Origin of the sequence: Bacillus sp. KS1, from assembly GCF_020075515.1 — a bacterium.
GTDB classification, from domain to species: domain Bacteria; phylum Bacillota; class Bacilli; order Bacillales; family Bacillaceae; genus Bacillus; species Bacillus velezensis.
In genome coordinates this window covers 1-55,217 of the sequence record NZ_JACAWW010000012.1, presented here as the reverse complement: position 1 = coordinate 55,217, position 55,217 = coordinate 1, and the positions used below count along the sequence as shown (strand labels likewise).

Annotated in this window: 71 protein-coding genes, 1 rRNA gene, 1 pseudogene and 2 other annotated features (1 of these 75 running past the window's edge); of the genes and pseudogenes, 70 read left to right on the top strand and 3 right to left on the bottom strand. The window is 44.8% G+C overall.

What is annotated here, in order from left to right; genetic code table 11:
- The 65 genes and pseudogenes from disA to HWY38_RS05555 all read left to right on the top strand — a co-directional run.
- A protein-coding gene (disA, locus tag HWY38_RS05875) for a DNA integrity scanning diadenylate cyclase DisA (RefSeq protein WP_007410390.1) crosses the window boundary here: on the top strand, positions 1-1,071 show its 3' portion. It extends 12 nt beyond the left edge of the window; only the last 1,071 of its 1,083 coding nucleotides appear in the window; the start codon falls outside the window, past its left edge; the stop codon is at positions 1,069-1,071.
- 113 nt (positions 1,072-1,184) lie between these two features.
- Positions 1,185-2,285 carry a PIN/TRAM domain-containing protein gene (locus tag HWY38_RS05870; protein ID WP_003156403.1) on the top strand — a complete coding sequence of 367 codons (1,101 nt, stop codon included), beginning with the start codon at positions 1,185-1,187 and terminating at the stop codon, positions 2,283-2,285.
- Between the two features lie 12 nt (positions 2,286-2,297).
- Positions 2,298-2,996: a 2-C-methyl-D-erythritol 4-phosphate cytidylyltransferase gene (ispD, locus tag HWY38_RS05865; protein WP_044803062.1), complete on the top strand. Its 699-nt coding sequence runs from the start codon at positions 2,298-2,300 to the stop codon at positions 2,994-2,996.
- The gene (gene ispF, locus HWY38_RS05860) at positions 2,989-3,465 is read left to right on the top strand and encodes a 2-C-methyl-D-erythritol 2,4-cyclodiphosphate synthase (protein ID WP_003156407.1); all 477 of its coding nucleotides are present in this window, start codon (positions 2,989-2,991) and stop codon (positions 3,463-3,465) included. The genes ispD and ispF overlap by 8 nt, the downstream gene beginning before the upstream one ends.
- Before the next feature lie 91 nt (positions 3,466-3,556).
- The gene (gltX, locus tag HWY38_RS05855; RefSeq protein WP_044803063.1) at positions 3,557-5,008 is read left to right on the top strand and encodes a glutamate--tRNA ligase; all 1,452 of its coding nucleotides are present in this window, start codon (positions 3,557-3,559) and stop codon (positions 5,006-5,008) included.
- A 2-nt stretch (positions 5,009-5,010) separates the two neighbouring features.
- Positions 5,011-5,244: a binding site (T-box leader), on the top strand.
- Positions 5,245-5,318: 74 nt separating this feature from the next.
- Positions 5,319-5,972, top strand: coding sequence for a serine O-acetyltransferase (gene cysE, locus HWY38_RS05850; protein ID WP_003156410.1), 654 nt, complete (start codon positions 5,319-5,321; stop codon positions 5,970-5,972).
- The gene (gene cysS, locus HWY38_RS05845) at positions 5,969-7,369 is read left to right on the top strand and encodes a cysteine--tRNA ligase (RefSeq protein WP_007615229.1); all 1,401 of its coding nucleotides are present in this window, start codon (positions 5,969-5,971) and stop codon (positions 7,367-7,369) included. Before cysE ends, cysS begins: the two co-directional genes overlap by 4 nt.
- Positions 7,370-7,373: 4 nt before the next feature.
- Complete coding sequence (locus HWY38_RS05840) at positions 7,374-7,805, top strand: Mini-ribonuclease 3 (RefSeq protein ID WP_003156412.1); 432 nt, start codon at positions 7,374-7,376, stop codon at positions 7,803-7,805.
- Complete coding sequence (gene rlmB / locus HWY38_RS05835; protein ID WP_224181435.1) at positions 7,789-8,538, top strand: 23S rRNA (guanosine(2251)-2'-O)-methyltransferase RlmB; 750 nt, start codon at positions 7,789-7,791, stop codon at positions 8,536-8,538. The genes HWY38_RS05840 and rlmB overlap by 17 nt, the downstream gene beginning before the upstream one ends.
- A gap of 6 nt (positions 8,539-8,544) precedes the next feature.
- Positions 8,545-9,057 (top strand): ribosome-dependent mRNA decay endonuclease Rae1/YacP, encoded by a 513-nt coding sequence (rae1, locus tag HWY38_RS05830; protein WP_003156414.1) that lies wholly within the window; start codon positions 8,545-8,547, stop codon positions 9,055-9,057.
- Between the two features lie 62 nt (positions 9,058-9,119).
- Positions 9,120-9,776, top strand: coding sequence for an RNA polymerase sporulation sigma factor SigH (sigH, locus tag HWY38_RS05825; protein ID WP_003156415.1), 657 nt, complete (start codon positions 9,120-9,122; stop codon positions 9,774-9,776).
- A gap of 85 nt (positions 9,777-9,861) precedes the next feature.
- Positions 9,862-10,011: a 50S ribosomal protein L33 gene (gene rpmG, locus HWY38_RS05820; protein WP_003156421.1), complete on the top strand. Its 150-nt coding sequence runs from the start codon at positions 9,862-9,864 to the stop codon at positions 10,009-10,011.
- 32 nt (positions 10,012-10,043) lie between these two features.
- Complete coding sequence (gene secE, locus HWY38_RS05815; RefSeq protein WP_003156422.1) at positions 10,044-10,223, top strand: preprotein translocase subunit SecE; 180 nt, start codon at positions 10,044-10,046, stop codon at positions 10,221-10,223.
- 166 nt (positions 10,224-10,389) lie between these two features.
- On the top strand, positions 10,390-10,923 hold the full coding sequence (nusG, locus tag HWY38_RS05810; protein WP_003156423.1) for a transcription termination/antitermination protein NusG: 534 nt from the start codon (positions 10,390-10,392) through the stop codon (positions 10,921-10,923).
- Positions 10,924-11,090: 167 nt separating this feature from the next.
- Positions 11,091-11,516, top strand: coding sequence for a 50S ribosomal protein L11 (rplK, locus tag HWY38_RS05805; RefSeq protein WP_003156430.1), 426 nt, complete (start codon positions 11,091-11,093; stop codon positions 11,514-11,516).
- Positions 11,517-11,610: 94 nt separating this feature from the next.
- Entirely contained in the window at positions 11,611-12,309 is a 699-nt protein-coding gene (rplA, locus tag HWY38_RS05800) for a 50S ribosomal protein L1 (RefSeq protein WP_003156431.1), read from the top strand.
- A 48-nt stretch (positions 12,310-12,357) separates the two neighbouring features.
- Positions 12,358-12,500 (top strand) — a sequence feature (ribosomal protein L10 leader region).
- Positions 12,501-12,563: 63 nt separating this feature from the next.
- On the top strand, positions 12,564-13,064 hold the full coding sequence (gene rplJ, locus HWY38_RS05795) for a 50S ribosomal protein L10 (RefSeq protein WP_007410396.1): 501 nt from the start codon (positions 12,564-12,566) through the stop codon (positions 13,062-13,064).
- 41 nt (positions 13,065-13,105) lie between these two features.
- Positions 13,106-13,477, top strand: coding sequence for a 50S ribosomal protein L7/L12 (rplL, locus tag HWY38_RS05790; RefSeq protein ID WP_003156436.1), 372 nt, complete (start codon positions 13,106-13,108; stop codon positions 13,475-13,477).
- Between the two features lie 91 nt (positions 13,478-13,568).
- The gene (locus HWY38_RS05785) at positions 13,569-14,174 is read left to right on the top strand and encodes a class I SAM-dependent methyltransferase (RefSeq protein WP_072588725.1); all 606 of its coding nucleotides are present in this window, start codon (positions 13,569-13,571) and stop codon (positions 14,172-14,174) included.
- A gap of 244 nt (positions 14,175-14,418) precedes the next feature.
- A complete protein-coding gene (rpoB, locus tag HWY38_RS05780; protein ID WP_003156440.1) occupies positions 14,419-18,000 on the top strand; it encodes a DNA-directed RNA polymerase subunit beta in 3,582 nt (1,193 codons plus the stop codon).
- A gap of 62 nt (positions 18,001-18,062) precedes the next feature.
- A complete protein-coding gene (gene rpoC, locus HWY38_RS05775) occupies positions 18,063-21,662 on the top strand; it encodes a DNA-directed RNA polymerase subunit beta' (protein WP_007410398.1) in 3,600 nt (1,199 codons plus the stop codon).
- Between the two features lie 168 nt (positions 21,663-21,830).
- Positions 21,831-22,079, top strand: coding sequence for a 50S ribosomal protein L7ae-like protein (locus tag HWY38_RS05770; protein ID WP_003156443.1), 249 nt, complete (start codon positions 21,831-21,833; stop codon positions 22,077-22,079).
- Positions 22,080-22,194: 115 nt separating this feature from the next.
- Positions 22,195-22,611 (top strand): 30S ribosomal protein S12, encoded by a 417-nt coding sequence (gene rpsL / locus HWY38_RS05765; RefSeq protein WP_003156445.1) that lies wholly within the window; start codon positions 22,195-22,197, stop codon positions 22,609-22,611.
- Positions 22,612-22,650: 39 nt separating this feature from the next.
- Entirely contained in the window at positions 22,651-23,121 is a 471-nt protein-coding gene (rpsG, locus tag HWY38_RS05760) for a 30S ribosomal protein S7 (protein WP_003156447.1), read from the top strand.
- Positions 23,122-23,173: 52 nt separating this feature from the next.
- Positions 23,174-25,252, top strand: coding sequence for an elongation factor G (gene fusA, locus HWY38_RS05755; protein ID WP_007410399.1), 2,079 nt, complete (start codon positions 23,174-23,176; stop codon positions 25,250-25,252).
- Positions 25,253-25,371: 119 nt separating this feature from the next.
- Positions 25,372-26,562, top strand: a complete 1,191-nt coding sequence (gene tuf / locus HWY38_RS05750) for an elongation factor Tu (RefSeq protein WP_007410400.1) — start codon at positions 25,372-25,374, stop codon at positions 26,560-26,562.
- 103 nt (positions 26,563-26,665) lie between these two features.
- Positions 26,666-27,631 carry an alpha/beta fold hydrolase gene (locus tag HWY38_RS05745; protein WP_224181434.1) on the top strand — a complete coding sequence of 322 codons (966 nt, stop codon included), beginning with the start codon at positions 26,666-26,668 and terminating at the stop codon, positions 27,629-27,631.
- A 248-nt stretch (positions 27,632-27,879) separates the two neighbouring features.
- Positions 27,880-28,188, top strand: a complete 309-nt coding sequence (rpsJ, locus tag HWY38_RS05740) for a 30S ribosomal protein S10 (protein WP_003156464.1) — start codon at positions 27,880-27,882, stop codon at positions 28,186-28,188.
- A 39-nt stretch (positions 28,189-28,227) separates the two neighbouring features.
- Positions 28,228-28,857: a 50S ribosomal protein L3 gene (gene rplC, locus HWY38_RS05735; protein WP_007410402.1), complete on the top strand. Its 630-nt coding sequence runs from the start codon at positions 28,228-28,230 to the stop codon at positions 28,855-28,857.
- A 27-nt stretch (positions 28,858-28,884) separates the two neighbouring features.
- Positions 28,885-29,508 carry a 50S ribosomal protein L4 gene (gene rplD / locus HWY38_RS05730; protein WP_007615239.1) on the top strand — a complete coding sequence of 208 codons (624 nt, stop codon included), beginning with the start codon at positions 28,885-28,887 and terminating at the stop codon, positions 29,506-29,508.
- The gene (gene rplW, locus HWY38_RS05725; RefSeq protein ID WP_003156467.1) at positions 29,508-29,795 is read left to right on the top strand and encodes a 50S ribosomal protein L23; all 288 of its coding nucleotides are present in this window, start codon (positions 29,508-29,510) and stop codon (positions 29,793-29,795) included. Before rplD ends, rplW begins: the two co-directional genes overlap by 1 nt.
- A 31-nt stretch (positions 29,796-29,826) precedes the next feature.
- A complete protein-coding gene (gene rplB, locus HWY38_RS05720) occupies positions 29,827-30,660 on the top strand; it encodes a 50S ribosomal protein L2 (RefSeq protein ID WP_003156470.1) in 834 nt (277 codons plus the stop codon).
- Positions 30,661-30,717: 57 nt separating this feature from the next.
- Entirely contained in the window at positions 30,718-30,996 is a 279-nt protein-coding gene (gene rpsS, locus HWY38_RS05715; RefSeq protein WP_003156472.1) for a 30S ribosomal protein S19, read from the top strand.
- A gap of 16 nt (positions 30,997-31,012) precedes the next feature.
- Positions 31,013-31,354 carry a 50S ribosomal protein L22 gene (gene rplV / locus HWY38_RS05710; protein WP_003156475.1) on the top strand — a complete coding sequence of 114 codons (342 nt, stop codon included), beginning with the start codon at positions 31,013-31,015 and terminating at the stop codon, positions 31,352-31,354.
- 3 nt (positions 31,355-31,357) lie between these two features.
- Positions 31,358-32,014 carry a 30S ribosomal protein S3 gene (gene rpsC / locus HWY38_RS05705; RefSeq protein ID WP_003156476.1) on the top strand — a complete coding sequence of 219 codons (657 nt, stop codon included), beginning with the start codon at positions 31,358-31,360 and terminating at the stop codon, positions 32,012-32,014.
- A gap of 1 nt (position 32,015) precedes the next feature.
- Positions 32,016-32,450 (top strand): 50S ribosomal protein L16, encoded by a 435-nt coding sequence (gene rplP, locus HWY38_RS05700; RefSeq protein WP_003156478.1) that lies wholly within the window; start codon positions 32,016-32,018, stop codon positions 32,448-32,450.
- A complete protein-coding gene (gene rpmC, locus HWY38_RS05695) occupies positions 32,440-32,640 on the top strand; it encodes a 50S ribosomal protein L29 (protein ID WP_003156482.1) in 201 nt (66 codons plus the stop codon). The genes rplP and rpmC overlap by 11 nt, the downstream gene beginning before the upstream one ends.
- Positions 32,641-32,662: 22 nt before the next feature.
- Positions 32,663-32,926, top strand: a complete 264-nt coding sequence (gene rpsQ / locus HWY38_RS05690) for a 30S ribosomal protein S17 (protein ID WP_003156484.1) — start codon at positions 32,663-32,665, stop codon at positions 32,924-32,926.
- 40 nt (positions 32,927-32,966) lie between these two features.
- Positions 32,967-33,335 carry a 50S ribosomal protein L14 gene (gene rplN, locus HWY38_RS05685; protein WP_007410404.1) on the top strand — a complete coding sequence of 123 codons (369 nt, stop codon included), beginning with the start codon at positions 32,967-32,969 and terminating at the stop codon, positions 33,333-33,335.
- Positions 33,336-33,371: 36 nt separating this feature from the next.
- Complete coding sequence (gene rplX, locus HWY38_RS05680) at positions 33,372-33,683, top strand: 50S ribosomal protein L24 (protein WP_003156486.1); 312 nt, start codon at positions 33,372-33,374, stop codon at positions 33,681-33,683.
- A gap of 26 nt (positions 33,684-33,709) precedes the next feature.
- Positions 33,710-34,249 (top strand): 50S ribosomal protein L5, encoded by a 540-nt coding sequence (gene rplE / locus HWY38_RS05675; protein ID WP_003156487.1) that lies wholly within the window; start codon positions 33,710-33,712, stop codon positions 34,247-34,249.
- A 22-nt stretch (positions 34,250-34,271) separates the two neighbouring features.
- On the top strand, positions 34,272-34,457 hold the full coding sequence (gene rpsN / locus HWY38_RS05670) for a 30S ribosomal protein S14 (protein WP_003156488.1): 186 nt from the start codon (positions 34,272-34,274) through the stop codon (positions 34,455-34,457).
- Between the two features lie 31 nt (positions 34,458-34,488).
- Positions 34,489-34,887, top strand: coding sequence for a 30S ribosomal protein S8 (rpsH, locus tag HWY38_RS05665; RefSeq protein ID WP_003156489.1), 399 nt, complete (start codon positions 34,489-34,491; stop codon positions 34,885-34,887).
- Positions 34,888-34,917: 30 nt separating this feature from the next.
- On the top strand, positions 34,918-35,457 hold the full coding sequence (gene rplF / locus HWY38_RS05660; protein ID WP_003156490.1) for a 50S ribosomal protein L6: 540 nt from the start codon (positions 34,918-34,920) through the stop codon (positions 35,455-35,457).
- 34 nt (positions 35,458-35,491) lie between these two features.
- Positions 35,492-35,854, top strand: coding sequence for a 50S ribosomal protein L18 (rplR, locus tag HWY38_RS05655; protein ID WP_003156492.1), 363 nt, complete (start codon positions 35,492-35,494; stop codon positions 35,852-35,854).
- Between the two features lie 24 nt (positions 35,855-35,878).
- Positions 35,879-36,379, top strand: a complete 501-nt coding sequence (gene rpsE / locus HWY38_RS05650; RefSeq protein ID WP_003156493.1) for a 30S ribosomal protein S5 — start codon at positions 35,879-35,881, stop codon at positions 36,377-36,379.
- Between the two features lie 13 nt (positions 36,380-36,392).
- Entirely contained in the window at positions 36,393-36,572 is a 180-nt protein-coding gene (gene rpmD, locus HWY38_RS05645; RefSeq protein ID WP_003156497.1) for a 50S ribosomal protein L30, read from the top strand.
- Between the two features lie 30 nt (positions 36,573-36,602).
- Complete coding sequence (rplO, locus tag HWY38_RS05640) at positions 36,603-37,043, top strand: 50S ribosomal protein L15 (RefSeq protein WP_007410405.1); 441 nt, start codon at positions 36,603-36,605, stop codon at positions 37,041-37,043.
- A 1-nt stretch (position 37,044) separates the two neighbouring features.
- Positions 37,045-38,340, top strand: coding sequence for a preprotein translocase subunit SecY (gene secY / locus HWY38_RS05635; RefSeq protein WP_007615246.1), 1,296 nt, complete (start codon positions 37,045-37,047; stop codon positions 38,338-38,340).
- A 51-nt stretch (positions 38,341-38,391) separates the two neighbouring features.
- On the top strand, positions 38,392-39,045 hold the full coding sequence (locus tag HWY38_RS05630) for an adenylate kinase (protein ID WP_007410407.1): 654 nt from the start codon (positions 38,392-38,394) through the stop codon (positions 39,043-39,045).
- Positions 39,042-39,788 carry a type I methionyl aminopeptidase gene (map, locus tag HWY38_RS05625; protein ID WP_007410408.1) on the top strand — a complete coding sequence of 249 codons (747 nt, stop codon included), beginning with the start codon at positions 39,042-39,044 and terminating at the stop codon, positions 39,786-39,788. Before HWY38_RS05630 ends, map begins: the two co-directional genes overlap by 4 nt.
- A gap of 64 nt (positions 39,789-39,852) precedes the next feature.
- Positions 39,853-40,135, top strand: a pseudogene (locus tag HWY38_RS05620) (RNA-binding protein).
- Complete coding sequence (infA, locus tag HWY38_RS05615; protein ID WP_003156508.1) at positions 40,113-40,331, top strand: translation initiation factor IF-1; 219 nt, start codon at positions 40,113-40,115, stop codon at positions 40,329-40,331. Before HWY38_RS05620 ends, infA begins: the two are co-directional and overlap by 23 nt.
- Before the next feature lie 33 nt (positions 40,332-40,364).
- Entirely contained in the window at positions 40,365-40,478 is a 114-nt protein-coding gene (gene rpmJ, locus HWY38_RS05610; protein WP_003156543.1) for a 50S ribosomal protein L36, read from the top strand.
- A 22-nt stretch (positions 40,479-40,500) separates the two neighbouring features.
- Positions 40,501-40,866 carry a 30S ribosomal protein S13 gene (rpsM, locus tag HWY38_RS05605; RefSeq protein ID WP_003156545.1) on the top strand — a complete coding sequence of 122 codons (366 nt, stop codon included), beginning with the start codon at positions 40,501-40,503 and terminating at the stop codon, positions 40,864-40,866.
- Positions 40,867-40,886: 20 nt separating this feature from the next.
- The gene (gene rpsK / locus HWY38_RS05600) at positions 40,887-41,282 is read left to right on the top strand and encodes a 30S ribosomal protein S11 (RefSeq protein WP_003156547.1); all 396 of its coding nucleotides are present in this window, start codon (positions 40,887-40,889) and stop codon (positions 41,280-41,282) included.
- Positions 41,283-41,458: 176 nt separating this feature from the next.
- On the top strand, positions 41,459-42,403 hold the full coding sequence (locus HWY38_RS05595; protein ID WP_003156549.1) for a DNA-directed RNA polymerase subunit alpha: 945 nt from the start codon (positions 41,459-41,461) through the stop codon (positions 42,401-42,403).
- A gap of 77 nt (positions 42,404-42,480) precedes the next feature.
- Positions 42,481-42,843, top strand: coding sequence for a 50S ribosomal protein L17 (rplQ, locus tag HWY38_RS05590; RefSeq protein WP_003156550.1), 363 nt, complete (start codon positions 42,481-42,483; stop codon positions 42,841-42,843).
- A 131-nt stretch (positions 42,844-42,974) separates the two neighbouring features.
- Positions 42,975-43,820, top strand: coding sequence for an energy-coupling factor ABC transporter ATP-binding protein (locus HWY38_RS05585; protein WP_007615256.1), 846 nt, complete (start codon positions 42,975-42,977; stop codon positions 43,818-43,820).
- Positions 43,796-44,665: an energy-coupling factor ABC transporter ATP-binding protein gene (locus HWY38_RS05580; protein ID WP_224181433.1), complete on the top strand. Its 870-nt coding sequence runs from the start codon at positions 43,796-43,798 to the stop codon at positions 44,663-44,665. The genes HWY38_RS05585 and HWY38_RS05580 overlap by 25 nt, the downstream gene beginning before the upstream one ends.
- Positions 44,662-45,459, top strand: coding sequence for an energy-coupling factor transporter transmembrane component T family protein (locus tag HWY38_RS05575; RefSeq protein ID WP_007410412.1), 798 nt, complete (start codon positions 44,662-44,664; stop codon positions 45,457-45,459). Before HWY38_RS05580 ends, HWY38_RS05575 begins: the two co-directional genes overlap by 4 nt.
- 12 nt (positions 45,460-45,471) lie before the next feature.
- Positions 45,472-46,215, top strand: a complete 744-nt coding sequence (gene truA, locus HWY38_RS05570) for a tRNA pseudouridine(38-40) synthase TruA (protein WP_224181432.1) — start codon at positions 45,472-45,474, stop codon at positions 46,213-46,215.
- 159 nt (positions 46,216-46,374) lie between these two features.
- A complete protein-coding gene (gene rplM, locus HWY38_RS05565; RefSeq protein WP_003225844.1) occupies positions 46,375-46,812 on the top strand; it encodes a 50S ribosomal protein L13 in 438 nt (145 codons plus the stop codon).
- A gap of 20 nt (positions 46,813-46,832) precedes the next feature.
- Positions 46,833-47,225 (top strand): 30S ribosomal protein S9, encoded by a 393-nt coding sequence (gene rpsI / locus HWY38_RS05560; protein WP_003225846.1) that lies wholly within the window; start codon positions 46,833-46,835, stop codon positions 47,223-47,225.
- A gap of 137 nt (positions 47,226-47,362) precedes the next feature.
- A complete protein-coding gene (locus HWY38_RS05555) occupies positions 47,363-48,130 on the top strand; it encodes a class I SAM-dependent methyltransferase (protein WP_101670653.1) in 768 nt (255 codons plus the stop codon).
- 13 nt (positions 48,131-48,143) lie between these two features.
- Here the strand turns inward: HWY38_RS05555 and HWY38_RS05550 are convergent, their stop codons facing one another.
- A complete protein-coding gene (locus tag HWY38_RS05550) occupies positions 48,144-48,617 on the bottom strand; it encodes a DinB family protein (protein WP_224181431.1) in 474 nt (157 codons plus the stop codon).
- A gap of 131 nt (positions 48,618-48,748) precedes the next feature.
- Here HWY38_RS05550 and HWY38_RS05545 point away from each other — a divergent pair, with 131 nt between their 5' ends.
- The 3 genes from HWY38_RS05545 to HWY38_RS05535 all read left to right on the top strand — a co-directional run bounded on the left by HWY38_RS05545 (position 48,749) and on the right by HWY38_RS05535 (position 51,098).
- Positions 48,749-49,192 (top strand): DUF2521 family protein, encoded by a 444-nt coding sequence (locus HWY38_RS05545; RefSeq protein WP_224181430.1) that lies wholly within the window; start codon positions 48,749-48,751, stop codon positions 49,190-49,192.
- Positions 49,193-49,252: 60 nt separating this feature from the next.
- Entirely contained in the window at positions 49,253-49,966 is a 714-nt protein-coding gene (gene cwlD / locus HWY38_RS05540; protein WP_007615278.1) for an N-acetylmuramoyl-L-alanine amidase CwlD, read from the top strand.
- A 79-nt stretch (positions 49,967-50,045) separates the two neighbouring features.
- Positions 50,046-51,098, top strand: coding sequence for an Mrp/NBP35 family ATP-binding protein (locus tag HWY38_RS05535; protein ID WP_224181429.1), 1,053 nt, complete (start codon positions 50,046-50,048; stop codon positions 51,096-51,098).
- A 32-nt stretch (positions 51,099-51,130) separates the two neighbouring features.
- Here HWY38_RS05535 and gerD read toward each other — a convergent pair whose 3' ends face one another.
- A complete protein-coding gene (gene gerD, locus HWY38_RS05530; RefSeq protein WP_007615280.1) occupies positions 51,131-51,688 on the bottom strand; it encodes a spore germination lipoprotein GerD in 558 nt (185 codons plus the stop codon).
- A gap of 107 nt (positions 51,689-51,795) precedes the next feature.
- Here gerD and kbaA point away from each other — a divergent pair, with 107 nt between their 5' ends.
- Positions 51,796-52,392, top strand: a complete 597-nt coding sequence (gene kbaA / locus HWY38_RS05525) for a KinB-signaling pathway activation protein (RefSeq protein ID WP_082999147.1) — start codon at positions 51,796-51,798, stop codon at positions 52,390-52,392.
- On the opposite strand, the gene pdaB is transcribed toward kbaA, so the two are convergent.
- Positions 52,393-53,157: a polysaccharide deacetylase family sporulation protein PdaB gene (gene pdaB, locus HWY38_RS05520; RefSeq protein ID WP_224181428.1), complete on the bottom strand. Its 765-nt coding sequence runs from the start codon at positions 53,155-53,157 to the stop codon at positions 52,393-52,395.
- A gap of 339 nt (positions 53,158-53,496) precedes the next feature.
- Here pdaB and HWY38_RS05515 point away from each other — a divergent pair.
- Positions 53,497-55,046: ribosomal RNA gene (locus HWY38_RS05515) — 16S ribosomal RNA — on the top strand.
- The last annotated feature ends 171 nt before the right edge of the window (positions 55,047-55,217 follow it).

Sequence of the window (55,217 nt, the reverse complement as noted above, 5' to 3'; positions counted from 1 at the left end):
AAAAAAGGGGCGAAACAAGAGCTTGACCTGTCTGCAATTCTGCAGTTCGTTGCACCGGGCACCCCGCTCAGAGCCGGGATAGAGAATGTACTTCGGGCAAATACAGGCGGCCTGATTGTTGTCGGATACAATGATAAGGTAAAGCAAGTCGTGGATGGCGGTTTTCATATTAATACATCATTTGCGCCCGCTCACTTATACGAGCTGGCCAAAATGGACGGTGCCATTATTTTAAGTGATTCCGGACAGAAAATTCTTTATGCGAATACGCAGCTTATGCCGGAGGCGACCATTTCTTCTTCAGAAACGGGAATGAGGCACCGTACGGCGGAACGGGTGGCGAAGCAGACCGGCTGTCTCGTCATCGCCATTTCTGAGCGCAGAAATGTCATTACGTTATATCAGGACAGCATGAAGTACACACTAAAGGACATAGGATTTATTTTAACAAAGGCAAATCAGGCTATTCAAACGCTTGAGAAGTATAAAACCATTTTAGACAAAACGATTACGGCTTTAAACGCATTAGAGTTTGAGGAGCTTGTGACATTCAGTGACGTGCTGTCCGTCATGCATCGATATGAAATGGTGCTCCGAATAAAAAATGAAATCAATATGTATATTAAAGAACTCGGAACGGAAGGCCACTTAATCCGTCTGCAGGTGATTGAACTGATTACGGACATGGAAGAAGAGGCGGCACTTTTCATCAAAGACTATGTCAAAGAAAAAATCAAAGATCCGTTCGTGCTGTTAAAAGAGCTTCAGGATATGTCCAGCTATGATCTGCTTGATGATTCCATTCTGTTTAAGCTGCTTGGATATCCGGCTTCTACCAATCTTGATGATTATGTGCTCCCGAGAGGATACAGGCTGCTGAACAAAATTCCGCGTCTGCCGATGCCGATTGTTGAAAATGTGGTTGAGGCGTTCGGATTTTTGCCAAGCATAACGGAAGCCACTGTAGAAGAGCTTGATGATGTCGAGGGTATCGGCGAAGTGCGCGCCAAAAAAATCAAAAAAGGCTTAAAACGCCTTCAGGAAAAACACTATATAGATAGACAGCTTTAAGAATCGCTTAAACCTGTCGGAATCCGGGTATATTATTGTTAGTTTTTGTTTATTCTGAATTTGTAGGCTCTGACAGTCTGCTGAAAAAATGCTACTTAAAAGGAGGTGGAGGTATGTTAAAACGAATAGTTCAGGCGTTCTTCATTATTGTGGGCGGCGTTGTCGGTATCTTTTTAATACCTGAATTGTTTGTGCTGTCAAATATACAGGACATACCTTTAATAACAAACGCATATACGTCTGCTGCAATTGGTGCTATTATCTTTTTTCTCATCAGTATATGGACGACAGAATATGTGATTAATTGGGTAAAATGGATTGAAGATTCTTTGCTGAGAGCTCCGGTGCCGGATCTGTTATTCGGGAGTCTCGGATTGGTTTTTGGACTTATCATCGCATATCTCATTGTAAACGTGATTCCGCTGGACAATATTCCGTACCGTATATTCAGCACCATCATTCCGGTCTTTCTGGCTTTCTTTCTCGGTTATCTGGGCTTCCAAGTCGGATTTAAGAAAAAGGATGAACTGATCAGTCTTTTCTCCATTTCTGCAAGAATGCAGAAGAAAAAGGGAAGTGCTGATGAGGAGCAGGAGGAACAGGATAAAAGGCTGAAAATCTTAGATACAAGTGTTATTATTGATGGGAGAATTGCAGATATTTGTCAGACGGGCTTTTTAGAAGGCGTCATTGTCATTCCTCAATTTGTGCTGGAGGAATTACAGCATATCGCTGATTCTTCAGATGTTTTAAAACGTAACAGAGGACGCCGCGGTCTGGATATCTTGAATCGCATTCAAAAGGAACTGGATATTACGGTTGAAATTTATGAAGGCGACTTCGAGGATATTCAGGAGGTTGACAGCAAGCTTGTCAAACTTGCGAAGCTGACATCCGGCGTCGTTGTGACGAATGATTTTAATTTAAATAAAGTATGTGAGCTTCAGAAGGTTGCGGTACTGAATATTAATGACCTTGCAAACGCGGTGAAGCCGGTTGTGCTTCCGGGCGAAGAGATGAATGTGCAGGTGATTAAGGACGGGAAAGAGCACAATCAAGGTGTGGCTTACTTGGATGACGGTACGATGATTGTTGTGGAAGAAGGCCGCAATTATATAGGGAAACATATTGATGTGCTCGTAACCAGCGTACTGCAGACAGCGGCGGGACGAATGATTTTTGCCAAGCCCAAGCTGCTTGAGAAAGCTCTTTAAGAGGGAGTTCATATGGAGTATGTTGTCGTTATTCCGGCTGCCGGACAAGGAAAACGGATGAAGGCCGGGAAAAATAAGCTGTTCATCAGCTTAAAAGGTGCGCCTGTTATTATACACACACTGCGGGTTTTTGAAAGCCACGCACCCTGTCAGAAAATAATCCTGGTGATAAACGAGAGTGAACAGGAAGATTTTCGCCAGCTGCTGGCCCAATTTCCGATTCAGACGGAAATTGAGCTTGTTACCGGGGGTGCGGAGCGTCAGCACAGTGTATTCGAAGGACTGAAAGTGATTGATAAGGAATCGGTCGTCCTTGTTCATGACGGAGCGCGCCCGTTTGTCACACATCAGCATATCGATAAGCTCGTTGAAACAGCAGAGGAGGCGGGAGCGGCTGTCCTGGCTGTTCCTGTGAAAGACACGATAAAACGGGCGGAAGGCTCCCGGGTTGCGGAGACCTTTGATCGTTCAAGCTTGTGGGCCGTTCAAACGCCGCAAGCTTTTCGTCTTTCTTTATTGAAGACGGCGCATATGGAAGCGGAAAACAAAGGCTTCTTAGGTACGGATGACGCCAGCCTCGTCGAGCGTCTTGATGGATATCAGGTGAGTATCGTTGAAGGCAGCTATACCAATATTAAGCTGACAACGCCGGATGACCTGATATTTGCGGAAGCAATCATGAAAGCGGAAAGTGGGAATCATAATGTTTAGAATCGGACAAGGATTTGATGTGCATCAATTAACGGAAGGCCGTCCTCTCATCATCGGCGGAATTGAAATTCCTTATGAAAAGGGGCTGCTCGGACATTCAGATGCTGATGTATTGCTGCATACAGTCGCAGACGCGTGTCTCGGAGCGGCAGGTGAAGGAGATATCGGCAAGCATTTCCCGGATACTGATCCGGAATTCAAGGATGCGGATTCTTTTAAGCTGCTTCAGCATGTCTGGAACATTGTTAAAGAAAAAGGATACGTACTCGGAAATATAGACTGCACGATTATTGCGCAAAAGCCGAAAATGGCGCCGCATATTGATGCTATGAGAAAACGGATAGCGGAAGGCCTTGAGGCGGACGTCTCTCAAGTAAATGTAAAAGCGACGACGACAGAAAAGCTCGGGTTTACCGGAAGAGCCGAAGGAATTGCCGCTCAGGCAACCGTTCTGATCCAAAAAGCCTGATCATTGTTTTGATGCCCGGTCTATTTGGTGGTAGAATAGATACATATATTCGGCTAGAGGCTACAGACGAGATGAAAGGAAGTATTTGAACATGGGAAATGAAGTACGCGTTCGTTATGCACCGAGTCCGACCGGACATTTGCATATCGGTAACGCCAGAACAGCGCTTTTTAACTATTTATTTGCCCGCAGCCAAGGCGGAAAGTTTATTATCCGGATTGAGGATACGGACAAAAAGCGAAATATTGAAGGCGGAGAGCAAAGCCAGCTCAACTATTTGAAATGGCTCGGCATGGACTGGGATGAAAGTGTGGATGTCGGCGGAGAATACGGCCCGTACCGCCAGTCTGAGCGTAACGACATTTACAAAAAGTACTATGAAGAGCTTCTTGAAAAAGGGCTTGCTTATAAATGTTTCTGTACGGAAGAAGAACTTGAGAAAGAACGTGAAGAGCAAATCGCCCGAGGGGAAATGCCGCGCTATTCCGGCAAACACAGAAACCTGACTCAGGAAGAGCAGGAGCAGTTTTTAGCCGAAGGCAGACAGCCGAGCATCCGTTTCCGCGTGCCGGAAGGGAAAATCATCGCATTTAACGATATCGTAAAAGGTGAGATTTCTTTTGAATCAGACGGCATCGGCGACTTTGTCATCGTCAAAAAAGACGGAACACCGACGTATAACTTTGCTGTCGCGATTGACGATTACTTAATGAAAATGACGCACGTGCTCCGCGGTGAGGATCACATTTCAAATACACCGAAACAGATCATGATTTTCCAGGCATTCGGCTGGGATGTTCCTGTCTTCGGACATATGACGCTTATCGTAAACGAAAGCCGCAAAAAATTAAGTAAACGTGATGAATCAATTATCCAGTTTATTGAGCAGTATGATGAGCTGGGTTACCTGCCTGAAGCGCTGTTTAACTTTATCGGACTTCTCGGCTGGTCTCCCGTCGGTGAAGAAGAGCTTTTCACAAGAGAACAATTCATTGAAATTTTTGATGTAAATCGTTTGTCTAAGTCACCGGCTCTGTTTGATATGCATAAACTGAAATGGGTCAACAACCAATACGTCAAAGCGCTGGATCTTGATCAAGTGGTTGAGCTGACCTTGCCGCACCTGCAAAAAGCTGGAAAAGTCGGCACTGAGCTTTCTGCCGAGGAGCAGGAATGGGTTCGTAAATTAATCTCTCTTTACCATGAGCAATTGAGCTACGGCGCTGAAATTGTCGAGCTGACTGATTTGTTCTTTAAAGATGAGATCGAGTATAATCAAGAGGCAAAAGCCGTTCTGGAAGAAGAACAGGTGCCTGAAGTGCTCAGCGTATTTGCTGCGAAGCTTGAAGAGCTTGAAGAATTTACGCCTGAGCTGATCAAAGCCTCAATTAAAGCTGTTCAGAAAGAAACAGGCCATAAAGGTAAAAAGCTGTTCATGCCGATTCGTGTAGCGGTTACCGGTCAGACACACGGTCCTGAGCTTCCGCAGGCCATTGAGCTGATCGGCAGAGAAACAGCCGTCAGACGCCTGAAAAGCATTTAAATATACGATTGTTGACAGGGAAGAGTATAAAACAATGACCATTACAGAAAGAATCTTCATCGGCTGAGAGAGATTCATGCGTCATGTTTTAGAAGTGCGCCCTTAAGACCTTTGAAGAACATTTCTGCGGAAATCAGTATTTAAAGGCGGCCGCCGCCGTTACCGGCTTTTAAGTTGGGAAAACAGTGACTTGTTTTTCAAACAGAGTGGAACCGCGCGGTAAAAGCGTCTCTGTCATGTTTACATGCAGAGGCGCTTTTTTTATAGGCGGAAAAACAGACTGGAGCGGGGAGAGAATGGGGGGAAGCATGTGTTTTTTAAAATGCTAAAAGAAGACATAGATACAGTGTTCGATCAAGATCCGGCAGCAAGAAGCTATTTCGAAGTTGTTTTAACTTATTCTGGTTTACATGCTATATGGGCGCATCGGATTGCACATGCTTTATATAAACGGAGATTTTTCTTCCTGGCGCGCCTGATATCACAGATTGCCCGTTTCTTTACCGGAATTGAAATCCATCCCGGCGCGACCATCGGGAGAAGGTTTTTCATTGACCACGGTATGGGGGTGGTCATAGGGGAAACATGTGAAATCGGCAATAACGTGACGGTATTCCAAGGTGTCACTCTCGGGGGAACGGGAAAAGAAAAGGGGAAGCGGCATCCGACCATAAAAGATGATGCTTTAATTGCAACCGGAGCGAAGGTGCTCGGCTCTATTACGGTCGGGCAGGGTTCTAAAGTAGGGGCCGGCTCCGTTGTGCTTCGTGATGTTCCCGACTTTTCGACCGTTGTCGGCATACCGGGGAAAGTCGTCATTCAGAACGGAAGAAAAATCAAACGCGATCTCAATCACCAAGACTTGCCCGATCCGGTTGCTGACCGGTTTAGAGCATTGGAGCAGCAGATTTTTGAACTGCAGGCTGAACTGGAAGATAAAAAAGAAAGGATCAACCAAAAATGACCATTACACTTTATAATACATTGACACGGAAAAAGGAAACATTCGTTCCTCTTGAGGAAGGCAAAGTAAAAATGTACGTGTGCGGACCGACTGTATACAACTATATTCATATCGGAAACGCCCGTCCGGCGATTGTGTATGATACCGTACGCAACTATTTAGAGTATAAAGGATACGATGTTCAATACGTATCGAATTTCACCGATGTTGACGACAAACTGATTAAGGCGGCCAACGAGCTCGGCGAGGACGTCCCGGCCGTTTCTGAACGGTTCATTAAAGCGTATTTTGAAGACGTGGGCGCCCTCGGATGCCGGAAAGCGGATCTTCACCCTCGGGTCATGGAAAACATGGACGCCATTATTGAATTTGTCAGCGAGCTGATTAAAAAAGGCTACGCTTATGAATCAGAAGGCGACGTCTATTTCAAAACAAGGGCCTTCGAAGGCTACGGCAAGCTATCTCAGCAATCAATTGATGAACTCAGATCAGGCGCGCGTATCCGGGTCGGCGAGAAGAAAGAGGATGCGCTGGACTTTGCTCTTTGGAAAGCTGCTAAGGACGGAGAAATTTCATGGGATAGCCCTTGGGGAAAAGGCCGCCCGGGCTGGCATATTGAATGCTCCGCAATGGTGAAAAAGTATTTGGGTGACGAAATCGATATTCATGCCGGCGGTCAGGACCTGACATTCCCGCACCATGAAAACGAAATCGCCCAATCTGAAGCATTAACAGGCAAGACATTCGCAAAATACTGGCTTCACAACGGATATATCAATATCGATAATGAGAAGATGTCAAAATCTCTCGGCAACTTTGTTTTGGTGCACGATATCATTAAGCAATATGACCCGCAGCTGTTGAGATTTTTCATGCTGTCCGTTCATTACCGCCACCCGATCAACTATTCGGAAGAGCTGCTTGAGAAAACAAAAAACGCGTTTAACCGCCTGAAGACGGCCTATAGTAATTTAAACCATCGTTTGATTAGCAGCACGAATCTGACTGACAATGATGAGGAATGGCTCGCTAAAATCGAAGAGCACCGCACTGCGTTTGAAGAAGCAATGGATGATGATTTTAATACGGCGAATGCGATTTCCGTTTGGTTTGATCTGGCGAAGCTCGCCAATTACTACATGCAGGAAGACAATACGGCGGATCACGTCATTAAAGCCTTTATCAGCATGTTTGACAGAATCGGATCTGTTCTCGGACTTACGCTCGGCGAAGAAGAGCTTGTCGACGAAGAGATTGAAGAGTTGATTGAGAAGAGAAATGAAGCCCGCCGCAATCGCGATTTTGCTTTGTCAGACCAGATTCGCGATCAGCTGAAAAGCATGAATATCATTCTTGAAGATACGGCTCAGGGAACTCGCTGGAAGCGGGGAGAGTAAGCGGATGCTTCAATTTGAACAAATCAAAGATTCAAAGCAGTTAAACGGTCTTGCGCTTGCTTATATGGGTGATGCCATTTTTGAAATATACGTCCGGCATCACCTGCTTAAGCAGGGCTTTACGAAACCGAATGACCTTCATAAGAAGGCGAGCCGGATTGTATCGGCAAAATCACAGGCAGACATATTGTTCCGCCTTCAGGACGAATCCTTTTTCACGGAGGAAGAGGAAGCCGTGCTGAGAAGAGGCAGAAACGCGAAATCAGGGACGACGCCAAAAAACACAGATGTACAGACGTACCGCCATAGTACAGCTTTTGAGGCTTTACTCGGATACCTTTTTCTTGAGAAAAGAGAAGAAAGACTGAATCAGCTGATTGCTGAGGCTATACAAGTCGGGACGTCAGGGAGGAAAACAAATGAGTCAGCAACATGATTACGTCATAGGAAAAAACGCTGTGATTGAGACGTTAAAGTCAGATCGCAAGCTGTATAAGTTATGGATGGCGGAAAACACAGTAAAAGGACAGGCGCAGCAAGTTATGGAGCTTGCTAAAAAGCGCGGCGTCACCATTCAATTTGTACCGAGGAAAAAACTCGATCAGATGGTGGAGGGGCAGCATCAGGGTGTTGTCGCCCAGGTGGCAGCATATGAATATGCACAATTAGACGAATTATATAAAAGAGCGGAAGAGAGAAACGAACAGCCTTTCTTTCTCATACTGGACGAGCTGGAAGACCCTCATAATCTCGGTTCCATCATGAGAACGGCTGACGCTGTCGGTGCACACGGCATCGTGATTCCGAAACGCAGAGCAGTCGGACTGACTTCGACGGTCGCAAAAGCTTCGACCGGTGCGATTGAACACATTCCCGTCGTGAAGGTGACCAACCTTGCCCGGACACTTGATGAAATGAAGGAGCGGGGGATTTGGGTCGTCGGAACGGATGCATCCGCCCGGGAAGACTACCGCTTTATGGACGGCAAGATGCCTTTGGCGCTCGTTATCGGAAGCGAAGGCAGAGGAATGGGGCGGCTTGTGAAAGAGAAATGTGATTTTCTCATTAAGCTCCCGATGGCCGGAAAAGTCACGTCTCTGAATGCGTCGGTTGCAGCCGGCCTTCTCATGTATGAAGTCTACCGGAAGCGCAATCCTTTAGGGGAATGAAGACAGATGGACATCCTGTTAGTAGACGGATACAACATGATTGGAGCTTGGCCGCAGCTAAAGGATTTAAAAGCGAACAGTTTTGAAGAAGCGAGAGATGTACTGATCCAGAAGATGGCGGAATATCAGTCCTACACGGGAATCAGAGTCATTGTGGTGTTTGACGCACACCTGGTAAAAGGCATAGAGAAAAAACAAACGAATCACAGAGTCGAAGTGATTTTCACACGGGAGAATGAAACGGCGGATGAGCGGATCGAGAAGCTTGCCCAGGCGCTGAATAATATTGCGACACAGATTCATGTCGCAACCTCCGATTATACGGAGCAGTGGGCGATTTTCGGACAAGGGGCTCTCCGTAAATCCGCCCGGGAGCTCCTGAGGGAAGTGGATACGATAGAACGCCGGATTCAAAGGCGGGTTTCAAAGATCACTTCTGAAAAACCACCGGGTAAAATCGAGCTGTCCGAAGAGGTTTTGAAAACGTTTGAAAAGTGGCGCCGAGGCGGTCTGGATTAGGTTGACGCTTTTTCGCCCATTAATGTATAATATTTCTATCTACGTGCGCCGGGGGGATCGCAGTGAATCTACAGAACAGCAAGGGAAAGTTCAACAAAGTGCAATTTTGCCAGTTGGAGGACGAGCAGGTCATTGAAAAGGTTCATGTTGGGGATAGTGATGCGTTAGATTACTTGATTACGAAGTACCGTAATTTTGTACGGGCGAAAGCAAGGTCTTATTTTTTAATAGGGGCCGACAGAGAAGATATTGTACAGGAAGGGATGATAGGCTTATATAAGTCTATCCGAGACTTTAGAGAGGACAAGCTTACTTCATTTAAAGCTTTTGCAGAATTATGCATTACCCGCCAGATTATTACCGCAATAAAGACAGCTACCCGTCAGAAACACATTCCTTTAAATTCCTATGTTTCTTTAGACAAACCTATTTTTGATGAAGAATCTGACAGAACACTGCTTGATGTCATTTCAGGCGCTAAAACGTTAAATCCTGAAGAGATGATTATTAATCAGGAAGAATTTGATGATATCGAAATGAAAATGGGAGAACTGCTGAGCGATCTGGAGAGAAAGGTGCTTGTTTTGTACTTGGACGGAAGAAGTTACCAAGAGATTTCAGATGACTTAAACCGACACGTAAAATCAATCGATAATGCCCTGCAGCGCGTGAAGCGCAAGCTTGAAAAGTATTTAGAAATAAGAGAGATCAGCCTGTAGCAGGTTTCTGTGTCATATTGACAGAATTTTTCTGACTGTGCTATTTTATTAAGATAAATGAATGTTTAGGAAAAGGTGTAACGACATGAGAAAAAAGATTACGCTGGCATGCAAAACATGCGGAAATCGTAATTATACGACAATGAAAAGCTCTGCATCAGCGGCTGAGCGGTTAGAAGTTAAGAAGTACTGCAGCACTTGCAATTCACATACAGCTCATTTAGAAACAAAATAGTGTTCGCTTTTTAAATTGTGGAGGTCTTTTACATGCGCATGATGAGTTTCTTTAAAGATGTTGGGAAAGAAATGAAAAAGGTTAGCTGGCCTAAAGGCAAAGAGTTAACGCGCTATACGATCACGGTGATTTCAACGGTTATCTTTTTTGTTATCTTTTTTGCCCTCCTTGATACAGGAATTTCTCAATTAATTCGTTTAATAGTTGAATAATGATCAGCAATACGTGCTATAATAGATCATAATATCGTTTGCCAAAACCCGTTCAGCGGGTTTTTTATTGTGTTGTTGAAAAAGGATTCATAGGCCCTGAGCCTATTTTTTGTTTTACACTTCATTTTTAAATGCGGGGAGGGAAGGACTGCAGAGTCCTGATAGAATGGAAAAGAATTGGTATGTTGTTCATACGTATTCCGGTTATGAAAACAAAGTAAAAGCAAACCTTGAAAAACGTGTGGAATCAATGGGAATGCAGGATAAAATTTTCCGCGTTGTCGTCCCTGAAGAAGAAGAGACTGATATTAAGAACGGCAAGAAAAAAGTAGTTAAAAAGAAAGTGTTCCCGGGTTATGTGCTTGTTGAAATCGTCATGACTGATGATTCCTGGTATGTGGTCCGCAACACGCCGGGCGTTACCGGATTCGTCGGATCAGCCGGTTCAGGCTCAAAGCCGACTCCGCTTCTTCCTGGCGAAGCGGAAACCATCTTAAAACGCATGGGCATGGATGAGCGGAAAACCGACATTGATTTTGAATTGAATGAGACAGTCAAAGTCATAGACGGACCTTTCGCCAACTTTACAGGATCAATTGAAGAGATTGATTATGATAAGAGCAAAGTGAAAGTATTCGTTAACATGTTCGGCCGTGAAACGCCGGTTGAACTGGAATTTACCCAGATCGACAAATTGTAATGTGAAAAAACTTGAAATTGCTATATATTAATGATAATATAGCAAAGGTACGTCTTGGACTAATCCAAGGCAGCTAGCTTGATATTTCGTCATTCATATAAAGAATGAAACCTTGAGTGGGAGGGTTTACCCTATTACCACATCACGGACTTAAGGAGGTGTGTCTCGTGGCTAAAAAAGTAGTAAAAGTTGTAAAATTGCAAATTCCTGCTGGAAAAGCTAACCCAGCGCCGCCAGTTGGACCTGCACTAGGTCAAGCCGGTGTAAATATCATGGGATTCTGTAAGGAGTTTAACGCTCGTACAGCTGACCAAGCTGGTTTAATCATTCCTGTTGAAATTTCGGTTTACGAAGACCGTTCATTTACATTTATTACAAAAACTCCGCCTGCTGCAGTATTGCTTAAAAAAGCAGCTGGAATTGAGTCTGGTTCTGGTGAACCAAACCGTAATAAAGTGGCAACCGTTAAGCGCGATAAGGTTCGCGAAATCGCTGAAACGAAAATGCCTGACTTAAACGCAGCAGACGTTGAAGCGGCAATGCGCATGGTTGAAGGTACTGCCCGCAGTATGGGTATCGTTATCGAGGATTAATTTGTTTCTTGTCGGGTTGCGAGTTTTCACAAGTTCGCAACCCTTATTCGTGGGAGGTTATTCCGCTATAACCACATAAGGAGGAAATTTTAAAATGGCTAAAAAAGGTAAAAAGTACGTTGAAGCTGCGAAGCTTGTAGACCGTGCGAAAGCTTACGACGTCGCTGAAGCAGTGGCGCTTACTAAAAAAACAAACACAGCTAAATTCGACGCTACAGTTGAAGTTGCTTTTCGTTTAGGGGTTGACCCTCGTAAAAACGATCAGCAAATCCGCGGTGCAGTTGTACTTCCTAACGGAACTGGTAAAACTCAGCGCGTGCTTGTATTCGCTAAAGGCGAAAAAGCAAAAGAAGCTGAAGCTGCCGGTGCAGACTACGTTGGCGATTCTGATTACATCGCGAAAATCCAGCAAGGCTGGTTCGAATTCGATGTAATCGTTGCGACTCCTGACATGATGGGTGAAGTCGGTAAAATCGGCCGTGTGCTTGGACCAAAAGGTCTTATGCCAAACCCTAAAACAGGAACTGTTACATTCGAAGTAGAAAAAGCAATCGGCGAAATCAAAGCTGGTAAAGTAGAATACCGCGTTGACAAAGCTGGTAACATCCATGTTCCGATCGGAAAAGTTTCTTTCGAGGATGAAAAACTTGTTGAGAACTTCACAACAATGTATGATACAATCCTGAAAGCAAAACCGGCTGCGGCTAAAGGTGTTTACGTGAAAAACGTTGCCGTTACTTCTACTATGGGCCCTGGTGTCAAAGTAGACGCTTCTACTTTCAACGTAAAATAATATTTGACTTTAGATCAGCATTCTGATATGATTCAAAATGTTGTAAAATATAATATGTCATTTATACCGTAGACAGCAGGGGCCGTTAAGGCTTAATATCCTGCCGAGGTGTATATATATCACAGCTATTACGTTACGTATGCTTGTATATACAGCCTCCATGTCCACATGGAGGCTTTTTATATGAAATCGTCGTCACAGTCGTGATCACCTAGCGGTATAAGTGTTACACAAAATCTACAGGAGGTGTAACCATGAGCAGCGCAATTGATACAAAAAAAGTTGTTGTTGAAGAGATTGCTTCTAAACTGAAAGAAAGCAAATCAACGATCATCGTTGACTACCGCGGACTTAACGTTTCTGAAGTAACTGAACTCCGAAAACAGCTTCGCGAAGCTAACGTAGAGTTCAAAGTGTACAAAAACACAATGACTCGCCGTGCGGTTGAACAAGCTGAACTTGATGGTTTGAATGATGTCTTAACTGGACCGAATGCGATCGCATTCAGTACTGAAGATGTTATCGCTCCGGCAAAAGTTCTTAACGAGTTCGCGAAAAATCACGAAGCTCTGGAAATCAAAGCGGGCGTTATCGAAGGAAAAGTATCTTCTGTTGAAGAAGTGAAAGCTCTTGCTGAACTTCCTTCACGCGATGGCTTACTTTCTATGTTGCTTAGCGTACTTCAAGCTCCAGTTCGCAACCTTGCACTTGCAGCTAAAGCAGTTGCAGACCAAAAGGAAGAACAAGGCGCTTAATCTGATTTTACCCTAAAATAAAACAAATGGAGGAATTTCAAATGGCTTTAAATATCGAAGAAATCATTGCTTCCGTTAAAGAAGCAACTGTACTTGAATTGAACGACCTAGTAAAAGCAATCGAAGAAGAATTTGGCGTAACTGCTGCTGCTCCTGTAGCTGTAGCTGGCGGAGCTGCTGCTGGCGGCGCTGCTGAAGAGCAAAGCGAATTCGACCTTATCCTTGCTGGTGCAGGTTCTCAGAAAATCAAAGTTATCAAAGTTGTTCGTGAAATCACTGGTCTTGGCTTGAAAGAAGCTAAAGAACTTGTTGACAACACTCCAAAACCACTTAAAGAAGGTATTGCGAAAGAAGAAGCTGAAGAGCTTAAAGCTAAACTTGAAGAAGTTGGCGCTTCTGTAGAAGTTAAGTAATCTTCACTTGCCTGTAGGGGAAGCTCGCTTTTATGAGGCGGGCTTTTTCTTTGCTTTTCTTTAAGTGCCATTAAAAAAGGAGGTTCTAATAATGAGTGATCACTATTATTCAGAAAAACCTTCAGTTAAAAGCGATAAACAGACATGGTCATTTACACTGCGGAACAGATCTTATACATTCACAAGTGACAGCGGCGTTTTCTCGAAAAAGGAAGTTGATTTTGGTTCGCGCGTCTTAATTGAAGCGTTTGAAGAGCCGGAGATCGATGGTGACTTCCTGGATGCAGGCTGCGGTTACGGCCCGATCGGTCTGTCGCTCGCCGGTGCATTTACAGACCGGACCGTGCACATGATTGACGTGAATGAAAGAGCCGTAGAGCTGTCAAATGAAAATGCAGAAAAAAACGGAATAAAAAACGTTCGGATTTATCAGAGTGATTTATTTTCAAATATTGATTCTGCTCAAACATTTGCTTCTATTTTTACAAACCCCCCAATCCGCGCCGGAAAAAAAGTTGTCCATGCCATTTTTGAAAAAAGCGCTGAGCATTTAAGGGCTTCAGGTGAATTGTGGATCGTTATACAGAAAAAACAGGGCGGGCCTTCTGCCATTGAAAAACTGAAGGAGCTTTTTGACGAAGTTTCTGTGGTTCAAAAAAAGAAAGGCTATTATATCATAAAAGCAAAAAAAGTTTGACTTGAATTTTCAGCTATGTTAATATTGTAAAATGCCAATGTATATATTTTGCATGATATGCTGAAATAATCATAGTGCATGTATAAATTATACAAACATGGAAATGCTAATAAAATCGGTATTTGTTTTTGGATGTGGTTTTCTTAATTAGAAACCCTTTTTTCTTTTGTCTTGTAAAAGTATTTCTTTATCGTAAGAGATGCTTATTACACATATAATACGCATGATTTGAGGGGTGAATCAGTTGACAGGTCAACTAGTTCAGTATGGACGACACCGCCAGCGCAGAAGCTATGCTCGCATTAGCGAAGTGTTAGAATTACCAAATCTCATTGAAATTCAAACCTCTTCTTATCAGTGGTTTCTTGATGAGGGTCTTAGAGAGATGTTTCAAGACATATCACCAATTGAGGATTTCACTGGTAACCTCTCTCTAGAGTTCATTGACTACAGTTTAGGAGATCCTAAGTATCCCGTTGAAGAGTCAAAAGAACGTGATGTGACTTACTCAGCTCCGCTGAGAGTGAAGGTTCGTTTAATTAACAAAGAAACTGGAGAGGTAAAAGACCAGGATGTCTTCATGGGTGATTTCCCTATTATGACAGATACCGGTACTTTTATCATCAACGGTGCAGAACGTGTTATCGTATCTCAGCTTGTTCGGTCTCCAAGTGTATATTTCAGTGGTAAAGTAGACAAAAACGGTAAAAAAGGTTTTACCGCGACTGTCATTCCAAACCGTGGCGCATGGTTAGAATACGAAACTGATGCGAAAGATGTTGTGTATGTCCGCATTGATCGCACACGTAAGTTGCCGGTTACGGTTCTTTTGCGTGCTCTCGGCTTCGGTTCCGACCAAGAGATTCTCGATCTCATTGGTGAGAACGAATATCTCCGCAATACACTGGATAAGGACAACACTGAAAACAGTGACAAAGCGCTTCTTGAAATCTATGAGCGCCTTCGTCCCGGAGAGCCGCCTACAGTAGAAAACGCAAAAAGCTTGCTGGATTCCCGTTTCTTCGATCCGAAGCGATACGACCTTGCGAATGTAGGACGCTATAAAATTAATAAAAAGCTTCATATCAAGAACCGCCTGTTTAACCAGCGCCTTGCAGAAACACTGGTGGATCCGGAAACCGGTGAAATTCTCGCTGAAAAAGGGCAGATTCTTGACAGAAGAACACTTGATAAAGTACTGCCATACTTAGAAAATGGAATCGGCTTCAGAAAACTTTATCCTAATGGCGGCGTTGTCGAGGATGAAGTGATGCTTCAATCCATTAAAATCTATGCTCCTACCGATGCAGAAGGAGAGCAGACGATCAATGTGATCGGCAATGCTTACATCGAAGAAGCGATTAAAAACATTACGCCTGCTGATATTATTTCTTCTATCAGCTACTTCTTCAACCTCCTGCACGGAGTGGGCGACACTGATGATATCGACCATCTCGGAAACCGCCGTCTGCGTTCTGTAGGTGAGCTCCTGCAAAACCAATTCCGTATCGGTTTAAGCCGGATGGAACGTGTCGTACGTGAAAGAATGTCTATTCAAGACACAAATACAATTACGCCGCAGCAGCTGATTAACATCAGACCTGTTATTGCGTCTATTAAAGAGTTCTTCGGAAGCTCACAGCTTTCTCAATTCATGGATCAGACGAACCCGCTTGCTGAATTGACGCACAAACGCCGTCTGTCAGCTCTCGGACCGGGCGGTTTGACACGTGAGCGCGCAGGTATGGAAGTACGTGACGTTCACTACTCTCACTATGGCCGTATGTGTCCGATTGAAACGCCTGAGGGCCCGAACATCGGTTTGATCAACTCATTGTCATCATTTGCGAAAGTAAACCGCTTTGGTTTCATTGAGACACCATACCGCCGCGTTGATCCTGAAACAGGAAAAGTAACGCCTAGAATCGACTACCTGACTGCTGATGAAGAGGATAACTATGTCGTAGCCCAAGCGAATGCTAAGCTGAGCGATGACGGTTCTTTCTTGGATGACAGCATCGTAGCGCGTTTCAGAGGGGAAAACACCGTTGTAGCCCGCAACCGCGTGGATTACATGGACGTTTCTCCTAAACAGGTTGTTTCTGCTGCGACAGCATGTATTCCGTTCTTGGAAAACGATGACTCGAACCGCGCCCTCATGGGAGCGAACATGCAGCGTCAGGCTGTGCCTTTGATGCAGCCGGAAGCTCCGATCGTCGGAACGGGTATGGAATACGTATCCGGTAAAGACTCCGGTGCAGCCGTTATTTGTAAACACCCTGGTATCGTTGAACGGGTGGAAGCGAAAAACGTATGGGTGCGCCGCTATGAAGAAATTGACGGCCAAAAAGTAAAAGGCAACCTGGATAAGTACAGCTTGCTGAAATTTGTCCGCTCCAACCAAGGTACGTGCTACAACCAGCGTCCGATCGTCAGTGTCGGCGATGAAGTAGTCAAAGGAGAAATCCTTGCTGACGGACCTTCAATGGAGCTTGGCGAACTTGCTCTCGGCCGTAACGTAATGGTCGGCTTCATGACATGGGATGGTTACAACTATGAGGATGCCATCATCATGAGTGAACGCCTTGTGAAAGATGATGTATACACATCTATTCACATTGAAGAATATGAATCAGAAGCACGTGATACAAAGCTTGGGCCTGAAGAGATCACCCGCGATATTCCAAACGTAGGGGAAGACGCGCTTCGCAATCTTGATGACCGCGGAATTATCCGTATTGGTGCGGAAGTCAACGACGGAGACCTTCTCGTAGGTAAAGTAACGCCTAAAGGTGTAACTGAGCTTACGGCTGAAGAACGCCTTCTGCATGCGATCTTTGGAGAAAAAGCGCGTGAAGTCCGTGATACTTCTCTCCGTGTGCCTCACGGCGGCGGCGGAATTATCCACGACGTAAAAGTCTTCAACCGTGAAGACGGCGACGAACTTCCTCCGGGAGTGAACCAGCTTGTACGCGTATATATCGTTCAGAAACGTAAGATTTCTGAAGGTGATAAAATGGCCGGACGTCACGGAAACAAAGGGGTTATCTCGAAGATTCTTCCTGAAGAAGATATGCCTTACCTTCCTGACGGCACGCCGATCGATATCATGCTTAACCCGCTGGGTGTACCATCACGTATGAATATCGGTCAGGTATTAGAACTTCACATGGGTATGGCTGCCCGCTACCTCGGCATTCACATCGCGTCACCTGTATTTGACGGCGCGCGTGAAGAAGATGTGTGGGAAACACTTGAAGAAGCAGGCATGTCAAGAGACGCTAAAACAGTTCTTTATGACGGCCGTACGGGAGAACCGTTTGACAACCGTGTATCTGTCGGAATCATGTACATGATCAAACTGGCGCACATGGTTGATGATAAACTTCATGCCCGTTCTACAGGTCCTTACTCACTTGTTACGCAGCAGCCTCTCGGCGGTAAAGCCCAATTCGGCGGACAGCGTTTCGGTGAGATGGAGGTTTGGGCGCTTGAAGCTTACGGCGCAGCTTACACGCTTCAAGAAATCCTGACTGTGAAGTCCGATGACGTGGTCGGACGTGTGAAAACATATGAAGCCATCGTCAAAGGCGACAATGTTCCAGAGCCTGGTGTTCCGGAATCATTCAAAGTATTGATCAAAGAGCTTCAAAGCTTAGGTATGGACGTGAAAATCCTTTCAGGCGATGAAGAAGAAATAGAAATGAGAGATCTAGAAGACGAGGAAGATGCGAAACAAGCTGACGGCCTTGCATTATCAGGTGATGAAGCGCCGGAAGAAACAGCATCTCCAGACGTTGAACGTGACGCAGTAACGAAAGAATAGTCTCTGATTGATAAAGGCAAGTGACATCGGTTAATCCGAAGATAAAAAGGGAGGTAGGCCCCTTGCTAGATGTGAACAATTTTGAGTATATGAACATCGGTCTTGCTTCACCGGATAAAATCCGTTCATGGTCTTTTGGTGAAGTGAAAAAGCCTGAAACGATAAACTATCGTACATTGAAACCTGAAAAGGACGGCCTGTTCTGCGAACGCATTTTCGGACCGACTAAGGACTGGGAATGTCATTGCGGCAAGTACAAGCGGGTTCGTTATAAAGGCGTAGTTTGTGACCGTTGCGGAGTTGAAGTAACGCGGGCTAAAGTCCGTCGTGAGAGAATGGGGCATATTGAACTGGCTGCCCCGGTTTCTCACATTTGGTATTTCAAAGGTATTCCGAGCCGTATGGGTCTTGTATTGGATATGTCACCGCGTGCGCTGGAAGAAGTTATTTACTTTGCTTCTTACGTCGTAACTGACCCGGCCAATACACCGCTCGAAAAGAAACAGCTTTTATCTGAAAAGGAATACCGTGCGTATCTGGATAAGTACGGAAACAAATTCCAAGCCTCTATGGGTGCGGAAGCCATTAATAAACTTCTGCAGGACATCGACCTGGTCAAAGAAGTTGATATGTTAAAAGAAGAGCTGAAGACATCTCAAGGGCAGCGCCGTACACGTGCGATCAAACGCCTTGAAGTGCTTGAAGCCTTCCGTAATTCAGGAAACAAGCCGTCTTGGATGATCCTCGACGTGCTTCCGGTTATTCCGCCTGAATTAAGACCGATGGTTCAGCTTGACGGCGGACGTTTCGCAACGTCTGACCTGAACGACCTTTACCGTCGTGTCATCAACCGTAATAACCGTTTAAAACGTCTGTTAGACCTCGGCGCGCCAAGCATCATCGTTCAGAACGAAAAACGTATGCTTCAGGAAGCAGTCGACGCTCTGATTGACAACGGACGCCGCGGCCGTCCGGTTACCGGACCGGGTAACCGTCCGCTTAAATCTCTTTCTCATATGCTGAAAGGGAAACAAGGGCGTTTCCGTCAGAACCTTCTCGGTAAACGTGTAGACTACTCGGGCCGTTCCGTTATCGTCGTAGGTCCGCATCTGAAAATGTATCAGTGCGGTTTGCCGAAGGAAATGGCGCTTGAGCTCTTCAAGCCTTTCGTCATGAAAGAGCTTGTTGAAAAAGGCCTTGCTCACAATATCAAGAGCGCAAAACGCAAAATCGAACGCGTGCAGCCTGAAGTATGGGATGTACTTGAATCTGTCATTAAGGAGCATCCGGTCTTACTGAACCGTGCCCCTACTCTTCACAGATTAGGTATCCAGGCTTTCGAACCGACGCTTGTTGAAGGACGCGCCATCCGTCTTCACCCGTTAGTATGTACAGCTTATAACGCTGACTTTGACGGTGACCAAATGGCCGTTCACGTACCTTTATCAGCTGAGGCTCAAGCTGAGGCGCGCATTCTGATGCTTGCGGCCCAAAACATCTTGAACCCTAAAGATGGTAAACCGGTTGTTACGCCGTCTCAGGATATGGTATTAGGAAACTACTACCTGACGCTTGAGCGCGCCGGAGCAGTCGGCGAGGGTATGGTTTTCAAAAATACGGACGAAGCGCTTCTTGCTTATCAAAACGGTTATGTTCACCTTCATACGAGAGTAGCTGTTGCAGCGAACTCCCTTAAGAATGTGACTTTTACTGAAGAACAGCGTTCAAAATTGTTAATTACAACTGTCGGTAAGCTCGTCTTCAATGAAATTCTTCCGGAATCATTCCCTTACATGAATGAACCAACGAAGAGCAACATTGAAGAGAAGACACCTGACCGTTTCTTCTTAGATAAAGGTGCTGACGTAAAAGCTGTGATTGCTGAACAGCCGATCAACGCACCGTTTAAAAAAGGCATTCTCGGTAAAATCATCGCGGAAATCTTTAAACGATTCCATATCACGGAAACGTCTAAAATGCTTGACCGCATGAAAAACCTCGGTTTCAGATATTCAACGAAAGCCGGCATCACAGTAGGGGTTTCTGATATCGTCGTTCTCGATGATAAACAGGAAATCCTTGAAGAAGCACAAAGCAAAGTTGATAATGTCCTGAAACAGTTCAGACGCGGTTTAATCACCGAAGAAGAACGTTATGAAAGAGTCATTTCAATTTGGAGTTCAGCGAAAGATGTTATCCAAGGCAAACTGATGAAATCATTAGACGAAGTCAACCCGATCTACATGATGAGTGACTCAGGAGCCCGTGGTAACGCATCTAACTTTACACAGCTTGCGGGTATGCGCGGTCTGATGGCCAACCCGGCTGGACGAATCATTGAATTGCCGATTAAATCAAGTTTCCGTGAAGGTCTGACAGTATTGGAGTACTTTATCTCCACTCACGGTGCGCGTAAAGGTCTTGCCGATACCGCCCTGAAAACAGCTGACTCAGGTTACCTTACACGCCGTCTTGTTGATGTTGCGCAGGATGTTATCATTCGTGAAACAGATTGCGGAACAGACCGCGGTATTCTTGCAAAACCGCTCAAAGAAGGCACGGAAATCATCGAGCGTCTGGAAGAGCGTCTGATCGGACGTTTCGCCAGAAAACAGATCAAACATCCTGAAACGGGTGCTGTGCTCATTAACGAAAATGAATTGATCGATGAAGATAAAGCGCTGGAAATCGTTGAAGCCGGAATCGAAGAAGTGTGGATCCGTTCCGCGTTCACATGTAACACTCCTCATGGTGTATGTAAACGATGCTACGGACGTAACCTTGCAACCGGAACTGATGTTGAAGTCGGCGAAGCAGTAGGTATTATCGCCGCTCAATCTATCGGTGAGCCTGGAACACAGTTAACAATGCGTACGTTCCACACAGGCGGGGTTGCCGGAGACGATATCACACAAGGTCTTCCGCGTATCCAAGAGCTTTTCGAAGCGCGTAATCCGAAAGGTCAAGCGACGATTTCTGAGATTGACGGTACAATTGCCGAAATCAATGAAGTCCGCGACAAACAGCAGGAGATTGTTGTTCAGGGCGCTGTTGAGACACGTTCATACACGGCACCTTACAACTCACGCCTGAAAGTGGCTGAGGGTGATCAGATTACCCGCGGTCAAGTGCTGACAGAAGGTTCTATCGATCCGAAAGAACTTCTTAAAGTCACTGACCTGACAACGGTTCAGGAATATCTTCTGCATGAGGTTCAGAAGGTTTACCGTATGCAGGGGGTTGAAATCGGCGATAAACACGTAGAAGTAATGGTTCGCCAGATGCTTCGCAAAGTCCGTGTGATCGATGCCGGAGATACTGATGTTCTCCCTGGCACATTGCTTGATATTCACCAATTTACAGAAGCGAACAAAAAAGTGTTGCTTGAAGGCAATCGACCTGCTACAGGCCGTCCTGTCCTTCTCGGTATCACAAAAGCTTCACTCGAGACGGATTCATTCTTGTCTGCCGCATCATTCCAAGAAACAACACGCGTTCTTACAGATGCTGCGATTAAAGGCAAGCGCGATGAACTTCTCGGCCTGAAAGAGAATGTTATCATCGGTAAACTGGTTCCGGCCGGTACCGGTATGATGAATTACAGAAAAGTAAAACCTGTTTCAAACGTTCAGCCTTCGGAAGATATGGTTCCGGCTGAATAATAGAAACTGCTGCAGGAAAGGCTGTTTCGACAGCTTTTCCTCAGTATTACAATTATTCTGGCGGGGGACTGCACTAAAAAATGTCATACATTGTTGACATCCGTCCCGCAGAGTGATAATATAACCAAGGTGCTCGAAATAAAACCTGTTACTTTGGAGGATATGTTTATGTCTTATGATAAAGTATCACAGGCCAAATCAATTATTATTGGTACGAAGCAAACAGTGAAAGCTCTAAAACGAGGTTCAGTGAAGGAAGTCGTCGTGGCAAAAGACGCGGATTCAGTTCTTACAGCTGGCGTTATCCAGCTTGCAAAGAACCAAAATACCGCTGTCTGTATGGTGGATTCCATGAAAAAGCTCGGCAAAGCCTGCGGAATTGAAGTGGGAGCAGCAGCTGTTGCCATTATGTTATAGCGTACTTTTTGTTTTTATATAAGATATCATTCTTGTGTAAAGACATTGTTTTTTGCCTAATGATGAACCACCTGGGTATGTGGGTTATAAAACGTAATGAAGGGAGGAACACAACATGCCTACAATTAATCAGCTAATTCGCAAGGGACGCGTGAGCAAAGTTGAAAACTCAAAGTCACCTGCACTAAACAAAGGATACAACAGCTTTAAAAAAGAGCACACTAACGTATCTTCTCCACAAAAACGCGGGGTATGTACTCGTGTGGGTACAATGACACCGAAAAAACCGAACTCAGCACTTCGTAAATATGCTCGTGTTCGTTTGACTAACGGAATCGAGGTTACTGCCTACATTCCTGGTATCGGTCACAACCTGCAAGAGCACAGCGTTGTACTGATCCGCGGCGGACGTGTAAAAGACTTACCGGGGGTACGCTACCACATCGTTCGTGGCGCGCTTGATACTGCCGGAGTTGAAAACCGTGCGCAAGGCCGTTCTAAATACGGTACGAAACGTCCTAAAGCAAAGTAATCAAATAAATCATTAAAACTATGAAGGGAGGATATTCAGATGCCACGTAAAGGTCCTGTAGCAAAAAGAGATGTTTTACCTGATCCGCTTTACAACTCTAAGCTGGTATCCCGCCTGATCAACAAAATGATGATCGACGGTAAAAAAGGTAAATCTCAAACAATCCTATACAAGTCATTCGATATCATTAAAGAACGCACTGGCAATGATGCAATGGAGGTTTTCGAACAAGCATTGAAAAACATCATGCCTGTACTTGAAGTAAAAGCACGCCGTGTAGGTGGAGCTAACTACCAAGTGCCTGTAGAAGTTCGTCCTGAACGCCGTACAACTCTTGGTCTTCGCTGGTTGGTTAACTATGCGCGTCTTCGCGGAGAAAAAACAATGGAAGAGCGCCTGGCTAACGAAATTCTTGATGCAGCAAACAACACTGGTGCTGCCGTTAAGAAACGTGAAGACACTCACAAGATGGCAGAAGCGAACAAAGCATTTGCTCACTACCGCTGGTAGGATTCATATAATCAAAATAATAATTCCCTAATAAGGAAGGAGAAATTACCCAATGGCAAGAGAGTTCTCCTTAGAAAAAACTCGTAATATCGGGATCATGGCTCACATCGATGCCGGTAAAACGACTACTACAGAACGGATCTTGTTCTACACAGGCCGTATCCACAAAATTGGCGAAACTCACGAAGGTGCTTCGCAAATGGACTGGATGGAGCAGGAACAAGAACGCGGTATCACAATCACTTCTGCAGCAACGACTGCACAGTGGAAAGGTTACCGTGTAAACATCATCGATACACCGGGACACGTAGACTTCACAGTTGAAGTTGAACGTTCACTCCGTGTACTTGATGGTGCGGTTGCCGTACTTGATGCTCAATCAGGTGTTGAGCCTCAGACAGAAACAGTATGGCGCCAAGCAACAACTTACGGAGTACCGCGTGTTGTATTTGTCAACAAAATGGACAAAATCGGCGCAGACTTCCTTTACTCTGTAGGCACTTTAAGAGACCGTCTTCAAGCTAACGCTCACGCAATTCAATTGCCGATCGGCGCTGAAGACAACTTCGAAGGTATCATCGACTTAGTAGAAAACGTTGCGTATTTCTACGAAGATGACCTTGGAACTCGTTCAGATGCGAAAGAAATCCCTGAAGAGTACAAAGAACAAGCTGAAGAGCTTCGCAGCAGCCTGATTGAAGCTGTAGCTGAGCTTGATGAAGAGCTTATGGAAAAGTACCTTGAAGGTGAAGAAATCACTATCCCTGAACTGAAAGCTGCTATCCGTAAAGGTACACTGAATGTTGAATTCTACCCTGTACTTGTTGGTTCTGCTTTCAAAAACAAAGGTGTTCAGCTTGTACTTGATGCTGTTCTTGACTACCTTCCTGCGCCAACTGATGTTGCTGCAATCAAAGGTGTACGTCCTGACACAGATGAAGAGATCGTTCGTCATTCTTCTGATGAAGAGCCATTCTCTGCACTTGCATTTAAAGTTATGACTGACCCTTATGTCGGTAAGCTGACATTCTTCCGCGTATATTCCGGTACACTTGATTCCGGTTCATATGTAAAGAACTCTACAAAAGGCAAGCGTGAGCGCGTAGGACGTATCCTTCAAATGCACGCTAACAGCCGTGAAGAGATCTCTACTGTATACGCTGGAGACATCGCAGCTGCTGTAGGTCTAAAAGATACTTCTACTGGAGATACTCTATGTGATGAGAAGGATCTTGTAATCCTTGAATCAATGGAATTCCCAGAGCCTGTTATCGACGTAGCGATTGAGCCTAAATCAAAAGCTGACCAAGATAAAATGGGTATCGCTTTAGCTAAACTTGCTGAAGAAGATCCTACATTCCGTACACAAACTAACCCTGAAACGGGTCAAACAATCATCTCTGGTATGGGTGAGCTTCACCTTGATATCATTGTTGATCGTATGAAGCGTGAGTTCAAAGTTGAAGCTAACGTTGGTGCTCCTCAAGTTGCGTACCGTGAGACATTCCGTACCGGTGCAAAAGTTGAAGGTAAATTCGTACGTCAATCAGGCGGACGCGGTCAGTTCGGTCACGTTTGGATCGAATTTGAACCGAACGAAGAAGGCGCTGGCTTTGAATTCGAAAACGCAATCGTCGGTGGTGTTGTTCCTCGTGAATACATCCCAGCCGTACAAGCAGGTCTTGAAGACTCTCTTGAAAATGGTGTCCTAGCCGGATTCCCGCTAATCGACATCAAGGCGAAACTTTTTGATGGATCTTACCATGATGTTGACTCAAACGAAATGGCGTTTAAAGTCGCTGCTTCTATGGCATTGAAAAATGCAGTCAGCAAATGTAACCCAGTTCTTCTTGAACCAATCATGAAAGTTGAAGTTGTTATTCCTGAAGAATACATGGGAGACATCATGGGTGATGTTACTTCTCGTCGCGGACGCGTAGAAGGTATGGAAGCTCGCGGTAACGCTCAAGTTGTGCGTGCGATGGTACCTCTTGCTGAAATGTTCGGTTACGCTACTGCCCTTCGTTCTAACACGCAAGGACGCGGTACGTTCACAATGTTCATGGATCACTACGAAGAAGTGCCGAAGAGCATCGCTGAAGAAATTATCAAAAAAAATAAAGGCGAATAATTGATTTTGCCACTTAACTCAAGTATAACTACTATTGTAAGATGAGGAAGTGAGAGCTTGCTTTCACTTTCTATCACTCTATACATTACTAATTAAAAGCTCTTAAGGAGGATTTTAGAATGGCTAAAGAAAAATTCGACCGTTCCAAATCACATGCCAATATCGGTACAATTGGACACGTTGACCATGGTAAAACAACATTAACTGCTGCTATCTCAACAGTACTTCATAAGAAATCTGGTAAAGGTACAGCTATGGCGTACGATCAAATTGATGGTGCTCCAGAAGAACGTGAGCGCGGTATCACAATCTCTACTGCACACGTTGAGTACGAAACTGACACTCGTCACTATGCACACGTTGACTGCCCAGGACACGCTGACTATGTTAAAAACATGATCACTGGTGCTGCGCAAATGGACGGAGCTATCCTTGTAGTATCTGCTGCTGATGGCCCAATGCCACAAACTCGTGAGCACATCCTTCTTTCTAAAAACGTTGGTGTACCATACATCGTAGTATTCCTTAACAAATGCGACATGGTAGACGACGAAGAGCTTCTTGAGCTTGTTGAAATGGAAGTTCGCGATCTTCTTAGCGAATACGACTTCCCTGGTGATGATGTACCAGTTGTTAAAGGTTCTGCTCTTAAAGCTCTTGAAGGTGACGCTGAGTACGAAGAAAAAATTCTTGAACTTATGGCTGCAGTTGATGAGTACATCCCAACTCCAGAACGCGACACTGACAAACCATTCATGATGCCAGTTGAGGACGTATTCTCAATCACTGGTCGTGGTACAGTTGCTACTGGCCGTGTAGAACGCGGACAAGTTAAAGTCGGTGACGAAGTTGAAATCATCGGTCTTCAAGAAGAAAACAGCAAAACAACTGTTACAGGTGTTGAAATGTTCCGTAAGCTTCTTGACTACGCTGAAGCTGGAGACAACATCGGTGCACTTCTTCGCGGTGTAGCTCGTGAAGATATCCAACGTGGACAAGTACTTGCTAAACCAGGTACAATCACTCCACACAGCAAATTCAAAGCTGAAGTTTACGTTCTTTCTAAAGAAGAGGGTGGACGTCATACTCCATTCTTCTCTAACTACCGTCCTCAGTTCTACTTCCGTACAACTGACGTAACTGGTATCATCAATCTTCCAGAAGGCGTAGAAATGGTTATGCCTGGAGATAACACTGAAATGATCGTTGAACTTATCTCTACAATCGCTATCGAAGAAGGAACTCGTTTCTCTATTCGTGAAGGCGGACGTACAGTTGGTTCAGGCGTTGTTTCTACAATCACTGAGTAATCGACTCGTTCATTAATGCGGGGTCCCTTATGGGGCCTCGTTTTTTTGTTTCCCCGCTGATTCCATGTATAATAGAACGTATACAAATTTTAGGAGCAGACCGATGAACGATAACTTCAAGAAAACCAATCGTATTTCAATGCTTCAGCAATTGCTGATTAATGGCAGTGAACAAACCATTATGATTAATGGTGATGACAGGAGTAATCCGCTGCTTTTATTTTTGCACGGCGGTCCCGGCACGCCTCAAATCGGCTATGCGAGAAAATACCAGAATAAGCTGGAAAAGCATTTCACCGTTGTGAACTGGGATCAGAGAGGGGCGGGTCTCTCTTATTCAAAGGAAATTCCGGGTTCCTCTATGACTTTAAATCAGCTGACAGCCGATACCATTCATTTGACCGAACACTTATGTAAGCAATTCAGCAGGCAAAAAATATATATCGCCGGCTATTCGTGGGGTTCAGTTCTGGCGCTTCCTGTTCTTCAAGAAAGACCTGATTTGTATTATGCGTATATCGGTATCAGTCAGGTGGTTAATATTCAAAAGGAAGAAATGGAAGCTTACCGGCTGATGATGGAATGGAGCAGGCAACGCAAACATTTCCTGCTGGAAAAGACGCTGAGCTTTATCGGAGCGCCTCCATGGGAGAAACAGCTGCAGCGATCGTTATTTCTGCTTTGTATCGAGATGAGGGGAGGGGGCTTTACCCATCATCCGATCGGTGCTCTTAAAGCAGGGGGGCGAATGCTGTTTGGTGAACCGTACGGTGTGAGAGGGTGCTTCTTAGCCGCGCGGGGACAAATGTTCAGCCTGAAACACCTGTGGGAGGATCTCATTTTCTTTGATGCCGGAGAATCAGTTTCTTCTATTATAATACCGTGCTGTTTTATGTCAGGGAGATACGATTTGACGGTCCCGGGGACGACGTCTTATGAATATTATCAGAAGGTTGATGCGCCGTATAAAGAATGGCATTGGTTTGAAAACTCAGCCCATTCGCCTCACTTGGAGGAACCGGATCGCTTTGCCGAAGTTGTCAGCCGGTTCGCATCGTTCCATCTCTGAAAGAAAACAGGCATATCCTTGATTAATCATGGTATCACCTGTATAATAATCAAAGTGTGAAAACCACAAGGTTCTTTAAATAAACCTTGCAACATGCGTCTATTTTCTGTATAATAGTGTATGTTGGTCTTTGACTGCGATGAAGTGAGAGGTTGCTGACACACCCGGCCGCTTTGCCATGGCAAGGTGATCAGGTTTTTCTCACGGAGAACTGTCTAACGTGATGTAGGCGAAAAGGAGGGAAAATAATGGCAAAACAAAAAATTCGTATTCGTTTAAAAGCATATGATCATAGAATCCTTGATCAATCTGCAGAGAAGATTGTTGAAACGGCAAAACGTTCTGGTGCCAGCGTATCTGGTCCGATTCCGTTGCCAACTGAAAAATCAGTTTACACAATCCTTCGTGCGGTGCACAAATACAAAGATTCTCGTGAGCAATTTGAAATGCGTACACATAAACGTTTAATCGACATTGTGAACCCAACACCACAAACTGTTGATGCTCTCATGCGATTAGACTTACCATCTGGTGTCGATATCGAAATCAAACTTTAATTCTAAAATATAGAATGATCTTAATAGGAGGTGTGACGAATGACCAAAGGAATCTTAGGAAGAAAAATTGGTATGACGCAAGTATTCGCAGAGAACGGTGATCTTATCCCGGTAACTGTTATTGAAGCAGCTCCAAACGTTGTTCTTCAAAAGAAAACAGCTGAAAACGATGGCTATGAAGCGATCCAGCTTGGTTTTGACGATAAGCGTGAAAAGCTTTCAAACAAACCGGAAAAAGGACACGTTGCAAAAGCGGAAACTGCTCCTAAGCGCTTCGTTAAAGAATTACGCGGCGTGGATATGGATGCGTATGAAATTGGTCAGGAAGTCAAGGTTGAAATTTTCTCTGCAGGAGAAATCGTAGATGTAACAGGAGTATCTAAAGGTAAAGGTTTCCAAGGTGCAATCAAGCGCCACGGACAATCTCGCGGACCTATGTCTCACGGTTCACGCTACCACCGTCGTCCTGGTTCAATGGGACCTGTAGATCCTAACCGTGTATTCAAAGGTAAACTATTACCTGGACGCATGGGCGGAGATCAAATCACTGTCCAAAACCTTGAAATCGTAAAAGTAGATGCTGAGCGCAATCTTCTTTTGATTAAAGGTAACGTACCTGGTGCGAGAAAAACTTTAATCACTGTTAAAAGTGCTGTTAAATCTAAATAAGTCTCTTAGGAAAGGAGGAAATTGATCATGCCAAAAGTAGCATTATACAACCAAAACGGTTCTACTGCTGGTGATATCGAATTAAACGCGTCTGTATTTGGAATTGAGCCAAATGAGAGCGTAGTATTCGACGCTATTCTTATGCAAAGAGCTTCCTTACGTCAAGGATCTCACAAAGTAAAAAATCGTTCTGAAGTACGCGGCGGAGGTCGCAAACCATGGCGTCAAAAAGGTACAGGTCGTGCCCGTCAAGGTTCAATCCGTTCACCGCAATGGCGCGGAGGTGGTGTCGTATTCGGCCCAACACCACGCAGCTATTCTTACAAATTACCTAAAAAAGTTCGCCGCTTGGCAATCAAATCAGTATTGTCTTCTAAAGTGAACGACAACAACATTATTGTTCTTGAAGATCTTACTCTTGATACGGTTAAAACAAAAGAAATGGCAGCTATCCTTAAAGGATTATCTGTTGAGAAAAAAGCTTTAATCGTAACTGCGGATGCAAACGAAGCAGTATCTCTTTCTGCACGCAACATCCCTGGAGTTACAGTTGTTCAAGCTAACGGAATCAACGTGTTAGACGTTGTCAACCACGAGAAGCTTCTGATTACAAAAGCTGCGGTTGAAAAAGTAGAGGAGGTGCTTGCATAATGAAAGATCCTCGTGATGTTCTTAAGCGCCCCGTCATTACTGAACGTTCTGCTGATTTAATGACTGAAAAAAAATATACTTTTGAAGTTGATGTAAGAGCTAACAAAACAGAAGTGAAAGATGCAGTTGAAAGTATCTTTGGAGTGAAAGTTGACAAAGTCAACATCATGAACTACAAAGGGAAATCAAAACGTGTCGGCCGCTACACTGGTATGACTAGCCGTCGCAGAAAAGCGATCGTAAAACTTACTGCAGACAGCAAAGAAATCGAAATTTTTGAAGCTTAATTATCTGTAAAAAGAAGGAGGGAAATTCAAAATGGCGATTAAAAAGTATAAACCGACCTCTAACGGACGTCGTGGCATGACAACTTCAGATTTTGCTGAAATCACGACTGACCAGCCGGAAAAATCCTTGCTTGCGCCCCTTCACAAAAAAGGCGGACGTAACAACCAAGGTAAATTGACTGTACGTCACCAAGGTGGCGGACACAAACGCCAATACCGTGTTATCGACTTCAAACGCGATAAAGATGGTATACCTGGACGCGTTGCTACAGTTGAGTACGATCCAAACCGTTCAGCTAACATTGCACTAATCAACTATGTAGACGGAGAAAAACGTTACATTCTTGCACCAAAAGGAATTCAAGTAGGTACTGAAATCATGTCCGGCCCTGAAGCTGACATCAAAGTAGGTAACGCACTTCCGCTTATCAACATCCCTGTTGGTACAGTTGTGCATAACATTGAATTAAAACCTGGTAAAGGCGGACAGCTTGTACGTTCAGCTGGTACATCTGCTCAGGTTCTTGGTAAAGAAGGCAAATACGTTCTTGTACGTCTTAACTCTGGTGAAGTTCGCATGATCCTTTCTGCTTGCCGCGCTTCTATCGGTCAAGTAGGTAACGAGCAGCACGAACTTATCAACGTTGGTAAAGCAGGACGCTCTCGCTGGAAAGGCATCCGCCCTACAGTCCGCGGTTCTGTAATGAACCCTAACGATCACCCGCACGGTGGTGGTGAAGGTCGCGCGCCAATCGGACGTAAATCACCAATGTCTCCTTGGGGCAAACCGACTCTTGGATTCAAGACACGTAAGAAAAAGAACAAATCTGATAAATTTATCGTACGTCGTCGTAAAAATAAATAACGGGGTTGTCTACGGTTCATTTCGGACCGTAGTGCAATCACGAAGGGAGGTTCCAAAATGGCTCGCAGCTTGAAAAAAGGACCATTTGTCGATGGACACTTGATGACAAAAATCGAGAAATTAAATGAAACGGACAAGAAACAAGTTGTAAAAACTTGGTCTCGCCGTTCAACTATTTTCCCACAATTTATCGGTCACACTATCGCAGTATATGACGGACGTAAACACGTGCCTGTATTCATTTCTGAAGACATGGTAGGCCACAAGTTGGGCGAATTCGCACCGACTCGTACTTACAAAGGCCACGCCAGTGACGATAAAAAAACAAGACGCTAAGAGAGGAGGCTTTTAAATGCAAGCTAAAGCTGTTGCAAGAACAGTCCGTATTGCTCCTCGTAAAGCACGTCTAGTAATGGACCTGATTCGAGGTAAGCAAGTAGGCGAAGCAGTATCTATCCTGAACTTAACTCCGAGAGCTGCTTCTCCGATCATCGAAAAAGTTTTAAAATCTGCTATCGCAAATGCTGAGCACAACTACGAGATGGACGCTAACAATCTGGTTATTTCTCAGGCATTTGTTGACGAAGGCCCAACGTTAAAAAGATTCCGCCCGCGTGCTATGGGACGTGCGAGCCAAATCAACAAACGTACGAGCCACATTACAATCGTTGTATCAGAAAAGAAGGAGGGATAAGTAGTGGGTCAAAAGGTAAATCCAGTCGGTCTTCGTATCGGAGTCATTCGTGATTGGGAATCTAAGTGGTACGCTGGTAAAGATTACGCTGACTTCCTGCACGAAGATTTAAAAATTCGTGAATTCATTAGCAAACGCCTTTCTGACGCTTCTGTTTCTAAAGTAGAAATCGAGCGCGCAGCAAACCGCGTTAACATTACGATCCACACTGCTAAGCCTGGTATGGTAATCGGTAAAGGCGGATCTGAAGTTGAAGCACTTCGTAAAGCCCTTAACAGCCTTACTGGCAAGCGTGTACACATTAACATTCTTGAAATCAAAAGAGCAGATCTTGATGCTCAGCTTGTAGCTGACAACATCGCTCGTCAACTAGAAAACCGTATTTCTTTCCGCCGTGCGCAGAAACAACAAATCCAACGCACTATGCGTGCTGGAGCACAAGGTGTGAAAACAATGGTTTCCGGCCGTCTTGGCGGAGCTGATATCGCTCGTTCTGAATACTACAGTGAAGGAACTGTTCCATTGCACACTTTACGTGCTGACATCGACTATGCAACATCTGAAGCTGACACAACTTACGGTAAGCTTGGTGTAAAAGTCTGGATCTATCGTGGAGAGGTTCTTCCTACTAAGAAGAAAACTGAGGAAGGAGGAAAATAATATGTTATTACCAAAACGCGTTAAATATCGCAGAGAGCATCGCGGAAAAATGCGCGGTCGCGCTAAAGGCGGTACTGAAGTACATTTTGGTGAGTACGGTATCCAGGCTCTTGAAGCTTCTTGGATCACGAACCGCCAAATCGAAGCTGCACGTATTGCGATGACTCGTTACATGAAACGTGGCGGTAAAGTTTGGATTAAAATTTTCCCTTCAAAACCTTACACTGCTAAACCGCTTGAGGTACGGATGGGTTCCGGTAAAGGGGCTCCTGAAGGCTGGGTAGCTGTTGTAAAACCGGGCAAAGTTTTATTTGAGATTTCTGGTGTGTCTGAAGAGGTAGCTCGTGAAGCTCTTCGTCTTGCATCTCACAAATTGCCAATTAAAACGAAGTTCGTAAAACGTGAAGAAATTGGTGGTGAATCAAATGAAAGCTAATGAAATTCGTGACCTTACCACTGCTGAAATTGAACAAAAAGTAAAGTCTCTTAAAGAAGAACTTTTCAATCTTCGCTTTCAATTAGCGACAGGACAACTTGAAAATACTGCTCGCATTCGTGAAGTGCGCAAAGCTATCGCGCGCATGAAAACTGTGATTCGTGAAAGAGAAATTGCTGCCAACAAATAATCACTGAGGGGAGGTCGTGAGCATGAGCGAACGTAACCAACGCAAAGTTTACCAAGGCCGTGTTGTTTCTGACAAAATGGATAAAACCATCACTGTTGTTGTTGAAACATACAAAAAGGATCCTATTTACGGTAAACGCGTAAAATACTCGAAGAAATTCAAAGCACATGATGAAAATAACCAAGCTAAAATCGGAGACATCGTAAAGATCATGGAAACTCGTCCATTATCTGCAACTAAGCGTTTTCGTCTAGTAGAAGTTGTCGAAGAAGCTGTTATTATCTAATAAAGTTCGGAATTCTTTTTCCGAAGGGAGGTAACAAATAATGATTCAACAAGAGACTCGTTTAAAAGTTGCTGACAACTCCGGTGCGCGTGAGGTACTTACTATTAAAGTTCTTGGCGGTTCTGGACGTAAAACGGCTAACATTGGTGATGTAATTGTTTGCACGGTTAAACAAGCAACACCAGGAGGCGTTGTCAAAAAAGGTGAAGTCGTAAGAGCTGTTATCGTTCGCACAAAGAGCGGAGCACGCAGAACTGACGGATCATACATCAGCTTCGATGAGAATGCATGTGTTATCATCCGTGACGACAAGAGCCCGCGTGGAACTCGTATCTTCGGACCGGTTGCCCGTGAATTACGTGAAAACAACTTCATGAAAATTGTTTCTCTGGCTCCAGAAGTTATCTAATGAAATAAATGCCTTACTCAAGGAGGTGCGATCAGGATGCATGTGAAAAAAGGCGATAAAGTAATGGTTATCTCTGGTAAAGATAAAGGCAAACAAGGTACGATCCTTGCTGCTTTCCCTAAAAAGGACCGCGTTCTAGTTGAGGGCGTAAACATGGTGAAGAAGCACTCTAAACCAACTCAAGCAAACCCTCAAGGCGGTATTTCTAATCAAGAGGCGCCAATTCATGTATCAAACGTTATGCCGCTCGATCCTAAAACAGGTGAAGTGACTCGCGTAGGATACAAAGTGGAAGATGGCAAAAAAGTTCGTGTTGCAAAAAAATCTGGGCAAGTCTTAGATAAATAGTATTTAAAGGAAGGGAGGTCTATCTCATGAACCGCCTTAAAGAAAAGTACAATAAAGAAATTTCACCTGCTTTAATGACGAAGTTCAACTACGACTCTGTTATGCAGGTGCCAAAAATCGAAAAAATCGTAATCAACATGGGTGTTGGTGATGCTGTTCAAAACGCGAAAGCAATCGACAGTGCTGTTGAAGAATTAACGTTTATCGCAGGTCAAAAACCTGTCGTTACTCGTGCGAAGAAATCAATTGCTGGATTCCGTCTTCGTGAGGGAATGCCTATCGGTGCGAAAGTAACTCTTCGCGGAGAGCGCATGTATGATTTCCTTGATAAACTTATTTCTGTATCTTTACCGCGTGTACGTGACTTCCGCGGGATTTCTAAGAAATCTTTCGACGGTCGCGGAAACTACACTCTTGGTATCAAAGAACAGTTAATCTTCCCTGAAATTGACTACGATAAAGTAACAAAGGTTCGCGGAATGGACATCGTTATTGTAACGACTGCTAACTCTGACGAAGAGGCTCGTGAGCTATTAACTCAAGTAGGTATGCCGTTCCAGAAATAATCAATGAAAGGGAGGCGAAATCGTGGCTAAAAAGTCAATGATTGCGAAACAACAACGTACACCAAAGTTTAAAGTGCAAGAGTACACTCGCTGTGAACGCTGCGGACGTCCGCACTCAGTCATTCGTAAATTTAAACTTTGCCGTATTTGTTTCCGTGAGCTTGCATATAAAGGACAAATTCCTGGCGTGAAAAAAGCCAGCTGGTAATCCCCAAGAATGGGAAGGAGGTAATTATATAATGGTTATGACAGATCCAATTGCAGATATGCTGACTCGTATTCGCAATGCAAACATGGTACGTCATGAGAAGCTTGAAATTCCTGCTTCTAAATTGAAAAGAGAAATTGCTGACATTTTAAAGCGTGAAGGTTTCATTCGTGACGTTGAGTTCGTAGAAGACAGCAAACAAGGTATCATCCGCGTTTTCTTGAAATACGGACAAAACAACGAGCGCGTTATCACTGGTCTTAAAAGAATCAGCAAACCAGGTTTGCGTGTATACGCTAAATCAAATGAAGTACCTCGCGTACTTAACGGTCTTGGAATCGCGATTATTTCTACATCACAAGGTGTTTTAACGGACAAAGAAGCCCGTGCAAAACAAGCTGGTGGAGAAGTTCTAGCATACGTTTGGTAAGAAGTTTAACAAGAATGGAGGTGTTTTAGTATGTCTCGTGTAGGAAAAAAACTGCTTGAGATCCCTTCTGGAGTTACAGTAACGCTGAACGAAGGCAACACTGTAGCTGTAAAAGGACCAAAAGGAGAATTAACTCGTACTTTCCATCCTGATATGGAAATCAAAATTGAGGACAACGTGCTTACAGTTACTCGTCCTTCTGATCACAAAGAGCACCGTGCGCTGCATGGTACGACTCGCAGTCTGCTTGGAAACATGGTTGAAGGCGTATCTAAAGGATTTGAAAGAGGTTTGGAATTAGTCGGTGTCGGTTATCGTGCGGCTAAATCCGGAAACAAACTTGTTTTAAACGTTGGATACTCTCACCCTGTTGAGATCGTTCCTGAAGAGGGCATCGAAATCGAAGTTCCTTCTCAAACTAAAGTAGTTGTAAAAGGTACAGACAAAGAGCGTGTAGGAGCTATCGCTGCTAACATCCGCGCTGTACGTTCTCCAGAGCCTTACAAAGGTAAAGGAATCCGCTACGAAGGTGAAGTTGTTCGCCGTAAAGAAGGTAAATCTGCTAAGTAAGACCGCTTAAAGTGAAGAAAGGAGTGACCTAAGGATGATTACGAAAACTAGCAAAAATGCTGCTCGTCAAAAAAGACATGCCCGTGTTCGTGCTAAACTTTCAGGCACAGCTGAAAGACCTCGTCTGAATGTGTTCCGTTCAAACAAACACATTTATGCTCAAATCATCGATGATGTAAATGGCGTTACACTTGCTAGTGCCTCTACTCTCGATAAAGATTTGAACGTGGAAAGCACTGGTGACAGCGCTGCTGCTGCTAAAGTCGGTGAACTCGTTGCGAAACGCGCTTCTGAGAAAGGTGTTTCTGACGTAGTATTTGACCGCGGTGGATACTTATACCATGGACGTGTAAAAGCTCTGGCCGATGCAGCTCGTGAAGCCGGACTGAAATTTTAATAAAAAAAGGAGGGACACATGATTATGCGTCGTATTGACCCAAGCAAATTAGAGTTAGAAGAACGCTTAGTTACGGTTAACCGCGTAGCGAAAGTTGTTAAAGGTGGTCGTCGTTTCCGTTTCGCAGCTCTAGTCGTTGTCGGTGACAAAAACGGTCACGTAGGTTTCGGTACTGGTAAAGCACAAGAAGTACCTGAAGCAATCCGCAAAGCTGTTGAAGATGCGAAAAAGAATTTGATTGAAGTACCAATGGTTGGAACTACGATTCCACACGAAATCATCGGACGTTTCGGTGCAGGCAATATCTTGTTGAAACCTGCTTCTGAAGGTACTGGAGTTATCGCTGGAGGCCCTGTACGTGCGGTACTTGAGCTTGCTGGCGTTGCTGATATCCTTTCTAAGTCTTTAGGTTCTAACACACCGATCAACATGATCCGTGCAACACTTCAAGGTTTAAGTGAGCTTAAACGTGCCGAAGAGGTTGCGAAGCTTCGTGGAAAATCTGTAGAAGAACTGTTAGGATAAGGAGGGAACATTAATGGCTAAATTAGAAATTACCCTCAAACGCAGTGTAATCGGTCGCCCGGAAGATCAGCGCGTTACTGTAAGAACACTTGGTTTAAAGAAAACAAACCAAACTGTCGTTCATGAAGATAACGCTGCGATCCGCGGTATGATTAATAAAGTATCTCATCTAGTTTCTGTTAAAGAACAATAAAAATAAATTATAGGCTAAGGAGGTGTCCTAATGAAACTTCATGAATTAAAGCCTTCAGAAGGTTCACGTAAAGTACGCAATCGCGTAGGTCGTGGTATTGGTTCTGGTAACGGTAAAACAGCTGGTAAAGGTCACAAAGGTCAAAACGCTCGTTCTGGCGGCGGTGTACGCCCTGGATTCGAGGGGGGACAAATGCCTTTATTCCAACGTCTTCCTAAACGCGGTTTTACAAACATCAACCGTAAGGATTACGCTATTGTGAACGTAGACAAATTGAACGGTTTTGCGGAAGGAACGGAAGTCACTCCTGAACTTCTTCTTGAGACTGGTGTTATTAGCAAACTTAATGCAGGAGTAAAGATTCTTGGCAACGGTAAATTAGAGAAAAAATTAACTGTAAAAGCCAATAAATTCTCTGCTTCTGCGAAAGAAGCTGTTGAAGCTGCTGGCGGTACAGCTGAGGTGATCTAACTTGTTTAAGACAATCTCCAACTTTATGCGTGTGAGTGATATTCGGAATAAAATCATTTTTACATTACTCATGCTTATCGTCTTTCGCATAGGTGCGTTTATCCCTGTGCCATATGTAAATGCTCAGGCGTTGCAGACACAAAGTTCGATGGGGGTTTTTGATCTCCTTAATACATTTGGCGGCGGTGCGCTTTATCAGTTCTCCATTTTCGCGATGGGAATTACGCCTTACATCACTGCTTCAATCATCATTCAGCTGCTTCAGATGGATGTTGTGCCGAAGTTTACCGAGTGGTCTAAGCAAGGTGAAGTCGGCCGCCGTAAATTAGCTCAGTTCACGAGATATTTTACGATTGTGCTTGGTTTTATCCAGGCATTAGGTATGTCTTACGGGTTTAACAACCTGGCAAACGGTATGCTGATTGAAAAATCCGGCATATCGACATATCTGATTATTGCTTTAGTACTCACTGGAGGAACTGCTTTTCTAATGTGGCTGGGAGAACAAATTACTTCCAATGGAGTAGGTAACGGAATTTCGATCATCATCTTCGCGGGGATTGTGGCTAGTATTCCGAAAACTGTTGGGCAGATTTATGAGACTCAATTTGTCGGCAGCAGCGATCAGCTGTTTATTCATATTGTAAAAATCGCTTTACTGGTGATTGCGATTTTGGCCGTTATTGTTGGTGTTATTTTCATTCAGCAGGCCGTACGCAAAATCGCGATTCAATATGCAAAAGGGCAAGGTCGTTCACCTGTTGGCGGAGGCCAGTCAACTCACCTTCCGCTTAAAGTGAATCCGGCAGGGGTTATTCCGGTAATCTTTGCGGTTGCGTTTCTTATTACGCCGCGTACTATCGCGTCATTTTTCGGAGAAAACAATGTGACAAAGTGGATTCAAGCCAACTTTGACAATACACATCCGGTGGGCATGGCGGTTTATGTCGCATTAATTATCGCCTTTACGTACTTCTATGCTTTTGTGCAGGTAAACCCTGAACAAATGGCTGATAACCTTAAAAAACAGGGTGGCTATATCCCGGGGGTTCGTCCAGGGAAAATGACTCAAGATAGAATTACGAGCATTTTGTATCGACTTACGTTTGTGGGTTCTATATTCTTAGCCGTGATTTCCATTCTTCCTATCTTTTTCATTCAATTCGCTGGATTGCCTCAAAGTGCACAGATTGGCGGAACATCATTGTTAATTGTCGTCGGGGTAGCCTTGGAGACAATGAAGCAGCTGGAGAGCCAGTTAGTGAAACGTAATTACCGAGGATTTATGAAAAATTAGAGGACTGGTTTTAACCATTCCTCTAAATAAGAGAGGACGGGGGAAATCCGAATGAACTTAGTCTTAATGGGACTTCCTGGAGCCGGTAAAGGCACACAGGGAGAACGAATTGTTGAGGATTATGGGATACCTCATATCTCAACGGGAGATATGTTCCGTGCTGCTATGAAAGAAGAAACGCCACTCGGACTCGAAGCAAAGTCTTATATTGATAAAGGCGAGCTCGTACCGGACGAAGTCACAATCGGCATTGTCAAAGAAAGACTCGGCAAAGATGATTGTGAAAGAGGTTTTCTTCTGGACGGATTTCCGCGAACAGTCGCTCAGGCTGAAGCTCTTGAAAACATTCTTGAGGAATACGGCAAGCCGATTGATTATGTCATTAACATTAAAGTAGACAAAGACTCTTTAATGGAACGTTTGACTGGACGCAGAATTTGCAGTGTTTGCGGCACAACCTATCATTTGGTTTTCAATCCGCCGAAAACGCCGGGTGTTTGTGATAAAGACGGAGGAGACCTTTATCAACGGGCAGATGATAATGAGGAAACCGTCTCAAAACGCCTTGAGGTCAACATGAAGCAGACTCAGCCTTTACTCGATTTTTATTCTGAGAAAGGGTATCTTGTCAACGTCAATGGCCAGCAGGACATTAACGACGTGTACAAAGATGTGAAAGAGCTTCTTGGAGGATTGAGCAAATGATTATCTGTAAGACCCCTCGTGAGCTTGGCATCATGCGGGAAGCAGGGCGAATCGTGGCTTTGACTCATGAAGAGATGAAAAAGCACATTAAACCAGGAATCTCGACAAAAGAATTGGATCAAATTGCCGAACGTTTTATTGAGAAGCAGGGTGCAATCCCATCTTTTAAGGGGTATAATGGGTTTCGCGGGAGCATCTGTGTATCAGTTAATGAAGAACTCGTTCACGGAATTCCCGGTAAAAGGGTTTTGCGTGACGGTGACATTATCAGCATTGATATCGGTGCTAAATTAAATGGTTATCATGGTGACTCTGCTTGGACATATCCGGTAGGAAACATCAGTGATGATGATAAACGACTGCTGGAAGTAACAGAGGAGTCTTTATATAAAGGCTTGAAGGAAGCAAAACCAGGTGAACGTTTGTCGAATATTTCCCACGCAATACAAACGTATGTCGAAAATGAGCAGTTTTCAGTTGTTAGGGAGTATGTCGGACATGGTGTTGGTCAAGACTTGCATGAGGATCCGCAAATTCCTCATTACGGTCCGCCAAACAAAGGACCTAGGCTGAAGCCTGGTATGGTTCTCGCTATAGAACCGATGGTTAACGCTGGCAGCCGATATGTGAAAACATTGGCTGATAACTGGACGGTTGTAACGGTAGATGGGAAAAAGTGTGCTCATTTTGAACATACGATTGCGATTACGGAAACGGGTTTTGATATACTGACAAAAGTCTAGATGATGAAATGAATTCCTTGACACATGTTTTTCATTCCGCACCTGGGCAGATTGTAGGTTTACAATTGGTCGGAAGAAAAACCGGCTAGCTGCTGTCATCGGAATGAAGATTCATCATCGTGTACTAAAGCAGACGGAGAAAAGCGTACATTTCATTCTCCTTAGAAAAAGAATATCAATCATTCACCCTTTATGATTGCGTATCTCCGGAAGTTCAGAACAGTATAAACGAAACAGGGCGTGTGACAAACGGATAACTGAGATTTTCTCTTTTGAAATTTGTCAGAGAGCAAGTTACTGATTTGAAGAAGGGAGAACACTTGAATGGCGAAAGACGATGTAATTGAAGTGGAAGGTACGATTGTCGAAACACTGCCAAACGCGATGTTCAAAGTTGAACTCGAAAATGGCCATACGGTTTTGGCTCACGTATCTGGTAAAATCCGCATGCACTTCATTCGCATTTTACCTGGAGACAAAGTTACGGTAGAATTATCTCCATATGACTTAACTCGTGGCAGGATTACGTACCGTTACAAATAAAGCACTCCGGAAACTGAAGGAGGTTGGAAACACATGAAAGTGAGACCATCAGTTAAACCAATCTGCGAAAAATGTAAAGTTATTCGCAGAAAAGGAAAAGTAATGGTGATCTGTGAAAATCCAAAGCATAAACAAAAACAAGGATAATTAATAAGGAGGTGCCCAGAGAATGGCTCGTATTGCTGGTGTAGATATCCCACGTGACAAACGTGTTGTTATTTCTTTAACATATGTCTTCGGAATTGGCCGCACAACGGCTCAGCAAGTCTTGAAAGAGGCTGGTGTTTCTGAAGATACTCGTGTGCGTGATCTTACTGAAGAAGAACTTGGTAAAATCCGTGATGTTATTGACAAACTGAAAGTAGAAGGTGACCTTCGCCGTGAAGTTTCTCTTAACATCAAGCGTCTGATCGAAATCGGAAGCTACCGCGGAATCCGCCATCGCAGAGGTTTGCCTGTTCGCGGACAAAACTCTAAAAACAATGCGCGTACTCGTAAAGGTCCGCGTCGTACTGTAGCTAACAAGAAAAAATAAGTAAGGGAGGTACCTAAACAATGGCTGCTGCTCGTAAACAAAACACGCGTAAACGTCGCGTGAAAAAGAATATTGAGTCAGGAATCGCTCATATTCGTTCAACTTTCAACAACACGATCGTTACGATCACTGATACTCATGGTAATGCTATTTCTTGGTCAAGTGCCGGAGCTCTAGGATTCAGAGGTTCTCGTAAATCTACTCCTTTTGCTGCGCAAATGGCTGCTGAAACAGCTGCTAAAGGTTCAATCGAACACGGACTTAAAACTCTTGAAGTAACTGTTAAAGGACCAGGTTCTGGCCGTGAAGCTGCAATCCGTGCTTTACAAGCTGCCGGGCTTGAAGTTACAGCTATCAGAGACGTAACTCCTGTTCCTCATAATGGATGCCGTCCACCAAAACGTCGCCGCGTGTAATTTGTTTGTATAGATTTTGTGTCCCTGTCAATAATGGGTTATGATACAGTTATTTATGAAACGAATGCACCGACTCGTTGCCTGAGCACATACGGGACTAAACAATGGGGAATTTCGGATGGAATCTCATATGATTCTATTCGAGGTTTCGACGTTTTGAAGGAGGGTTTTAAGTAATGATCGAGATTGAAAAACCAAAAATCGAAACGGTTGAAATCAGCGACGATGCCAAATTTGGTAAGTTTGTCGTAGAGCCGCTTGAGCGTGGATATGGTACAACTCTGGGTAACTCCTTACGTCGTATCCTCTTATCCTCACTCCCTGGTGCCGCTGTAACATCGATCCAGATAGATGGTGTACTGCACGAATTCTCGACAATCGAAGGCGTTGTGGAAGATGTTACAACGATAATCTTGCACATTAAAAAGCTTGCATTGAAAATCTACTCTGATGAAGAGAAGACGCTTGAAATTGATGTACAGGGCGAAGGAACTGTCACAGCAGCTGATATTACACACGACAGCGATGTTGAAATCCTTAATCCGGATCTTCATATCGCGACTCTTGGTGAGAATGCGAGTTTCCGAGTTCGCCTTACTGCACAAAGAGGACGTGGGTATACACCTGCTGATTCGAACAAAAGAGACGATCAGCCAATCGGCGTGATTCCGATCGATTCAATCTTTACGCCAGTTTCTCGTTTATCTTATCAGGTAGAAAACACTCGTGTAGGCCAGGTTGCAAACTATGACAAACTTACACTTGATGTTTGGACTGACGGAAGCACTGGACCGAAGGAAGCAATTGCTCTCGGTTCAAAGATTTTAACTGAACACCTTAATATATTCGTCGGTTTAACTGACGAAGCTCAGCATGCTGAAATCATGGTTGAAAAAGAAGAGGATCAAAAAGAAAAAGTTCTTGAAATGACGATTGAGGAACTTGACCTTTCTGTCCGTTCTTACAACTGCTTGAAGCGTGCGGGCATTAACACGGTTCAAGAACTTGCGAACAAGACGGAAGAAGATATGATGAAAGTTCGCAACCTGGGACGCAAATCACTTGAAGAAGTGAAAGCGAAACTAGAAGAACTTGGACTCGGCCTTCGCAAAGACGATTGATCTAGTTTCCATGTGAACTAGGATTTTCGTGTGTTTTTTATTTAGAAACAGCATTCCATTAAAGGAGGGGACATCACATGTCATACAGAAAACTAGGACGTACGAGTTCACAGCGTAAAGCTATGCTTCGTGATCTTACAACAGATTTGATCATCAACGAAAGAATTGAAACAACTGAAACACGTGCGAAAGAACTTCGCTCTGTTGTTGAAAAGATGATCACTCTTGGTAAGCGCGGTGACTTGCATGCTCGTCGTCAAGCTGCTGCATACATTCGCAACGAGGTTGCTAATGAAGAAAATAACCAAGATGCACTTCAAAAATTGTTCTCTGACATTGCAACTCGTTACGAGGAGCGCCAAGGCGGATACACACGTATTATGAAGCTTGGTCCTCGCCGTGGTGACGGTGCACCAATGGCAATCATAGAATTGGTTTAATCACATATTTTTGTGTATCTAAAGAAGGGCGGGACAGTTTCTAACTGGATCTATGCCCTTTTTTTAGATATCAGAACTTTTTATCATGAGACAGACAAGCAGAGCTATAGCTGAGAGGAGGCCAGGCGCCCGTGGATCAAAAACAGCTTATATCCGTAAAAGACATTCTATTCCGATACCGCAAAGATGCGGAAAGACCGGCGCTGGACGGTGTGAGTCTGGAGGTATACGAAGGAGAATGGCTTGCTATCGTAGGCCACAACGGTTCAGGGAAGTCGACTTTGGCCAGAGCGCTGAACGGGCTGATTTTGCCCGAGGCCGGAGAAATTGAAGTCGGCGGCATCAAGCTGACTGAGGATACCGTGTGGGATGTGCGAAAAAAAATAGGGATGGTCTTTCAGAATCCCGATAACCAATTTGTCGGAACGACTGTTCGCGATGATGTGGCTTTTGGTTTAGAAAACAATGGTGTTCCGCGCGAAGAAATGATTGAGAGAGTAGATTGGGCTGTCACACAAGTCAATATGCAGGATTTTCTTGATCAAGAGCCGCACCATCTCTCCGGAGGTCAAAAACAAAGAGTGGCGATCGCGGGAATTATTGCCGCGCGTCCTGATATTATGATTTTGGATGAAGCGACATCCATGCTTGACCCGATTGGGAGAGAAGAAGTCCTTGATACTGTCAGACGCTTAAAAGATCAGGGCATGGCCACCGTCATTTCGATAACTCATGACCTGGAAGAAGCCGCAAGGGCGGACAGGATCATTGTGATGAACGGCGGCAGGAAATATGCAGAGGGCACGCCTGAAGAGATTTTTAAATTAAACGAAGACTTGGTTCGCATCGGTCTTGATTTGCCTTTCTCATTCCAGCTCAGCCTGCTTTTGAAAGAAAGCGGACTGGCGTTAACGAAAAACCATCTGACTCAGGAAGGGCTGGTGAATGAGCTGTGGACATTAAAATCAAAGATGTAGAACACCGCTATCAAATGAAAACACCGTTTGAACGGCTTGCTCTGTATGATATCAATGCCGTAATAAAAGAGGGCAGCTACGTTGCCGTCATCGGGCATACAGGGTCGGGCAAATCGACGCTCCTGCAGCATTTAAACGGTTTGCTGAAACCGACTAAAGGGCAGCTTGAACTCGGGAGCACGATTCTGGCAGCCGGTAAAAAGAATAAAGACCTTAAGACTTTGCGAAAAAAAGTCGGAATCGTTTTCCAATTTCCCGAACATCAGCTGTTTGAAGAGACTGTGCTGAAGGACATCGCATTCGGACCGATGAATTTCGGTGTAAAAAAAGAAGACGCTGAACGGAAAGCAAAAGAAATGCTGGGGCTTGTAGGCCTTCCGGAAGACATTTTGGATCGTTCACCATTTGAGCTCAGCGGCGGCCAGATGCGCAGAGTGGCGATTGCCGGCGTTCTCGCGATGGAGCCGGAAGTGCTGGTTTTGGATGAACCGACGGCCGGTCTTGATCCGAGAGGGCGCCAGGACATTATGGACATGTTCTATGCGCTTCATCAGCGGGGAAACCTGACTACCGTTCTCGTCACCCACAGCATGGAGGACGCCGCCCGCTATGCTGACGAAATGATCGTCATGCACAAAGGAACCATTAAAGCGACGGGGAGTCCGCGTGACTTGTTTGTAAAAGGCGAAGAGATGGCCGAAATGGGCCTGGATCTTCCTGAATCGGTAAAGTTTCAGAGACGGCTTGAGGCGGCTCTCGGAGTCAAATATGAGAAACCCATGCTGACCCTGCAGGATGCCGCCAATGAAATTAAGGCTTTCTTTCAGGAGGAAAAGGACCAATGATGGACAGCATGATTATCGGAAAGTATGTTCCCGGATCATCGCTTATTCACCGATTGGACCCGCGAACAAAACTTGTCAGCATCTTTCTTTTTGTATGTATTGTTTTTTTGGCAAACAACGTACAGACGTACGCTTTGCTCGGTTTGTTTACATTCGGGGTGATTGCCTTAACGCGCGTGCCGTTCAGCTTTTTGCTGAAGGGGCTTAAGCCGATTATCTGGATTGTGGCGTTTACCTTTTTATTACACATTTTCATGACGCATGAAGGATCTGTCATTTTTCAGCTTGGCTGGTTTAAAGTATATGAGGGCGGACTTATACAGGGGATTTTTATCTCCCTCCGTTTCGTTTACCTTATCTTTATGACGACGCTGCTGACGCTGACAACAACGCCGATTGAAATAACGGATGGAATGGAGCAGCTGCTGAATCCTTTTAAAAAGGTGAAGCTGCCCGTACACGAACTCGCATTGATGATGTCGATATCATTGAGATTTATCCCGACATTGATGGAAGAGACAGATAAAATCATGAAGGCGCAAATGGCGAGGGGTGCGGACTTTACAAGCGGCCCGGTGAAAGACAGAATCAAAGCGGTTGTTCCGCTGCTTGTCCCGCTGTTTGTCAGCGCCTTTAAACGCGCGGAAGAGCTCGCGGTCGCCATGGAGGCGAGAGGCTACCAGGGCGGTGAGGGGAGAACGAAATACAGAAAGCTTGTCTGGACCGGAAAGGATACCGGAGCTATTCTGCTCATCATGGTATTAGCCGTGTTATTGTTTTTCTTAAGAAGTTAGAGGTGCTGCTGAATGAGAGTGAAATGTACCATTGCTTATGACGGGCATTTATTTAACGGATATCAGGTTCAGCCTGGAAAGCGGACCGTTCAAAGTGAATTGGAAAAAGCGCTGGCCGTCATCCATAAAACGGACGGCAGAGTGCCTGTGTACTCATCCGGCCGCACGGACAGCGATGTGCATGCTGCCGGGCAGGTCATTCATTTTGATACGCCGCTGTCCATCCCGGCTGAGAAATGGCCGTTTGCGCTCAATGCTCTGCTGCCTGATGATATTGCCGTCAAAACAGCAGAGATTGCGGATGATGGGTTCCATGCACGATTTAGCGCAGTCCAAAAGGAATATCGCTACATTGTATATACGGAGAAACACCCGGACGTATTTAAACGACATTACGCTTACCATTTTGCATATCAGCTTAATGTGCAGAAAATGAGGGAAGCCTCAAGGCACCTCATCGGGACACATGATTTCACAAGCTTTTGCGCGGCTGATACCGCGGTTCAGGATAAGGTCAGAACGATTTACGAGCTGGATTGGACTGAGACCGGAGACGGCCTGCGGATGCGGATCACCGGTAACGGTTTTCTCTATAATATGGTCAGAATCATTGCCGGAACGTTATTGGATACAGGAGCTGGAAAATTTTCTCCCGATGATGTAAAAGCAATGCTCGAAGCGAAAGATCGCGAAGCCGCGGGGCGCACCGCACCGGGGCACGGGCTGTATTTATGGAGCGTTTGCTATGACAACTAAACCAGGTGTAACATTTTCTTGACAGAGTCTGCATAAAGTTATAAGATATCATATGGTATGTATTTCAACCCCACGATAAGCCCCGGAACTTATTGTGTTGTGAAATAGAACGTAATCGAAGATTATTGAAAATGACAGATCATTTAGGAGGGAAATTCAATGCGTACAACACCTATGGCTAACGCAAGTACTATTGAACGCAAGTGGTTAGTTGTTGATGCAGCAGGCAAGACTTTAGGACGTCTTTCTACAGAAGTTGCATCTATCCTTCGCGGGAAACACAAACCGACTTACACACCGCACGTTGATACTGGAGATCATGTGATCATCATCAACGCTGAAAAAATCGAGTTAACTGGTAAAAAGTTAACTGACAAAATCTACTACCGTCACACTCAACATCCAGGCGGATTAAAATCAAGAACTGCTCTTGAAATGCGTACAAACTACCCTGAGAAAATGCTTGAGCTTGCTATCAAAGGCATGCTTCCAAAAGGTTCTCTAGGTCGTCAAATGTTCAAGAAATTGAACGTATACCGTGGTTCTGAGCATCCACATGAAGCACAAAAACCTGAAGTTTACGAACTTCGCGGTTAATTAAAAAGGAGGTTACCAATTTGGCACAGGTTCAATATTACGGTACTGGCCGTCGTAAAAGTTCTGTAGCGCGTGTGCGCTTAGTTCCAGGAGAAGGTCGTATCGTCGTTAATAATCGTGAAATCAGCGAGCACATTCCATCTCCAGCCCTAATCGAAGATATCAAACAACCATTAACTTTAACTGAAACAGCTGGTACTTATGATGTTTTAGTAAACGTACATGGAGGCGGCTTATCTGGTCAAGCTGGAGCAATCCGTCATGGTATCGCTCGTGCTTTGCTTGAAGCAGATCCAGAATACCGTGCAACACTTAAACGTGCTGGTCTTCTGACTCGTGACGCTCGTATGAAAGAACGTAAAAAATACGGTCTTAAAGGCGCTCGTCGTGCACCTCAGTTCTCAAAACGTTAATCGTTTTGGATGGCAAAAACCACAACTTCTTGGTTGTGGTTTTTTTGTATTTTTTTCTCATATTCAAGAGGTTATCCGATGTTTTTCTAGAATTGTTTGTTATACTCTATTCATTACCAATAAGGAGCGCAGTTATAATGAATAAGTTAGTCATACATAACAGCAAGGCATGGGATAAAAAAGTCGAAACAGGCAATGAATGGACGGTTGCGGTTGATTCTCATACGATTGGTGAAGCGAAAAAAGGCAATTGGAGCATCAGAATGACCCCCGGAAAAGATGTGCCGGCGGATTGGTTTCCGCCCATAGACGGTCTGAAGGTTCTTTGTCTCGCTTCAGGAGGAGGACAGCAAGGGCCGGTCCTTGCTGCTGCAGGAGCGGACGTGACCATCTTTGACAATTCGGAAAAACAGCTTGCGCAAGACAGAATGGTTGCTGAGCGGGACGATCTTACGCTTCGGACTGTCAAAGGCAGCATGAATGATCTGAGCTGTTTTGATGATGAGTCATTTGATTTTATCGTGCACCCGGTATCGAATTGCTTTGTTGATACGGTTCTTCCGGTATGGAAAGAAGCTCATCGTGTATTGAAAAAGGGCGGATCTTTAGTCTCTGGTTTTGTAAATCCCGTCGTGTTCTTATTTGATATGGATTTAGAGCAGGAAGGCGTACTAAAAGTAAAGTATTCCATTCCGTTTTCGGATGAAAAAGATCTGAGTAAGAAAAAGATAAAGGAACTTATTGATAATCATGAAGCGCTTGAATTCGGTCATACGCTGGAGGATCAAATTAAAGGTCAGATTGACGCAGGCTTCATGGTTGCCGGTTTTTACGAGGACAAAGGCGGCCTCGTGCTGGATGAATACATTAATACATACTCCGTAACAAGAAGCATTAAAATATAAAAACGGCATCCCGTCAGAGGTGCTGTTTTTTTGCGGCTTTTTCCTGCGGACGGCTGATCACATTAGCCGAAACCGGTTCTATTCCAATTTCTCTGGCCCAAACCGACAGTTGTCCCATATGGTGAATCTCATGTGCAAGGATGTGGCGGAGAATATCTTCTTTAGGAAAGGTTTGGTCCATCCAGTCCGGCTTAACAAGATCCGGCCCTTTGAGGGAGACCGCATGAATGACATCCTCCCGATACTGTTCAGACAGCTTTCTGAGATCCTGAATGCTCGTATAGTCAGACTCAGCGGGTAAAACATCATCTTTACCTAAAATGGCACGAACCCAGCTGATCTCGACATCAATGATATGAAATAAAGTCCGCAAGATGCTCTCCATTCCGCCCGTCCGGGTTTTCGTCAGTTCTTCCCGGCTCAGCTTTTCACATATCATAAACCACTCGTCACGCACCGTCCAATTGTATTGAAACAGCTTCTTCATCACGTCACCTCAGCTCTTTATTCTTTCCAGTTAACATAAAACTCCTTCATTTGGGAGGATTTCCACTATCAACAAAGCATGCTTTTTCCCTTTTCCTTTCAAAATAACAGTAAAAAGGAGCGTGGCTGGCAATGGCAGAAGTATTATCTTTTTCAGACGTGAAACGGCAGAAGGATTTTGAGCTTGAGAAGAGTTTACTAAAGGAGCTGTCACTGACGCAGATCATTCAGTCCGTAAAAGCATGTCTTACCCCTTTATTTCCCTTTCTTCAAGACGAAAACGGCATTCTGAGTGAAGGATGCATAGATTTTGCAATTGAAGCGTATTTATTAGGCGGCCGGTTCGGCGTCTTTGGCTATTATGGTGAGTCTTTGCAGAGGGCAAACGCCCGTTCGGCTGAGGAAGAGGAAGAACTGACGATCGATTTTTTTGAATATCTTTGCAATTGGACGCATGAGCAATATTCTTCCGTTAAACAAAAAGAAATCTATGAAGCGTCCTGCCGGTTTATCAACAGCTGGTGGACGGAAGGATTTCTGCAAAGAGAAAAACAATGTAAGCTCCGCATGAGATAATCATAATTTCTTCCCTTGTCCCATACTTATTAATAACGGGGACAAGCGGGAGGGAAAGGTATGACAAAAAAGCTGAAATGGCTCGGTTTTTTACTTGGCTTTATCATATTATTATGTTTATTCCGGTTTCAATTCCAAAATGATGATTCCTGGCGGCCGTGGAGTCTGCCCCTGAGCGGGAAAATCATCTATCTCGATCCGGGACACGGCGGGCCGGACGGAGGCGCCACGGGAGGCAGTCACCTTGAAAAGGACATTACTCTCGAAGTGGCCTCCAGGGTCAGAGACTATTTGCAGGAGCAGGGAGCTTTGGTCATTATGACGCGGGAGACGGATACTGATTTAGCTCCTGAAGGGACGAAAGGCTACAGCAGACGCAAAGCGGAAGATCTGAGAAAGCGCGTGGAAATCATCAACCGTTCAGAGGCGGAGCTTTATATCAGTATTCATCTGAACGCCATACCGTCACCGAGATGGAGCGGCGCCCAAAGCTTCTACTATGGAAAATACGAAGAAAATGAAAAAGTGGCAAAATATATACAGGACGAATTGAGAATCAATTTGGAGAATACAACGAGAAAGGCGAAACGGATACACGGCATTTACTTAATGCAGAATGTAACCAAACCGGGCGCGCTGGTGGAAATCGGATTTCTGTCCAATCCCGCGGAAGCGAAAAGGCTCGGCCAGCCCAAATATCAGGACAAAATCGCTTCTTCCGTGTATAAGGGCGTATTGAGATACTTTACAGAGAAAGGAGACCCTCCCGAGTAAGGAGGGTTTTTCGCCGATTCTATGTTTAATATATGGTATAATACCATTTGTAAACGAATACACAAAGGGTGAGGGTTCGATGATAAGAGAAGATGAAGTAAGAAATATAGTCGGAAACATGCGCGAACCTTTTCTTCATAGACCGCTGGGAGAATTGGATGCCATTAAAGAAGTAAAGATCAAGCCGGAAAAACGGCATGTCAGTGTAAAAATTGCATTGGCAAAAACGGGGACGGCTGAACAGATGGGCATTCAGCAGGAAATCGTATCCGTTTTGAAAGAAGCGGGTGCAGAAACTGTGGGACTGCGGTTTGAAGAGCTGCCAGAAGAAACATTGGCGAAATTCAGCCGGCCGGCTGCTGAAAGCGACACCCTGCTGAATAGGAAACACCCGCCGGTCTTTCTTGCGGTGGCAAGCGGAAAAGGCGGTGTCGGCAAATCAACGGTTTCCGTCAATCTGGCCATTTCTCTTGCACGGCTCGGAAAAAAAGTCGGCTTGATCGACGCGGATATATACGGATTCAGCGTGCCGGACATGATGGGTATTACAGTTCGCCCGACAGTAGAAGGAGAAAAACTGCTTCCTGTCGAAAGATTTGGAGTAAAGGTTATGTCGATGGGCTTTTTCGTCGAAGAAAACGCTCCGGTTGTGTGGAGAGGGCCGATGCTGGGCAAGATGCTGAATAACTTCTTCCATGAAGTTGACTGGGGAGAGGTTGACTATATCGTCCTTGATCTGCCGCCCGGCACGGGTGATGTGGCGCTCGATGTACACACGATGCTTCCGAGCTGCAAAGAGATTATCGTATCAACGCCGCACCCTACAGCCGCATTTGTAGCGGCGAGAGCGGGTTCTATGGCGATTAAGACCGATCATGAAGTTGTAGGGGTCATTGAAAATATGGCTTACTATGAAAGTGCAAAAACCGGCGAGAGAGAATATGTGTTCGGTCAAGGCGGGGGAGATAAGCTTGCAGAGGAATTGCAGGTGCCGCTGCTCGGCAGAATTCCTTTAAAACAGCCTGATTGGGACAAGGATCAATTTGCGCCTTCTGTCTATGACAGAAGTCATCCGATCGGGGAAATTTATATGGGGATCGCCCAGAATGTCATTGAAAAAACAGCTGAATAAAAAAGGGGCCGGGATCAACACGGCCCGGCCTTTTATTGGCTTTCTTTTTCAGAGCTTGAAGCCGCTTTTTTCAATTCATCCTCGAATTGCTTTTTGAAAAGCGGGCTGGAAAGTGTCTCTGTAATTACATCCTCTAAGTAACTGCGGAACTTTTGGCTTTTCACCAGCTCATAGTATTTTTTATCCATGCCGGGGTCCTGCATGATCTGCATAAAACTTTTCTGATAATCAGGGTCTTTCATCAGTTTTTTTATGATTTTTTCGTGCTCGGGCTGAAGAGTTTTTGCAAAGCTCTCGGCGAACTTTGAGTCTTCAAAGATGGTTTTCCAGAACTCCGCCCCTTTTTTAGAGGTGAGGGTTTTCTCTATTGTGCCCTTAATGGCATTTTGATCAATCACCAATGCCTCATTCATCGCATCATCATTTAATATTTCCTTAATTGCTTTTTTTCCATCATCTGTCTTTAATATATCAACAACCATTTTTTTAGTCTGGTCATAATCCATATCCGCTGCTTGGTCTTTTGGAGCACAAGCTGTTACAGATAATACAACAAAACAGCTTATCAATAGCGTTTTGGCTTTTGACATGCATAAGCTCCTTCCTTACTTGTACTTATTTTTAATATGATTCATTGGAATGGATTTATACATAACAAAATATCGCTGAACGCGATTGTCAGGAGGATGAATAAGAGATGAAAAGCCGCGGGCTTGTTCGATTTTTCTTTTCGATTTTAGCTGTGGGCGCTCTTATTACAAGCGTCGTGGGATTTGCTCTGAAGTGGGGAGAGTACAAGGGGTTCTTTCTGAATTTTGAAGCCGGTCAGATTTTCTCCGTTCTGATCTGGTTTATCGGGGTAGGCATGATTTTCAGTGTGATCAGCCAGATGGGATTCTTCGTTTTTCTGACGGTGCACCGGTTTGCCCTTGAAATTCTCAGATCAAGCTCGCTTTGGAATCTGCTTCAGCTGTTTATCATTCTGTTTGTCGCTTTTGATTTAATGTACGTCAGATTTTTGTTTTTCGGAGAGCGGGATGACTCGATTTCGGGGTTTGTCTGGCTGCCGCTGGCTCTGCTTGCCGTCGGCCTGTTGACGGCATATATAAAACAAAAGCAGTCCTCAAAAAATACGTTCGTTTCATCATTATTTTTAATGGTCGTTATTACAGCGCTTGAATGGGTTCCTGCGCTACGAGTGAATAATGAGGACTGGCTTTATTTGATGCTGATTCCGCTGATGGGCTGCAATGCGTTTCAGCTGTTAATGCTGCCGAAGTTTGCCCAGAGGTAGTTATTTCACTTCTGATGACTTGACGTCAGTATTTGCGATCAGGTCGCCGACGGTCACGTTTTTCAGTCCTTTTTGCTTTAAATTGTGAATGATGGCGGGGAGCGCTTCTTCAGTCTGTGTTGCTGAATCAGAGGCGTGCAGCAGGACAATGTCGCCGCCTTTTATATGACTGTTTACATTTTTAATGATTTTATCAGGACCGGGATTTGTCCAATCCTGCGAGTTAACGCTGTAATGAACCACTGAATAGTGGTACTGCTGTGCAATGGTAAGAACCTTTTTATTAAATTGTCCGGTCGGCGGGCGGAGTAAATGAACATTCTTTACACCCAGCTTTTTAAATGCGGTCTGAGCCCGGAGGATATCTTTTTTTATCTCATTGTCCTCTAGGTTGGTATAATTCTTATACGCATATCCCATGCTGCCGATTTGATGTCCGTCTTTTACCATACGTTCAACTGTGTCCGGGTGCCGTTCCGCCCAAGAAGCTGACAGAAAAAAAGTAGCGTTTTTAATACCGTTTGCTTTTAGCGCGTTCAGAATAGGAACTGCTTTTTCGTCGCCCCAGCTGATATCGAATGTTAATGCGACTTCGCCCGCTTTCGTCTCCCCTTTTGAAATAGCCTTCGGGCCGCTATCAGTTAAAAATACAGGAAGGGGGACGGCTCTCTGTATATAAAAAAAGCTGGCTGCTGCAAATGCGGCAATGATAATAATAAGCAGCTGTTTTATCCTTCTGATGTGCCACACGTAGAAGTGATTCACTGATGACGCCTCCTTATCTTGTCCATGCTTGATTACATCGTATGCTGCGGCGGAGATGAATATAACGAAATACGTTTTAAAAAAATGAAAAAAACACTTGCTAAATTTAAAGAATGCATGGTATATTATTAAACGTCGCTGATGAACAGCAGACAACAACAAAAAGCTTCGGAAACAACTTAAAAAAAGTTGTTGACATAAAAGAAGCTGAGTGGTAAGATAATAAAGTTGCTTCAACAAGCGGTAATGATCTTTGAAAACTAAACAAGACAAAACGCACCTGTTAATTCGAAGTTTTAAATAAATCGCACAGCGATGTGCGTAGTCAGTCAAACTACTTTATCGGAGAGTTTGATCCTGGCTCAGGACGAACGCTGGCGGCGTGCCTAATACATGCAAGTCGAGCGGACAGATGGGAGCTTGCTCCCTGATGTTAGCGGCGGACGGGTGAGTAACACGTGGGTAACCTGCCTGTAAGACTGGGATAACTCCGGGAAACCGGGGCTAATACCGGATGGTTGTCTGAACCGCATGGTTCAGACATAAAAGGTGGCTTCGGCTACCACTTACAGATGGACCCGCGGCGCATTAGCTAGTTGGTGAGGTAACGGCTCACCAAGGCGACGATGCGTAGCCGACCTGAGAGGGTGATCGGCCACACTGGGACTGAGACACGGCCCAGACTCCTACGGGAGGCAGCAGTAGGGAATCTTCCGCAATGGACGAAAGTCTGACGGAGCAACGCCGCGTGAGTGATGAAGGTTTTCGGATCGTAAAGCTCTGTTGTTAGGGAAGAACAAGTGCCGTTCAAATAGGGCGGCACCTTGACGGTACCTAACCAGAAAGCCACGGCTAACTACGTGCCAGCAGCCGCGGTAATACGTAGGTGGCAAGCGTTGTCCGGAATTATTGGGCGTAAAGGGCTCGCAGGCGGTTTCTTAAGTCTGATGTGAAAGCCCCCGGCTCAACCGGGGAGGGTCATTGGAAACTGGGGAACTTGAGTGCAGAAGAGGAGAGTGGAATTCCACGTGTAGCGGTGAAATGCGTAGAGATGTGGAGGAACACCAGTGGCGAAGGCGACTCTCTGGTCTGTAACTGACGCTGAGGAGCGAAAGCGTGGGGAGCGAACAGGATTAGATACCCTGGTAGTCCACGCCGTAAACGATGAGTGCTAAGTGTTAGGGGGTTTCCGCCCCTTAGTGCTGCAGCTAACGCATTAAGCACTCCGCCTGGGGAGTACGGTCGCAAGACTGAAACTCAAAGGAATTGACGGGGGCCCGCACAAGCGGTGGAGCATGTGGTTTAATTCGAAGCAACGCGAAGAACCTTACCAGGTCTTGACATCCTCTGACAATCCTAGAGATAGGACGTCCCCTTCGGGGGCAGAGTGACAGGTGGTGCATGGTTGTCGTCAGCTCGTGTCGTGAGATGTTGGGTTAAGTCCCGCAACGAGCGCAACCCTTGATCTTAGTTGCCAGCATTCAGTTGGGCACTCTAAGGTGACTGCCGGTGACAAACCGGAGGAAGGTGGGGATGACGTCAAATCATCATGCCCCTTATGACCTGGGCTACACACGTGCTACAATGGACAGAACAAAGGGCAGCGAAACCGCGAGGTTAAGCCAATCCCACAAATCTGTTCTCAGTTCGGATCGCAGTCTGCAACTCGACTGCGTGAAGCTGGAATCGCTAGTAATCGCGGATCAGCATGCCGCGGTGAATACGTTCCCGGGCCTTGTACACACCGCCCGTCACACCACGAGAGTTTGTAACACCCGAAGTCGGTGAGGTAACCTTTATGGAGCCAGCCGCCGAAGGTGGGACAGATGATTGGGGTGAAGTCGTAACAAGGTAGCCGTATCGGAAGGTGCGGCTGGATCACCTCCTTTCTAAGGATTTTAACGGAATATAAGACCTTGGGTCTTATAAACAGAACGTTCCCTGTCTTGTTTAGTTTTGAAGGATCATTCGATTCTTCGAGATGTTGTTCTTTGAAAACTAGATAACAGAAGTAATTCACATTCAATTAGTAATGCAAGATATCACGTAGTGATTCTTTT

Bases quoted from the DNA above. Each gene is read 5' to 3' on its own strand.
- HWY38_RS05870 (WP_003156403.1), top strand. From the start codon at position 1,185: ATGTTAAAACGAATAGTTCAGGCGTTCTTCATTATTGTGGGCGGCGTT.
- ispD (WP_044803062.1), top strand. From the start codon at position 2,298: ATGGAGTATGTTGTCGTTATTCCGGCTGCCGGACAAGGAAAACGGATG.
- ispF (WP_003156407.1), top strand. From the start codon at position 2,989: ATGTTTAGAATCGGACAAGGATTTGATGTGCATCAATTAACGGAAGGC.
- gltX (WP_044803063.1), top strand. From the start codon at position 3,557: ATGGGAAATGAAGTACGCGTTCGTTATGCACCGAGTCCGACCGGACAT.
- cysS (WP_007615229.1), top strand. From the start codon at position 5,969: ATGACCATTACACTTTATAATACATTGACACGGAAAAAGGAAACATTC.
- HWY38_RS05840 (WP_003156412.1), top strand. From the start codon at position 7,374: ATGCTTCAATTTGAACAAATCAAAGATTCAAAGCAGTTAAACGGTCTT.
- rlmB (WP_224181435.1), top strand. From the start codon at position 7,789: ATGAGTCAGCAACATGATTACGTCATAGGAAAAAACGCTGTGATTGAG.
- rae1 (WP_003156414.1), top strand. From the start codon at position 8,545: ATGGACATCCTGTTAGTAGACGGATACAACATGATTGGAGCTTGGCCG.
- rpmG (WP_003156421.1), top strand. From the start codon at position 9,862: ATGAGAAAAAAGATTACGCTGGCATGCAAAACATGCGGAAATCGTAAT.
- secE (WP_003156422.1), top strand. From the start codon at position 10,044: ATGCGCATGATGAGTTTCTTTAAAGATGTTGGGAAAGAAATGAAAAAG.
- nusG (WP_003156423.1), top strand. From the start codon at position 10,390: ATGGAAAAGAATTGGTATGTTGTTCATACGTATTCCGGTTATGAAAAC.
- rplA (WP_003156431.1), top strand. From the start codon at position 11,611: ATGGCTAAAAAAGGTAAAAAGTACGTTGAAGCTGCGAAGCTTGTAGAC.
- rplJ (WP_007410396.1), top strand. From the start codon at position 12,564: ATGAGCAGCGCAATTGATACAAAAAAAGTTGTTGTTGAAGAGATTGCT.
- rplL (WP_003156436.1), top strand. From the start codon at position 13,106: ATGGCTTTAAATATCGAAGAAATCATTGCTTCCGTTAAAGAAGCAACT.
- HWY38_RS05785 (WP_072588725.1), top strand. From the start codon at position 13,569: ATGAGTGATCACTATTATTCAGAAAAACCTTCAGTTAAAAGCGATAAA.
- HWY38_RS05770 (WP_003156443.1), top strand. From the start codon at position 21,831: ATGTCTTATGATAAAGTATCACAGGCCAAATCAATTATTATTGGTACG.
- rpsL (WP_003156445.1), top strand. From the start codon at position 22,195: ATGCCTACAATTAATCAGCTAATTCGCAAGGGACGCGTGAGCAAAGTT.
- rpsG (WP_003156447.1), top strand. From the start codon at position 22,651: ATGCCACGTAAAGGTCCTGTAGCAAAAAGAGATGTTTTACCTGATCCG.
- fusA (WP_007410399.1), top strand. From the start codon at position 23,174: ATGGCAAGAGAGTTCTCCTTAGAAAAAACTCGTAATATCGGGATCATG.
- tuf (WP_007410400.1), top strand. From the start codon at position 25,372: ATGGCTAAAGAAAAATTCGACCGTTCCAAATCACATGCCAATATCGGT.
- HWY38_RS05745 (WP_224181434.1), top strand. From the start codon at position 26,666: ATGAACGATAACTTCAAGAAAACCAATCGTATTTCAATGCTTCAGCAA.
- rpsJ (WP_003156464.1), top strand. From the start codon at position 27,880: ATGGCAAAACAAAAAATTCGTATTCGTTTAAAAGCATATGATCATAGA.
- rplC (WP_007410402.1), top strand. From the start codon at position 28,228: ATGACCAAAGGAATCTTAGGAAGAAAAATTGGTATGACGCAAGTATTC.
- rplD (WP_007615239.1), top strand. From the start codon at position 28,885: ATGCCAAAAGTAGCATTATACAACCAAAACGGTTCTACTGCTGGTGAT.
- rplW (WP_003156467.1), top strand. From the start codon at position 29,508: ATGAAAGATCCTCGTGATGTTCTTAAGCGCCCCGTCATTACTGAACGT.
- rplB (WP_003156470.1), top strand. From the start codon at position 29,827: ATGGCGATTAAAAAGTATAAACCGACCTCTAACGGACGTCGTGGCATG.
- rpsS (WP_003156472.1), top strand. From the start codon at position 30,718: ATGGCTCGCAGCTTGAAAAAAGGACCATTTGTCGATGGACACTTGATG.
- rplV (WP_003156475.1), top strand. From the start codon at position 31,013: ATGCAAGCTAAAGCTGTTGCAAGAACAGTCCGTATTGCTCCTCGTAAA.
- rplP (WP_003156478.1), top strand. From the start codon at position 32,016: ATGTTATTACCAAAACGCGTTAAATATCGCAGAGAGCATCGCGGAAAA.
- rpmC (WP_003156482.1), top strand. From the start codon at position 32,440: ATGAAAGCTAATGAAATTCGTGACCTTACCACTGCTGAAATTGAACAA.
- rpsQ (WP_003156484.1), top strand. From the start codon at position 32,663: ATGAGCGAACGTAACCAACGCAAAGTTTACCAAGGCCGTGTTGTTTCT.
- rplN (WP_007410404.1), top strand. From the start codon at position 32,967: ATGATTCAACAAGAGACTCGTTTAAAAGTTGCTGACAACTCCGGTGCG.
- rplX (WP_003156486.1), top strand. From the start codon at position 33,372: ATGCATGTGAAAAAAGGCGATAAAGTAATGGTTATCTCTGGTAAAGAT.
- rplE (WP_003156487.1), top strand. From the start codon at position 33,710: ATGAACCGCCTTAAAGAAAAGTACAATAAAGAAATTTCACCTGCTTTA.
- rpsH (WP_003156489.1), top strand. From the start codon at position 34,489: ATGGTTATGACAGATCCAATTGCAGATATGCTGACTCGTATTCGCAAT.
- rplF (WP_003156490.1), top strand. From the start codon at position 34,918: ATGTCTCGTGTAGGAAAAAAACTGCTTGAGATCCCTTCTGGAGTTACA.
- rplR (WP_003156492.1), top strand. From the start codon at position 35,492: ATGATTACGAAAACTAGCAAAAATGCTGCTCGTCAAAAAAGACATGCC.
- rpsE (WP_003156493.1), top strand. From the start codon at position 35,879: ATGCGTCGTATTGACCCAAGCAAATTAGAGTTAGAAGAACGCTTAGTT.
- rpmD (WP_003156497.1), top strand. From the start codon at position 36,393: ATGGCTAAATTAGAAATTACCCTCAAACGCAGTGTAATCGGTCGCCCG.
- rplO (WP_007410405.1), top strand. From the start codon at position 36,603: ATGAAACTTCATGAATTAAAGCCTTCAGAAGGTTCACGTAAAGTACGC.
- HWY38_RS05630 (WP_007410407.1), top strand. From the start codon at position 38,392: ATGAACTTAGTCTTAATGGGACTTCCTGGAGCCGGTAAAGGCACACAG.
- map (WP_007410408.1), top strand. From the start codon at position 39,042: ATGATTATCTGTAAGACCCCTCGTGAGCTTGGCATCATGCGGGAAGCA.
- infA (WP_003156508.1), top strand. From the start codon at position 40,113: ATGGCGAAAGACGATGTAATTGAAGTGGAAGGTACGATTGTCGAAACA.
- rpmJ (WP_003156543.1), top strand. From the start codon at position 40,365: ATGAAAGTGAGACCATCAGTTAAACCAATCTGCGAAAAATGTAAAGTT.
- rpsM (WP_003156545.1), top strand. From the start codon at position 40,501: ATGGCTCGTATTGCTGGTGTAGATATCCCACGTGACAAACGTGTTGTT.
- rpsK (WP_003156547.1), top strand. From the start codon at position 40,887: ATGGCTGCTGCTCGTAAACAAAACACGCGTAAACGTCGCGTGAAAAAG.
- HWY38_RS05595 (WP_003156549.1), top strand. From the start codon at position 41,459: ATGATCGAGATTGAAAAACCAAAAATCGAAACGGTTGAAATCAGCGAC.
- rplQ (WP_003156550.1), top strand. From the start codon at position 42,481: ATGTCATACAGAAAACTAGGACGTACGAGTTCACAGCGTAAAGCTATG.
- HWY38_RS05575 (WP_007410412.1), top strand. From the start codon at position 44,662: ATGATGGACAGCATGATTATCGGAAAGTATGTTCCCGGATCATCGCTT.
- truA (WP_224181432.1), top strand. From the start codon at position 45,472: ATGAGAGTGAAATGTACCATTGCTTATGACGGGCATTTATTTAACGGA.
- rplM (WP_003225844.1), top strand. From the start codon at position 46,375: ATGCGTACAACACCTATGGCTAACGCAAGTACTATTGAACGCAAGTGG.
- HWY38_RS05555 (WP_101670653.1), top strand. From the start codon at position 47,363: ATGAATAAGTTAGTCATACATAACAGCAAGGCATGGGATAAAAAAGTC.
- HWY38_RS05550 (WP_224181431.1), bottom strand. From the start codon at position 48,617: ATGAAGAAGCTGTTTCAATACAATTGGACGGTGCGTGACGAGTGGTTT.
- HWY38_RS05545 (WP_224181430.1), top strand. From the start codon at position 48,749: ATGGCAGAAGTATTATCTTTTTCAGACGTGAAACGGCAGAAGGATTTT.
- cwlD (WP_007615278.1), top strand. From the start codon at position 49,253: ATGACAAAAAAGCTGAAATGGCTCGGTTTTTTACTTGGCTTTATCATA.
- HWY38_RS05535 (WP_224181429.1), top strand. From the start codon at position 50,046: ATGATAAGAGAAGATGAAGTAAGAAATATAGTCGGAAACATGCGCGAA.
- gerD (WP_007615280.1), bottom strand. From the start codon at position 51,688: ATGTCAAAAGCCAAAACGCTATTGATAAGCTGTTTTGTTGTATTATCT.
- kbaA (WP_082999147.1), top strand. From the start codon at position 51,796: ATGAAAAGCCGCGGGCTTGTTCGATTTTTCTTTTCGATTTTAGCTGTG.